Annotated in this window: 45 protein-coding genes, 1 tRNA gene and 1 pseudogene (1 of these 47 running past the window's edge); 15 read left to right on the top strand and 32 right to left on the bottom strand. The window is 73.0% G+C overall.

What is annotated here, in order from left to right; all coding sequences use genetic code 11:
- From AB0M76_RS00235 to AB0M76_RS00175, 13 genes and pseudogenes are all read right to left on the bottom strand, one after another.
- Positions 1-284 carry the start of an immunity 49 family protein gene (locus tag AB0M76_RS00235; RefSeq protein WP_365950768.1) on the bottom strand. The gene continues 583 nt to the left of window position 1, outside the view, so only the first 284 of its 867 coding nucleotides appear in the window; its start codon is at positions 282-284; its stop codon lies off the left edge, out of view.
- A 261-nt stretch (positions 285-545) separates the two neighbouring features.
- Positions 546-689 (bottom strand): hypothetical protein, encoded by a 144-nt coding sequence (locus AB0M76_RS00230; RefSeq protein WP_365950767.1) that lies wholly within the window; start codon positions 687-689, stop codon positions 546-548.
- Between the two features lie 191 nt (positions 690-880).
- Positions 881-1,336: a hypothetical protein gene (locus AB0M76_RS00225; RefSeq protein ID WP_365950766.1), complete on the bottom strand. Its 456-nt coding sequence runs from the start codon at positions 1,334-1,336 to the stop codon at positions 881-883.
- Between the two features lie 23 nt (positions 1,337-1,359).
- Positions 1,360-3,888, bottom strand: a complete 2,529-nt coding sequence (locus AB0M76_RS00220; RefSeq protein ID WP_365950765.1) for a hypothetical protein — start codon at positions 3,886-3,888, stop codon at positions 1,360-1,362.
- The gene (locus tag AB0M76_RS00215; RefSeq protein WP_365950764.1) at positions 3,885-4,334 is read right to left on the bottom strand and encodes a DUF6507 family protein; all 450 of its coding nucleotides are present in this window, start codon (positions 4,332-4,334) and stop codon (positions 3,885-3,887) included. The genes AB0M76_RS00220 and AB0M76_RS00215 overlap by 4 nt, the downstream gene beginning before the upstream one ends.
- 71 nt (positions 4,335-4,405) lie before the next feature.
- Positions 4,406-4,717 (bottom strand): pore-forming ESAT-6 family protein, encoded by a 312-nt coding sequence (locus AB0M76_RS00210; protein ID WP_365951360.1) that lies wholly within the window; start codon positions 4,715-4,717, stop codon positions 4,406-4,408.
- Positions 4,718-4,771: 54 nt separating this feature from the next.
- Entirely contained in the window at positions 4,772-5,104 is a 333-nt protein-coding gene (locus AB0M76_RS00205; RefSeq protein ID WP_365950763.1) for a hypothetical protein, read from the bottom strand.
- Positions 5,105-5,219: 115 nt separating this feature from the next.
- Positions 5,220-6,638, bottom strand: coding sequence for a DUF6177 family protein (locus tag AB0M76_RS00200; protein ID WP_365950762.1), 1,419 nt, complete (start codon positions 6,636-6,638; stop codon positions 5,220-5,222).
- A gap of 27 nt (positions 6,639-6,665) precedes the next feature.
- Complete coding sequence (gene eccCa, locus AB0M76_RS00195; RefSeq protein WP_365950760.1) at positions 6,666-10,640, bottom strand: type VII secretion protein EccCa; 3,975 nt, start codon at positions 10,638-10,640, stop codon at positions 6,666-6,668.
- A complete protein-coding gene (locus tag AB0M76_RS00190) occupies positions 10,640-11,857 on the bottom strand; it encodes a MinD/ParA family protein (RefSeq protein WP_365950759.1) in 1,218 nt (405 codons plus the stop codon). The genes eccCa and AB0M76_RS00190 overlap by 1 nt, the downstream gene beginning before the upstream one ends.
- A gap of 64 nt (positions 11,858-11,921) precedes the next feature.
- Complete coding sequence (eccD, locus tag AB0M76_RS00185) at positions 11,922-13,277, bottom strand: type VII secretion integral membrane protein EccD (RefSeq protein ID WP_365950758.1); 1,356 nt, start codon at positions 13,275-13,277, stop codon at positions 11,922-11,924.
- Positions 13,278-13,543: 266 nt separating this feature from the next.
- A pseudogene (locus AB0M76_RS00180) lies at positions 13,544-13,780 on the bottom strand (hypothetical protein); the annotation flags it as partial.
- A gap of 114 nt (positions 13,781-13,894) precedes the next feature.
- Entirely contained in the window at positions 13,895-14,062 is a 168-nt protein-coding gene (locus tag AB0M76_RS00175) for a hypothetical protein (protein ID WP_365950757.1), read from the bottom strand.
- 337 nt (positions 14,063-14,399) lie between these two features.
- On the opposite strand from AB0M76_RS00175, the gene AB0M76_RS00170 reads away from it, so the two are divergent.
- Positions 14,400-15,383 carry a helix-turn-helix transcriptional regulator gene (locus AB0M76_RS00170; protein ID WP_365950756.1) on the top strand — a complete coding sequence of 328 codons (984 nt, stop codon included), beginning with the start codon at positions 14,400-14,402 and terminating at the stop codon, positions 15,381-15,383.
- A 15-nt stretch (positions 15,384-15,398) separates the two neighbouring features.
- Here AB0M76_RS00170 and AB0M76_RS00165 read toward each other — a convergent pair whose 3' ends face one another.
- The 12 genes from AB0M76_RS00165 to AB0M76_RS00110 all read right to left on the bottom strand — a co-directional run bounded on the left by AB0M76_RS00165 (position 15,399) and on the right by AB0M76_RS00110 (position 29,104).
- Positions 15,399-15,890, bottom strand: a complete 492-nt coding sequence (locus AB0M76_RS00165; RefSeq protein ID WP_365950755.1) for a rhodanese-like domain-containing protein — start codon at positions 15,888-15,890, stop codon at positions 15,399-15,401.
- Positions 15,829-16,926 carry a hypothetical protein gene (locus tag AB0M76_RS00160; protein WP_365950754.1) on the bottom strand — a complete coding sequence of 366 codons (1,098 nt, stop codon included), beginning with the start codon at positions 16,924-16,926 and terminating at the stop codon, positions 15,829-15,831. The genes AB0M76_RS00165 and AB0M76_RS00160 overlap by 62 nt, the downstream gene beginning before the upstream one ends.
- Positions 16,923-18,566: a class I tRNA ligase family protein gene (locus AB0M76_RS00155; protein ID WP_365950753.1), complete on the bottom strand. Its 1,644-nt coding sequence runs from the start codon at positions 18,564-18,566 to the stop codon at positions 16,923-16,925. Before AB0M76_RS00155 ends, AB0M76_RS00160 begins: the two co-directional genes overlap by 4 nt.
- Positions 18,563-19,201 carry a serine O-acetyltransferase EpsC gene (gene epsC, locus AB0M76_RS00150; protein WP_365950752.1) on the bottom strand — a complete coding sequence of 213 codons (639 nt, stop codon included), beginning with the start codon at positions 19,199-19,201 and terminating at the stop codon, positions 18,563-18,565. Before epsC ends, AB0M76_RS00155 begins: the two co-directional genes overlap by 4 nt.
- Positions 19,188-20,396: an FAD-binding oxidoreductase gene (locus AB0M76_RS00145; RefSeq protein WP_266627894.1), complete on the bottom strand. Its 1,209-nt coding sequence runs from the start codon at positions 20,394-20,396 to the stop codon at positions 19,188-19,190. Before AB0M76_RS00145 ends, epsC begins: the two co-directional genes overlap by 14 nt.
- Entirely contained in the window at positions 20,393-20,851 is a 459-nt protein-coding gene (locus AB0M76_RS00140; RefSeq protein ID WP_365950751.1) for a cupin domain-containing protein, read from the bottom strand. The genes AB0M76_RS00145 and AB0M76_RS00140 overlap by 4 nt, the downstream gene beginning before the upstream one ends.
- Positions 20,852-20,866: 15 nt before the next feature.
- Entirely contained in the window at positions 20,867-22,183 is a 1,317-nt protein-coding gene (locus AB0M76_RS00135; protein WP_365950750.1) for a SidA/IucD/PvdA family monooxygenase, read from the bottom strand.
- Complete coding sequence (locus tag AB0M76_RS00130; RefSeq protein ID WP_365950749.1) at positions 22,180-23,592, bottom strand: diaminobutyrate--2-oxoglutarate transaminase family protein; 1,413 nt, start codon at positions 23,590-23,592, stop codon at positions 22,180-22,182. The genes AB0M76_RS00135 and AB0M76_RS00130 overlap by 4 nt, the downstream gene beginning before the upstream one ends.
- Positions 23,593-23,614: 22 nt before the next feature.
- Positions 23,615-24,949, bottom strand: a complete 1,335-nt coding sequence (locus AB0M76_RS00125; protein ID WP_365950748.1) for a SidA/IucD/PvdA family monooxygenase — start codon at positions 24,947-24,949, stop codon at positions 23,615-23,617.
- A complete protein-coding gene (locus tag AB0M76_RS00120) occupies positions 24,946-26,466 on the bottom strand; it encodes an ABC transporter substrate-binding protein (protein WP_365950746.1) in 1,521 nt (506 codons plus the stop codon). Before AB0M76_RS00120 ends, AB0M76_RS00125 begins: the two co-directional genes overlap by 4 nt.
- Before the next feature lie 89 nt (positions 26,467-26,555).
- Positions 26,556-27,833 (bottom strand): ATP-grasp domain-containing protein, encoded by a 1,278-nt coding sequence (locus tag AB0M76_RS00115; RefSeq protein ID WP_365950745.1) that lies wholly within the window; start codon positions 27,831-27,833, stop codon positions 26,556-26,558.
- Positions 27,830-29,104: an ATP-grasp domain-containing protein gene (locus tag AB0M76_RS00110; RefSeq protein ID WP_365950744.1), complete on the bottom strand. Its 1,275-nt coding sequence runs from the start codon at positions 29,102-29,104 to the stop codon at positions 27,830-27,832. Before AB0M76_RS00110 ends, AB0M76_RS00115 begins: the two co-directional genes overlap by 4 nt.
- Before the next feature lie 236 nt (positions 29,105-29,340).
- On the opposite strand from AB0M76_RS00110, the gene AB0M76_RS00105 reads away from it, so the two are divergent.
- From AB0M76_RS00105 to AB0M76_RS00065, 9 genes are all read left to right on the top strand, one after another.
- Positions 29,341-30,588 (top strand): MFS transporter, encoded by a 1,248-nt coding sequence (locus tag AB0M76_RS00105; RefSeq protein ID WP_365950743.1) that lies wholly within the window; start codon positions 29,341-29,343, stop codon positions 30,586-30,588.
- Between the two features lie 53 nt (positions 30,589-30,641).
- Positions 30,642-31,250, top strand: a complete 609-nt coding sequence (locus tag AB0M76_RS00100) for a DinB family protein (protein ID WP_365950742.1) — start codon at positions 30,642-30,644, stop codon at positions 31,248-31,250.
- A gap of 48 nt (positions 31,251-31,298) precedes the next feature.
- Positions 31,299-32,075 (top strand): 2OG-Fe dioxygenase family protein, encoded by a 777-nt coding sequence (locus AB0M76_RS00095; protein ID WP_365950741.1) that lies wholly within the window; start codon positions 31,299-31,301, stop codon positions 32,073-32,075.
- Positions 32,075-32,572 (top strand): GNAT family N-acetyltransferase, encoded by a 498-nt coding sequence (locus AB0M76_RS00090; RefSeq protein WP_365950740.1) that lies wholly within the window; start codon positions 32,075-32,077, stop codon positions 32,570-32,572. The genes AB0M76_RS00095 and AB0M76_RS00090 overlap by 1 nt, the downstream gene beginning before the upstream one ends.
- Entirely contained in the window at positions 32,560-33,495 is a 936-nt protein-coding gene (locus AB0M76_RS00085) for an AzlC family ABC transporter permease (protein ID WP_365950739.1), read from the top strand. The genes AB0M76_RS00090 and AB0M76_RS00085 overlap by 13 nt, the downstream gene beginning before the upstream one ends.
- Positions 33,492-33,818 carry an AzlD domain-containing protein gene (locus tag AB0M76_RS00080; protein ID WP_365950738.1) on the top strand — a complete coding sequence of 109 codons (327 nt, stop codon included), beginning with the start codon at positions 33,492-33,494 and terminating at the stop codon, positions 33,816-33,818. The genes AB0M76_RS00085 and AB0M76_RS00080 overlap by 4 nt, the downstream gene beginning before the upstream one ends.
- A gap of 120 nt (positions 33,819-33,938) precedes the next feature.
- Positions 33,939-34,012: transfer RNA gene (locus tag AB0M76_RS00075), tRNA-Met, on the top strand.
- A gap of 181 nt (positions 34,013-34,193) precedes the next feature.
- Positions 34,194-35,348, top strand: a complete 1,155-nt coding sequence (locus AB0M76_RS00070) for a PP2C family protein-serine/threonine phosphatase (protein ID WP_365951359.1) — start codon at positions 34,194-34,196, stop codon at positions 35,346-35,348.
- Positions 35,349-35,641: 293 nt separating this feature from the next.
- Positions 35,642-36,655: a M23 family metallopeptidase gene (locus tag AB0M76_RS00065; protein WP_365950737.1), complete on the top strand. Its 1,014-nt coding sequence runs from the start codon at positions 35,642-35,644 to the stop codon at positions 36,653-36,655.
- Here AB0M76_RS00065 and AB0M76_RS00060 read toward each other — a convergent pair.
- The 4 genes from AB0M76_RS00060 to AB0M76_RS00045 form a co-directional block, all read right to left on the bottom strand.
- The gene (locus tag AB0M76_RS00060; protein ID WP_365950736.1) at positions 36,564-37,862 is read right to left on the bottom strand and encodes a PrsW family intramembrane metalloprotease; all 1,299 of its coding nucleotides are present in this window, start codon (positions 37,860-37,862) and stop codon (positions 36,564-36,566) included. The two genes, AB0M76_RS00065 and AB0M76_RS00060, sit on opposite strands and share 92 nt — an antisense overlap.
- 51 nt (positions 37,863-37,913) lie before the next feature.
- Positions 37,914-38,675 carry a tRNA (guanosine(46)-N7)-methyltransferase TrmB gene (gene trmB, locus AB0M76_RS00055; RefSeq protein ID WP_365951358.1) on the bottom strand — a complete coding sequence of 254 codons (762 nt, stop codon included), beginning with the start codon at positions 38,673-38,675 and terminating at the stop codon, positions 37,914-37,916.
- 174 nt (positions 38,676-38,849) lie between these two features.
- On the bottom strand, positions 38,850-40,070 hold the full coding sequence (lhgO, locus tag AB0M76_RS00050) for an L-2-hydroxyglutarate oxidase (RefSeq protein WP_365950735.1): 1,221 nt from the start codon (positions 40,068-40,070) through the stop codon (positions 38,850-38,852).
- Between the two features lie 196 nt (positions 40,071-40,266).
- On the bottom strand, positions 40,267-41,859 hold the full coding sequence (locus tag AB0M76_RS00045) for a sporulation protein (RefSeq protein WP_365950734.1): 1,593 nt from the start codon (positions 41,857-41,859) through the stop codon (positions 40,267-40,269).
- 650 nt (positions 41,860-42,509) lie between these two features.
- Here AB0M76_RS00045 and AB0M76_RS00040 point away from each other — a divergent pair.
- Together AB0M76_RS00040 and AB0M76_RS00035 are read left to right on the top strand one after the other, a co-directional pair.
- Positions 42,510-44,699 (top strand): asparagine synthase-related protein, encoded by a 2,190-nt coding sequence (locus AB0M76_RS00040; protein ID WP_365950733.1) that lies wholly within the window; start codon positions 42,510-42,512, stop codon positions 44,697-44,699.
- Positions 44,700-45,243: 544 nt separating this feature from the next.
- Complete coding sequence (locus AB0M76_RS00035; protein ID WP_365950732.1) at positions 45,244-48,513, top strand: BTAD domain-containing putative transcriptional regulator; 3,270 nt, start codon at positions 45,244-45,246, stop codon at positions 48,511-48,513.
- On the opposite strand, the gene AB0M76_RS00030 is transcribed toward AB0M76_RS00035, so the two are convergent.
- Both AB0M76_RS00030 and AB0M76_RS00025 read right to left on the bottom strand, forming a co-directional pair.
- The gene (locus tag AB0M76_RS00030) at positions 48,500-50,527 is read right to left on the bottom strand and encodes a sigma-70 family RNA polymerase sigma factor (RefSeq protein ID WP_365950730.1); all 2,028 of its coding nucleotides are present in this window, start codon (positions 50,525-50,527) and stop codon (positions 48,500-48,502) included. The two genes, AB0M76_RS00035 and AB0M76_RS00030, sit on opposite strands and share 14 nt — an antisense overlap.
- A 248-nt stretch (positions 50,528-50,775) precedes the next feature.
- Positions 50,776-51,552 carry a helix-turn-helix domain-containing protein gene (locus tag AB0M76_RS00025; protein WP_365950729.1) on the bottom strand — a complete coding sequence of 259 codons (777 nt, stop codon included), beginning with the start codon at positions 51,550-51,552 and terminating at the stop codon, positions 50,776-50,778.
- A 342-nt stretch (positions 51,553-51,894) separates the two neighbouring features.
- On the opposite strand from AB0M76_RS00025, the gene AB0M76_RS00020 reads away from it, so the two are divergent.
- Both AB0M76_RS00020 and AB0M76_RS00015 read left to right on the top strand, forming a co-directional pair.
- Positions 51,895-53,313, top strand: a complete 1,419-nt coding sequence (locus AB0M76_RS00020; protein WP_365950728.1) for an NAD(P)/FAD-dependent oxidoreductase — start codon at positions 51,895-51,897, stop codon at positions 53,311-53,313.
- A gap of 157 nt (positions 53,314-53,470) precedes the next feature.
- Positions 53,471-55,228, top strand: a complete 1,758-nt coding sequence (locus AB0M76_RS00015; protein WP_365951357.1) for an ATP-binding SpoIIE family protein phosphatase — start codon at positions 53,471-53,473, stop codon at positions 55,226-55,228.
- Between the two features lie 79 nt (positions 55,229-55,307).
- On the opposite strand, the gene AB0M76_RS00010 is transcribed toward AB0M76_RS00015, so the two are convergent.
- Positions 55,308-56,603: an MFS transporter gene (locus AB0M76_RS00010; protein ID WP_365950727.1), complete on the bottom strand. Its 1,296-nt coding sequence runs from the start codon at positions 56,601-56,603 to the stop codon at positions 55,308-55,310.
- A gap of 112 nt (positions 56,604-56,715) precedes the next feature.
- Between AB0M76_RS00010 and AB0M76_RS00005 the strand changes: the two genes are divergently transcribed.
- Entirely contained in the window at positions 56,716-57,252 is a 537-nt protein-coding gene (locus tag AB0M76_RS00005) for a MarR family transcriptional regulator (RefSeq protein WP_134073164.1), read from the top strand.
- Positions 57,253-57,671: the final 419 nt, after the last annotated feature.

The following is a 57,671-nucleotide window of genomic DNA, read 5'->3' as shown; positions in this document are numbered from 1 at the left end:
ATCCGGCAGGTGACAGTGCCTTCTGTGACCTGGCCTGCGGCGAACAGTGCGGAACCGGTTTGCATGGCGAGGATCCACGATTCCCACGTCGTGAACCGGTCCGCGACGGGGTCGGCGAGACAGTGCCACTTCGCGACGGCCAGCGTGAGCACCAGCGCGTCGTAGCGGTCGAACGCCGATTCCTCGAGGCCTGCCAGTGCATCCCCGGCAGTCGCGACGATCGGAGCCATGGCTTCAGTCGCATTGTCGGTACGGAACGCGTGACGGGGGACAACGGTGGTCATATGTGCCTTACGTAGGAAACCCGCCGGACGAGTTGCGAGTAACGAAGACGGACGGGTCGGCCGGGGAGGGGAGGTGTCGGCGGGGCGATCGTGCCGCCAGGCGAAGTTCGGCAGATAGCCGCACTCGACTCGATCGGAATGCCGTTGGCATGCGTCAGGCATGCCATCGCCAACGGAGCGTGGATGCGATGCGGCTGAGCGGGACTTGCGCGAATTCGGTCAGCTGCTGGTCGCGGCAGACCATGCCGAGCCAGAACGTGGTCAGCCAGTACCCAGGTCGGCGTAGCTTGTCGGGCCTTCGGCGGGCAGCGTGCGCGTCTCGCGGTTGATCCTGCTTTCTACGGTTCCCTTGGCCGCGCTCACGGTGGCGAACACGGCCGACCCCAGCTGGAGCGTGTTGACCACGGCTTCCCAGGTCTCCAGCTTCGCCGCCCGCGGGTCCTCGGTGCAGCGCGCGCCGAGGTGCAGGAGCGCATCGTTGAAGACCGTGGGGAGGGAATGAGGGTATTCCTCCAGCCCGTCGATGTCCTGAGCGAGATTGCCCCCGAGATACTCAGCCCATACCTCTTCCGTGGCGCCGGGCGTGAAGTGACGGGTTATTCTTCGTCGTCGACCTGCGAAGCCAAACGCAGCGTGAGTTCCGCACTGGCCAGCATTCGGGTGATCTCGATCGGGAGGCTCGAGAATTCCTTCCTGACGACGTCGGCGGGGTCGATCCGGCGAGTGACGCCATCCCGTCCCGTCGCCTCGATCACGAAGCGGTATCCGCGGGGCGTGCCGGCGTCATGCGCAACCTTCCACTGCGCTCCGTGCTTCTGAATCAGGTAATCGGCGATGTAGGACAGCAGATCACTGTGCAGCGTGATCCAGTCCGACTGCTCGAAATCACCCAGCGGGGCCCGCGAGACATAGTCCTGGAGGGCAGGAACGAGACTCAGCGGGTCGCGGCTGTAAACCTCGGGCGCCACCCCGATCATGTCCGCCACGTCAATGATGTTCCGGCGCCCTTCTTCGATCCATCCCTGGAGATCCGGTTCGCTTGCCTTTGTCACTCCTTGAACCTTCCGTTGGTCTTCTACTTCTTGGGCGCGGGCCCGTACTCGACGAAAATAATGCGAGCTTGGGTGAGGTAGTTCCTCAAGGCTTCTGACGGCGGTGCGTGCAAGAAGACCCAACGCGGATCGAATTTCGGATCCGCGCGGCGCAGCGTCAGATCCTTGTTGATCTGTTGCTTGATGCCTTCGCTGAGCGGGACTTCCCCGCGCACGGCGCGGGTCGAACCATCCTTGAGCGTAATCGTTCGCCACTCGAGATAGTGCTTGACTTCCACGCCCAGAGTCCGGCCGTCCGACATGTGAACAGGGACGTCGACGTGGCGCCCACCCGGCGTGTCCACGGGGTGGTAGGGGTGGTCATGCATAGGCACGGGATAGTGCTGCTCTGGTGCCCCGCCCATCATCTCTCGAAGATAGTCTTCGGCGCCTTTGTACCGTGCCCGCCCGTGGCGCATGGCTCGCATCTCACGCAGAGTGCGTTCCGCCGTGCCCGGCATAAGCTCACCTCGCGGCTGTTCGCTGCCGTGGTGCGAGTTGCCTTGCTGATGGGGGTCGCCGGCCGACGGGCTGCTCTGTTCGCCAAGGGGATCATGAGCCTCGTGGGGGCCACTCGGGTCGTGATCGGCCCCCTCTCGTTCGGCTGCCGGGCGGGTGGCGTCGTCGCCACCGTGGGCGGTGTCATCAAGACCGCCCGCGCCCGGAGGCTCCGGGTGGCCGCCGCCGGGGAGCGGAGTGTCCGGGTGGCCGCCGCCCGTGCCGGGGCCGTCGCCGTGGGGGCCGGTGGACGGGGTGTCCGGGTGGCCTGCCGTGGAGGGGGTGTCCGGGTGGGTGCCGCCGGGGGGCGGGCCGTCGGGGTGGCCGCCTCGGGGGGCGTTGAGGTCGTTGGTGGGGCCGTGGCCCGCGGTGCCGCCCGGGGTGTGGTCCGGCGCGTGGCCGCCCGGGGTGGTGTCCGGGTGGGGGCCCGGGGTGTGGTCGGCGGCGTGGGCCGGGTTGGATGTGTCGCTGCCCAGGCGGATGCCGTCGCCGCCGCGGGCGACGGCGCCGGCCAGCTCGCGTTCCGGGATCTTGGCCGTCGCCGGGGAGTCCACCTTCGGGGCGTCGACGCGCGGGACGTCCGCGCCCGCGGCAGGCTTGCCCTTCGGGACGTCTGCCGCGTGCTGGGTGATCTCGCCCTTGTGGTTGTAGATGTTGTACTTCGGGTCCATGTACTGGGGCGGGCCGTCGACCGGGAGCTTGACCGTGCCCGGTGGGAGGGTGGTGGTGCCCTCGGGGAGCTTGATGTTGCCGTCCGGGAGCTTGATCGCGCCGTCGGGGACGGCGGAGCCGGCCGGGAGGTGGATCGAGCCGTCCGGGAGGTGGACCGTGCCTTCCGGCAGGGCTGTCGCGCCGTCCACGTTGATCTTCGGGGTTTCGAACTTGCCCGTGCCCCTCAGGCCGGCCATCACGTCGCCGATCTTCGACACGCCGGCGCCCGCGCCCTTGAAGACGTAGGTCATCGGGTCGACGGCCCTGCCCACCTTGCCGGCGAACGACAGGGCCTTGGCGACCGCGCCCGCCTTGCCCGCGCCGGACACCGCACCGCCGGTGCCGCCCGTGCAGACCGTGGTGACCACGTTGAAGGTGACCGCACCGGCCGCGCGGGAAGGGTTCGAGCCCCACTGGTCCCAGGCCAGCAGCGCCTTGCCGGTCTCCTTCATCGCCGTGCGGGATTCACGCAGCCAAGACGGCATCTTGTCGTCCGGGACGGCGAAGAAGAGGGGACCCACACCCGGGATCGAGGTGATCGCCGTAGCGGTGCTGAGTTTGGCCAGTCCCGTCCAAGAGGCCTTGAACGTGTCCCAGCCGTCAAGGCCGACCAGGCCGCCGAGCCCCGCGAGGGTGCCGCCTATGCCGTCGACGACGAAGCCCTTGCCGAAGTCCCAGGCGTGTTCCCACACCTGCCAGGCGGGAACGGACTCCTCCACCGCGTCGCCCCACGGCAGGGACTTGGACTGCTTGAGGGCCTCGGCGTCGTAGCCGTACATGCCCTCGCCGTGGGACCCGTCGTCCTTCTTCAGGCCCGGCTTGCCGACGAGAGCGGCGATCTTGCCGTAACAGGCACTCTCGACGTCCTGGAAGTGGGCCCATACCTCGGCGATCGCATTGCGGCGTTCGAGGTTCTGGTCGGTCAGATCGCCGTCCTCGAACCACTTCTCGTCGTGCGACACCCTCGAGCGAAACGATTCTGCTTCAATCTTCAGCGTGTTCAGCCGGTTCACCAACGGCTCGGCGTCACGCGCGTAGGTACCCAGCGCCCCCGCGATCGTGCACATGTCCGAGCTGAGCTTCAGCCCCAGGTCCTGGACGGGCTTGGTCGTCGCGAAGAGCTGGTCCGCCTCAGGTGCCTGGTAGAAGGCCTGGAGACCGCCGAAGCTGGTGTGGACGTCGCTCGCCTTGGTCGAGACCGTGGCCCCGCCCGACGAGATCGCCTTCACCTGCTTGTCCAGCTCCCCCAGGTCGCCCGTGAAGACGGGCACCTCCGCCGGGTCGACCGGCGACTTCCCGCTCACTTCGGGCCTCCCGGCTGTTCGCGCAGAGCCTGCAGGTTGACGGCCCTGGCGGCGTCCTGGGCCGCCTTGGCGTGCTCCAGGTCTCCTTCGAGGTACTCGTTCGTCGCCGTGGCCGCGCCCAGCATGCAGGCCTCGATCCGATTCGCCATCGACGTCAGTTCCGTCTGGCGCTCGTGTATGTACAGCCCCAGAGCGGCTGCCACGGGGCCCATGGCCTTGGGCGACGCCATGAAGGCCTGGCCGGGGGCCGGGGCCGCGCCGGGGGCCAAGGGGCCCTGCGGAGTCATTCCCGATGCCGAGCCGGGCACGGCTGTCCCCGCGGCCTGGGCCGCCTGCGACATGGCGGAGATCAGGGCGTTCAACGCCGTCTCCAGCTCGCCGGCGTTACCGCCGACCGTCGTCAACTGTCCTTGTACGCCCTGCGGCTTGATGTCCCACCCGGTCATCAGCGTCCCCCGTGTGCCCCGATGTCCTACGTCGGCGGCTGTTCAGCTCAGCCGCCCGTTCCGCCGTCTGTTCAGCCGATGTTGTTGACCGCGGTCTTGGCGCGCGCCAGCGTCTGCCGCGCCGTGCCGTCGTTCTTCGCCATCGTCGACTGCAGCAGACGGATAATGTTCTTCACCTCTTCAGAGGCGTTCTTCCAGCGCAGTTCCTTGCCGTGGTACTCGTCCGCGACACCGTCCGCCTCGAAGTTCGTCATGGCCGCGGCCACGTGCGCGTCACGCGCGGCGATGACCTGCTCCAGCTGGTCGATCACGACCTTGATGTTGCCCTGCGCCTCGGTCGACGCACCCAAGTCGTACGAACGGCGGTCCTGGCCACCGGCCATCATCATCACGCTCCCCGTGAGTTCGAAAATCCTGAACTGGCCCTGCAGTACGCGTCAGCGGCCCCGGAAGCGCGCGGCATCGAAGTTTGCGGATGCCATCTGTGTCTTCGCGTTCTCGCCGTGCTCCTGGTCGCCCGAGGCGAAGGCCCGCTCCATCCCCGACTGGCCGCCGAGGATGGCGGACAGCGAGGCGTTCAGCTCCTTGGTGATGCCGTCCGCCCGGTCCTTGAACGAGTCGAAGGCGACCTTGCCCTGACCGTTGAACTTGCCTTCGAGCGGCTGCGCTGCGTTGATCAGCTGCTGGATCAGCGTCCCCAGGTCCGTACTCGAATTACGCGACTTGGACATCAGGCTCGTCAGAACCTGCGCCCCCATGTCGAACTTCATCCCGCTCCCCCGCACACTCGAACGACCAAAAGTATGCCTGTTTCTATCAAGTTGCGTCGCTGGTGCAACGCGCAACCGGCAAGCTGTGACGAAGACATGACATCGGCTGGTCCCCTTACGCGCCCTTCAAGTGGCGCATCAGCCGCTCGAAGTCGGCCCATCCCGACAGGTCCGACGGGTCCCCGGGCAGCGGGTAGTAGTACGCGGGACGGGCCTTCGGCCCCAGTGCGACGGGCGGCTCGGACAGCGGCGTCCTCCGCGCGCGGTCGTCCGGCATCGCCCGTACCTCCTCCGCGCCGAGCACGAACGCCAGCGGCACTCCCGGCCCCTCGAAACGCGGAGGGACCGTCAGACCGCGGCTCGCCTTGCGGAGTTGTACGAGCATCGACTGAAGGCGGTGGCGGGTGACGAGCGCCTCGGCGGTCCTCTGGATGCGGTCCAGCGGCGGGTCCTCGTCCGCGCCGTAGCCGAAGGCCAGCGTCACGGTCTCCTCGACCCCTGCCTTCGTACGGCTGATCCGCACCGTGGCCAGACCGGGGAGCTCCGGGCTGCCGACCACCACGAACCACGTCGGCTCGGGGGCCCGCGCGAAGGCCACATCGGTCAGGCGGCCCGGCGACCAGGGCAGGTTGGCCGGTTCGGCCGTTCCCCATCCCGCCGGCGGCTCGCCGGTCAGTTCGCGCCACACCGTCTCCAGAGCGCCGCCGAGGACCAGCCGGTCGTCCGCCGGGTGGACCGTACGGAAGGTGACGGCCAGCTGCCGCTCGCCCGTGTTCACGACCTGCCGGTACGAGGCCGCCACCGGGGTGCGCGGGTCTTCTTCGGTGGCGTCCGCGGGCACCACCGTGGCGAACATGCCCTCCTGCCACCGCAGCACCGCGCCGGACAGGCCGTCGTAATAGCCGTCCTGCTCGTCCTGGACGATCCACCGCGAGGGCCAGCCCGGCATGGCGCCGAGCACCGCCGGGGAGAGCCTCGTACCGGGCGGGGTGACGATCTGCAGCCCGCGTTCGGCCGCGGCGGCGGCCCGGAAGGCGTCGGAGAGCCAGGCCGTCATGGCGACGACCGGGCGGTCCATGATGACGACGGCGACCTTGTCGGTCAGCACGTCGACGGCGGGCTGCGCTGCGGCGGGGGTGGGCGCGACGCTGACCCCGTCCGTCTCCACCACACCCAGCGAGCGCGTGGCCTCCGGCGGCCAGGCGGTCCCGCCGGACAGCGACGCGAGACGGGCCGCGAAGGTCCCCGCGAGCCGTTCGGCCTCGGGGACACCGGTGGTGGCACGGGCCTCGGTCCACCAGAAGGGGACCGGCGGCGCGGTGGCCCCCAGCAGCCGCTCGGCCTCGCCGGCGACCTGGATCAGCAGCGGCGCCTCGACCGAGACCAGCGGGCGGCCCTGCTCGTCGCAGAGCTGTACGACCGCCCCCTCGCCCGTCGCGTTCACCAGCTTGTCGGGCCCCCCGGAGAGCAGGCCCACGATCACGGCCCAGGCCTCGGGCATCCGCTGGGTGAGGGCTATGACGTCCTTGGTCATGTGGTCGTACGGTCCTTCACGGTGTCGTCATTCGGGAGTGTGCACGGTCTGGATCAGGCGGTTCGACTGCCCCCGGCGGATCAGCACGCCACGCCCGGCCGGCTGCTGGGAGGCGTACACACCGGGGAACAGCTGGCCCTCGCCGCGGTCCCCCGCCATCACCACCGCCGAGGCCCCCGACTCGCGCAGGCCCTGCACCAAGGGCTCGTACATGCCGCGCGAGGCACCGGCGACGCGGCGGGTCAGGACGAAGTGCAGGCCGATGTCGACCGCCGACGGGATGTACGGAACGAACGCGGCGAGCGGCGACTGCCCGGCCGTGGTGAGCACGTCGTAGTCGTCGACGAGGACCACGATCCGCGGGCCGCCTCCCCAGCTTCCGGGCTCCAGGTCCTCCAGCGAGGCGCTGTCGTCGGGCAGCCGGCGTTCCAGCTCGGTGGCGATGCCCGCGGCCAGCCCGGCGCACATCTTGGTGTTGTAGGCGTAGCCGCCGTTGAACTCCTCCGGCACCACACCGCGCAGGCTGCGCCTGGGATCCATGATCGCGAAGACCAGCTCGTCCTCGCGGTACCTCTCGATGAGGCCGCCGGCGATCGTCTTCAGCAGGTTCGTCTTGCCGCACTCGCTGTCGCCCATGACCAGGAGGTGCTGGTCATGGGCGAACAGGTCGAGCATGACGGGCGCCAGAGCCGTCTGGTCCAGGCCGATCGGCACCCGCCGGGGCTCGGCGACCGGCCCGGGCAGCAGGTGCGGCTCCAGGACGTGCGGCAGCACCCGGACCGGCTGGGCGCTCTCCCCGCTCCAGGTGGCGCGCACCGTTCGGGCGGTGCGCTCCAGGACGGCGCCGAGCTCGGAGGTGTCGGCCAGCCCGTCCGTACGGGGCAGGGCGACCTGTGCGAAGAGCTTGCCGTCGGTCAGGACGCGGCCCGGCTCGTCGGGCGAGAGGGTCTCGGCGAGCTTGCGCTCGATGCTGGACTCGCCGGGGTCGTTGAGGCGCAGCTCGACCCGGGTGCCGAAGTTCGACTGGGTGGCGATGCGGACGTCGTTCCAGCGGAGCATGGCCGCGACGACGTGGATGCCGTATCCGCTGCCGCGCTTGAGGATGTCGACGACGGCGTCGTCGAGTTCCTCGAAGTCGTCGCGCAGCGCGCCGAAGCCGTCGATCACGAGGACGATCTCGGCGGACGCCAGCTGGGGCAGCCTGCCCGCCGCGTGCAGGGTGCGCAGCTGCTCGACGGAGTCGATGCCGTGGTCGCGGAACAGCTCCTCGCGGGCGGCGAGCATGTTCCGTACTTCTTCCACGGTGCGGGCCGCGCGCTCGCGGTCCGCACGGCCGGCGATGCCGCCGACGTGCGGAAGCCCGGCCAGGGCCTGCAGGCCGCCGCCGACCAGGTCGAGACCGTAGACGCCGACTTCTTGAGGGGTGTGGGTCAGGGCGAGCGAGAGGACCAGGGTGCGGAGCAGGGTCGTCTTGCCCGACTGCGGTCCGCCGATGACGGCGGCGTGGCCGCCTGCCACGGTGAGGTCGAGGTACCACTCGCCCTGCCACTGCTTCGTGGGGTCGTCGAGCAGGCCCAGCGGCACCGTCAGCCGGCCGCGCCGCTTGGCCAGCTGCATTCCGCGCGGTCCGACGTCGAGCGGGCCGGCGACGGCGTCGAGCGGGATCGCATCGGGCAGCGGCGGCAGCCAGATCCGGCGGACCGGCGGCGCGGCGTGCTCCAGCTGCCCGACGATGACGCCCAGCTCGGTCGGCCCGGTCTCGCGGCGCCGTGCGGCCGTCTCCTGAGGGGTCTGGCCGTCCGGCTTGGACAGGGTGTTGAAGGCCTCGTACTCCAGGGCGAGCGGTCCGCTGTCCTCGTCGTCGGCGCGCTGGACCGGGCCGCGGTAGGCGCCGGAGACGTAGCTCGCCTTGAATCGTTCGTAGTGGCTCGTGTCGACCTTGAGGAAGCCGAAGCCGGGAAGCGGCGGCAGGTGGAAGGCGTCCGAGGTGTCCAGGACGGTACGGGACTCGTCGGCGGAGAAGGTGCGCAGACCCAGCCGGTAGGAGAGGTACGTGTCCAGGCCCTTGAGCTTGCCGCCCTCGATGCGCTGGCTGGACAGCAGCAGGTGCACGCCGATGGAGCGGCCGATCCGCCCGATCGACAGGAACAGGTCGATGAAGTCGGGCTTGGCGGTGAGGAGCTCGCCGAACTCGTCGATGACGACGAACAGATGCGGCAGCGGCTCCAGGTCGGGCCGCCGGTCGGCGCGCAGCGCCGCGTAGTCACCGATGTCGGCGACGTTGCCCGCGTCCTTGAGGACCTGCTGGCGCCGCTTGACCTCGCCCGCGAGGGAGGCGTGGACGCGTTCGACGAGACCGGCCTGGTTCTCCAGGTTGGTGATGACACCGGCGACGTGCGGCAGGTCCGCGAACGGCGCGAAGGTCGCACCGCCCTTGTAGTCGACGAGGACGAGGGCCAGGTCCTCCGGCGGATGCGTCGCCACCAGGGCGAGTACGAGGGTGCGCAGGAGCTCCGACTTGCCGGAGCCGGTGGCGCCGACGCACAGGCCGTGCGGGCCCATCCCGAGCTCGGAGGACTCCTTCAGGTCGAGCAGGACCGGCTCGCGGGAGTCGCTGATGCCGATCGGGACGCGCAGGTACGCACGTTCGCCGCGCGGAGCCCACAGGCGCTGAAGGTCGAGCCGGGCCACGTCGTCGATGCGGAGCAGGTCCGCGAAGTCGACCGGCCCGGACAGCGGGGCGTCGATGAGGGACTCGGCGGACAGCCGCAGCGGGGCGAGCATCCGGGCCAGGCCTTCGGCGAACGGGATGCCGGCCTCGTCGACGGTGCCGTGGGCGCTGATCGGCTCGGTCTCGCGCAGGTCCTCGATGAGGACCTGCGCGCCGTCGACGGTGATCCGTACACCGACGTGGCCGGGCTCCTGGATCCGCTGCTCGAGGAGGTGCAGGACGGTGACGCCCATCTCGCGCAGGCCGACCGCATCGTCGGGGCGCGGCAGTTCGACGGCGTCCTCGCCGTGCCCGTCGGCGACGACGAGCAGGCGTGACGTCATGGCCAGGGCGTCCTTGCCGGACAGGCCGCGGCGCACCTCAGCCGCGTAGGAGGCGCGGCGGCGCAGTTCGGGGCCGAGCCTGCGGGCGAGCTGCTCCGGGGACGGGGCGATGCGCCGGGCGGCGACGGGCCCGTCGAGCTGCTCGGTGTCGAGCAGGTGCGGCATCCACTTCGCCCACTCCCAGTCGGCGAGCCGCTCGCCCGGCACGGCGAGAGCGATGGCCACGTCGTCGGGCGCGTGCATGGCCGCGGTCTGCACGAGCAGGGCGCGGGCGACCCGCAGGCAGTCCTCGCGCGGTCCGACGACGCTGATGTTGCCGATGCGGTCGAGCGGCACGGTGAGCGGGAGTTCGGTGCCGGTACGGAAGCGGGCGGTCAGAGCCGACGCCTCGTTGAGCATGAAGCGGTCCGGCGGGGTCAGCACGGAGGAGCCCTGCTGGCCGATCTTGAGATCCCGTACGGGCATTTCGCCGGTGCCGACGCGCACCCGCAGGAAGTCGGCGTCGATGCGGCGCCGCTCCCACAGCCGGGCCGGGTCGCGGACGATGTCGTAGAGCGCGTACGGAGGGGGGTTGAGCACGTCCGCGTGCTGGGCCCGCTCGCGCTCCTCGGCGGCGAGCTCCTCGCGCAGGTCCTCCAGATAGGCGAGGTAGGCCTCCCGCTGGACACGACGGGTGCGCTGGGCCTTGCCGCGCTGCGAGAGGACGAGCCCGAGGGAGCCGATGACGGTGACGACGAGGATCAGCGCGCCCAGTGCGGCGAACTGGCTGTTGCGGACGACGGTCATCATCACGACGGACGACATCACGCCGGCCACCGGCAGCAGGGACATCGCGATGTTGCCCGTCTTGCCCTCGGGGAGGTTGGGCGGGGCCTCGATGAGGCGGGCCTCGGGGGCGGCGGGGGGCCTGATGGTTCTGGCCGGTCGGTGGATCAGTCGGGTACTCATCAGTGGCGCTTCTGGGAGAGCTGGAAGACGTCCGCGGCGATCCGGGTGGCGGCCATCCTCGTCGCGTGGGCGAGCAGGCCGGTCCGGATGGTGCCGCCGTCCGCCAGATGACGGTCGTACGGCAGGACGTGGACGCTCGTCCCGGTGGACCGGAGCGTGCGCACCGCCTCGTCGAGGTCGATTCCCGAGTGCGGAGCCTGCTCGGTGAGGACGACGACCGTGCCGCCGATCACGTGCGCGGGCAGGGTCTGCATCCACTGGAGGACCGCGAAGGTGCTGGCGACACCGTCGAGGGTGGCGGGAGTGGTCAGCACGCGGGCCTGGGCGGCGGAGAGCGCTACCCGGGCGACCTCGGCGGGCAGCGTCTCGCAGTCGACGACCGTCACACCGAAGTAGCGGCGCAGCGCGACCATGGCCCGCTCGTACGCGCGGGTGTCGAGCATGGCGCCGATCTGGCCCTGGCTGCCGGGCAGCAGCCAGGCGTTGTCGCGGAGCTGGACGAGGTAGCCGGTGACGTCGAGCAGCGACATCTGTGGCGCGACGATGTCCGCGACGTCACCGGTGGTCCAGCGCAGGCCTTCGGCGCCGAGCCGGACGGGCAGCGAGCCGAGGGCCGGGTCGGCCTCGACGAAGAGGACGGGGTCCTGGCGGTAGTGCGCGTACGTGGTGCCGAGCAGGGCCGCGACGGTCGACTTGCCGGCGCCGCCCCGGATGGAGGTGACGGCGATCTGGCGGCCGGTCGTCACGGGCTGCTGGAGCATTTCCGCGGTGCGGGTGGCCTCGGCGACCTCGCGGGACGCGGATGAGGAAACGATTCGCCACAGTGCGCGGCCGGCGCGGGCGGCGAACGGCTCGCCACTGCGGGGCTTACGACCCACAGCGGCCAGGCTCCGGTCGACCGCCGGCCGGGAGTCGGGGGTCGTCCGGACGGCGGCCTGCGGATGCCGCGCGGGCTGCCCGCCGCCGGAGTGCTGCGGCGGGACCTGGCCCTCGTACGGATACCCGGGGGCGGATCCTGCCGCCTGCCCGGCGGGTACGGCTGCGCCCTGTGGCTGCCCGCCGGGGCCCGCGGCGTGCACCGGGACCTCGCCGCCGGGCGGCGGGAAGGCCTGGGCCGGAGCCTGGCCGGCGGGTACGGCTGCGTCCCCCGCGGGCGGCTCGGCGCCGCCCCTGAGGTCGCGCAGGACATCGCCCTGCCAGTTGTCTCCGTTCGGCATGTCCCTCTGCCCCTGCCCCTCTGCTTACGACCTGCTGCCCCGCCCGGAGCGCCTGCGCGTTGACTCAGAACTTGTCGAGCAACTGCCCGTAGACGCCGAACACCCCGATGGCCAGCGGGAACAACCCCACCATGCCGACGGATTCGACGAGGTCGGCCATGCGCCGCAGCCGTACCTGGACATGCTCGGGGGGCTGCACCGCGAGCGCGGCCAACGGCAGCAGCGCGGCCACGCACAGCACGGCCAGCGCCCCGGCGCCGCCGTCGTGCCCGATCCACAGCACGACGAGGCGTACGAGGAGCACGGCCGCGGCGGCGAGCAGCGCGACCACCTCGGCGACCAGCGGGAAGGCCCGGGCCCTCGACAGGAGGACGACGGCGACGAGCGACGGCAGGGCCACGGTCCACACGGCCGGGTTCGCGGCCGTCGTCAGCAGCCAGCCCGCGGCCGCTGCGGACAGCGCGGTGGCGATCGTCGCCAGCGCGAGCCCGCGGTGCGTGGCGGCGAGCGCGTTGCCCACGTCATGCCGGCTGACCGAGGCTCCGCCGGAGCGGCGGTCGTCGAGCGCGGTGAGCCCGGATGCCATCAGGGCGAGCCGCGGCAGCAGGCCGAGAAGCACCACCGAGACGAGGGCCATGAGGGCGCCGAGCCGGGCCGGCTCGGCCTGGAGCGCGGCGGCGACTTCCCAGCCGGCGGTGATCACGGCGACGGCCCCGGCCCCGACGAGACCGCCACGGTCGAGCGGGGAGAAGTAGCCGAGCAGGACGAGTGTCACGACCAGCGCGCCGGCAACGGCCGCGAGCCGCACGATCCCCGACCAGTGGTAAGCGTCGGCGGCGGTCCACGCGGTGAGGATGCCGAGGCCGCCGGAGGCGAGCAGCAGCGCGCTGGCCAGGCCGCGGTTGCCCTGCCCGACCCGGGCCACGAGCGCACCGGCCGCCAGCAGTACGAGCGTCACCACCAGCAGGGCGCCGGCCAGGATGCCGAGTGCGAACTCGCTCCGGGCGAGCAGCGCGGCGGTCACCGCGAAAGCTACGGTCGCGACGCCCGCGCTGCCCCTGCGGGCGGCCGGACGCCAGCGCCAGGCCTGCAGGTCGAGGTCGTCGGCCACCAGGTCGGTGACGTCGTGGACGACGGGGGCGGGCGGCGCGGAGTGGGTCCTGACGAGCCGCAGCACGGCGCCGTCGGCTATCCCGGCCGAGGCCAGCGTGCTGTCCTGGGGAAGCGCGGAGCCGTCCGAGGTCATCAGCTGACGGGTCAGGGGCCGCGAGGCGGCGCGATCGTCGAGCAGTTGGAGGATGTCCGGGAGCAGCTGCCCGATCGGCGTGTCGGAGGGCAGGACCATGTCGGCCCGGCGCCGTTCGCCGACCAGGGTCACCCGGCTCAGTTGCGCCCGGGAAGTCTTTGCTGTGCTCACCACTTGCAGGAACCTATCATCGCGCGTTCCGGACTCCTCGGTTCAAGTCCGGGTCCCTACGGCGTGGTCGACGCGCTCGGTGTCGTCGGCTTGGTCGGCTTGGGCGACTTCGAGGCCTGCGGGGCCTTCGACTTCGGCCCCTTCGAGGGGTCGGCCGACGTGGACGGGCCGGACGGTGTGGAGGGACCGGGTGACTTGGCCGGGCCGGACGACTTGGCCGGGCCCGGCGACTTGGACGGCCCCGTGACCGGCTGGAAGAGTCCCTGCTGCTGCTGTTGTTGCTTCTGCTGCTCGGCCTTCTGCTTCGCCAGCGTGGCCTGGATGAAGGACCACCCGACGCAACCCGCGCACAGTACGGCCGCGATGGCGATGCCCGCGAAGACCTTCCCGAGCCGCTCGTCCGCCGTCCGCCGCACCCTCTGTGCGCCGAACAGCAGGGCGTCACGCAGTCTGTGGCGTCGTACCGCCACAGACTCCAGCAGCTGACTGTCGTAGTCCCGTGCCATTCGCCGCCCGTCGCCTCCCCCGAGTTTTGCCTGTGCAACATAGAACATCTGCCGACTCGGAGCACAACCGGAAGGCCCGGGGCAAGCCGCGCGCCGGGCGGGGCGGTTCGGGTTCTACGACCAGCCCGGCTCGAGGGGGGCGGCCTGGGGGAGGGGCGGGGCCGGGGTGCTTGCCGCGGTTGCGGGGGCGAGTCCGCGGGCCTGGCCGGCGGTGCTCGTGCCGATCACGGCGATCAGGGCGGCGGCGGTGACGGTGATGAGGGTGACGAGCTTGCGACGCATGGTGGGGAAGCCTCTTATCGAGCCGGTGGGGTGAGGAGTGGTTGGCCGGATCTCTCGTTCCGGCGTGCCGCCATCGTGCCGAGCCGGGCAGGGCCGTGTCGCGCGTTTCCGCTGGCACAAAGCGCTCTGACATATCCGTGCCAGCCGGCCGGTTTTCCGGTCCGGGCGGCTTGCGGACACCCGCCCGCCGTGTCCGCGTGATGGACGGTGTTTGTGTGGCCGCTGGCTGGTGGGGACAATCCGGGGTGCAAGATCGGCCCTCGGAGGGCCGCGTACCGCCAGCGTTGTCGGTCCACAGCTGTGATGCCGCTCCGAACCGCGAGCTGGGGGGCTCCCTTTGTTGGTTTCTCTTGGGCTGACAGAGCGTTCAGATGCGCTCTACCGCCTCATCCTCCGACGGCCGGATCTCGCCGTCGCCGATGTCTCCGCGGAACTCTCGCGGTCCGAGGACGACGTACGCGCGGACCTGGAGGAGCTGACCCGCCTCTCCCTCCTCGCGCCGTCCTGGCGGACCGACGGGCGGCTGCGGGCGGTGAACCCGAAGGCCGCGCTCGATTCGCTGCTCGCGCACCAGCAGGCGGAGATCGCCCAGCGCCACCGCGCCCTCGCCGAGAGCCAGGCCGCGGCCAGCGCGCTGCTGTCGCAGTACGCCGAACTGCACCCGGCCCAGCCCGCGCACGAGGCCGAGCGGTTCCTCGGCGTCGAAGCGGTCCGGGCCAAGCTGAGCGAGATGTCGGCCCGGACCCGCCGCGAGTCGATCAGCTTCCATCCCGGCGGGCCGGTGCCCGCCGAGCAGTTCAAGGCCAGCGAGCCGCTGACCGAGGACCTCATCGCCCGCGGCGTGAAGATCCGGACCATCTACCAGGACGCCATCCGCAACGACGCCGGCAGCCTCGAGCACGCGCGCTGGCTGACCGAGCGGGGCGGCGAAGTGCGGACCGTGCCCTCGCTGCCGATGCGGATGGTCATCACCGACCGGGAGTTCGCGCTGATGCCGATCGACCCGGCGGACAGCGCGCTGGGCGCGGTGCTGCTGCGGGAACCGGGCGCGGTAGCCGCCTTCTGCGCGCTGTTCGACTCGGTGTGGGAGACGGCCACCCCGTTCGGCGAGCCGCCCCGGCGCAGCCTCGACGACCCCGGCTCGCAGCCGCGCGAGCTGCTGCGCCTGCTGGCCCAGGGCTACACCGACGAGGCCGCCGCGCGCCGGCTGGGCATCTCCCTGCGCAGCGAGCGGCGGCTCATCTCGGAGCTGATGGAGAAGCTGGACGCGCAGAGCCGCTTCCAGCTCGGGCAGCGGGCCGTCGAAGAGGGCCTGCTGTAGGCGGGCCCTCCCCGCTCAGCAGCCGCAGGCCGCGCCCGCCGCGACGGGGGCGGTCAGCGGGTCCGGCGGCGACTGGCGGATGCCGGCGGAGTCCTCGACCGGGAAGCCCTCCCGCGACCAGTACTCGAAGCCGCCCAGCATCTCCTTGACCCGGTACCCGGCGCCGGCGAAGGCGTACGCAGCCCGGGTCGCGCCGTTGCAGCCGGGGCCCCAGCAGTACGTGACCACGACACTGCCCGGCGGCACCAGTCCGGCGGCCCGGGCCGGGATCTCGTCCGTGGGCAGGTGCACGGCGCCGGGGATGTGCCCCTGTGCCCAGGCCTCGGCGCTGCGGCTGTCGACGAGGACGAAGCCCCCGGCGGCGGACTCCACGTCCGCGTGCACGTCGGCGACGTCGGCCTCGAAGGTGAACCGGCGGTGGAAGTGGGCCGCGGCGGTCGCCGGATCAGCCGGCGGGACGCGCAGCACCTTCGAGGACGCGGTCTCGGTCTGCGTGGTCGTGGTCATGATCGGTGGGCTCCTGAGGACGAGGACGAGGACGAGGACGGCGTACGGCCGCCACGGCGATGAGGGTGTAGAGGGCCGCGGTGGCTGCACCGGGGCCGATGAGCAGGACGGGCAGGTCCCAGCGGGCGGCACCGCCGAGGACGAGGACACCGAGGGCGATCAGAGCAGCGGCCACCACGCCGCCGCGCCGGGTCCGGCCGGTGAGCTCGGTCCAACGGGCGGCGGTGGCCTGGAGGTTGGTACGGCAGTACGTCCAGCAGAGCGCGGCGGAGCCGAGCCCGAGGGCGGCCACCGCGGCCGGGGGCGGCGCCGAAGCGGCCGGCGGCGGACCCAGGAGTACGGAGTACAGCGAGGCCGCCAGCGCGATGCCGAGCAGGGTCCCGCCCAGCGCCCGCCGCCGCGCCGCGGCGGGGACCGCCCCTTCGAGGCCGACCCAGCCGAACAGCAGGGGCACGGCCACCAGGAGCGCGGCCCAGCCTGACCGGTCCCCGGTCCCCGGTCCCGGCAGCGGGCCGCCGAGCACCCGCCAGGCGACGGCCAGCGCCAGCACCGCGGCGAGCCGCAGCCGCCGCCCCGCCGGGGACAGCCCCCGCGGGGCGTACCACGCGTACGCGGCCGCGCTGCACAACACCCCGACGGCGGCCGCGTACGCCCGCCAGCCGGAGTCGCCGAGCGCGAACCCGGCGGCCCCCAGGGCCACTCCCGCCTGCCCGGTGGCGAAACCGCCGAAGTAGAGCGCGGTGGCCGCCCGGGCCGGTCCCGGGCCGAGCCGGTCCCGTACGAAGGCCACGGGTCCGGAGTCCGCCGTACCGCCGGCGGCGGCGACCAGCAGGCACCAGCCGGCCAGCACCCCCGCCACCGCGACCCCGGTCCAGGGGCCGGGCTGCGGGGCGAGGGCCGCCGGGAGCAGCAGGGCTCCGGCCCCGAGGACCGCGCCCAGCGCCTGCGCCGCACCGGCGGACCAGCCGTCGCCGGCCCCCGGAGTCGCAGCCAGGGACGCAGCCTGAGCCGCAGCCGGCGCCCGACCCGGGGTCACGACAACTCGTGGAAGAACAGCGGGGTGGCGGTCGGCAGCGCCGTGCCCTCCGCCAGGAGCCGTCCCTCCACGCCGGCCCAGACGGGCATCCGCGTGCCGAGGTCCACCGGCAGGCCCAGGTGCCCGGCGAGGAAGGCGGACCAGCCCGGCATGAGCGGCGCCGCGGTGACCGCGACCGCCGCCAGCAGCTCCACGTGCGCGGCGAGCCGGCCGGCGTACTCCTCGCGGGGTCCGGCGATCCGGAGCAGGGCGAGCTCCCGCAGGTCGGCGTCGGCCCGCTCGATCACGGTGGCCAGGGTGTCGGCGGCGCGCTGCGGGGAGAAGGCCTCGGCGCCGAGGGCGTCGGCGATCCGCTGTGGCAGCGCGGCGCGTTCGGCGGCCAGCGGGCCGTCCGCGGGCCCGGCGGCCGGCACGACGGAGTCGAAGTCCTGGCCGAGCAGGTCCAGTACGGTGTCGGTCCACCGCTCCAGGCCGCCGGCGAGGACGGTGCTGAGGGTGTCGGCGAACTCCTTCATGGAGAAGTTGTTCTGCGCCCGCTCCGGGCCGGTCAGGCACAGGTGGAAGCGCAGGGCGTCCGCGTTGACCCGGCGCAGGAACTCGCCGCCCCAGATGGCGTGGCCGCGGCTGGTGGAGAACTTGTCGCCCTCCAGCCGGTAGAACTCGTTGATGACCACCTGTGCGGGCAGGGTCAGTTCACCCTGGGCGAGCAGCAGCGCCGGCCACAGCACGGCGTGCGAGAACGAGCAGTCGAAGCCGATGAAGTTGACGATCCGGGTCTCGGGGTCGGTCCACAGCCGCTCCCACTCGGAGCGGTCGCCGTTCGCCTCGGCGACCCGCGCGGTGCCCGCCGCGTAGCCCCAGATGCCGCTGAACCAGGTGTCGAGGATGTGGCCCTCCCAGCCGGGCAGCGGGACCGGGATGCCGTAGTCCGCCTCGCGGCTGATCGCGGTGTCGGGCAGGGCCCGCTCGAACAGGCCGTCCAGGTACGAGATCAGCCGGGGCCGCCACTCGGCCTTGGCCTGCGCGTCGGCGTAGTACGCCTCGAGGCGCTCGCGGTAGCGCTCGAGCGGGAAGACGATGCGGCGCATGGTCTTCGTCTCGGGAGCGTTCCAGCAGGCGGTGCAGCGGGGGGCGGCGAGCCCGGCCGGGTCCTGCGGCAGCCCGCAGGCCTCGCAGTACACGCCGTCGGAGGGCTCGGCGCAGAACTGGCACTCGCCGCGCACCTCGGCCTCGTACAGGTACCGGTCGCAGGGGGCGCAGTGGAAGACGGGCAGCTCCTGCACCTCGAGGGCGCCGGACTCCCACAGTTCGAGGAAGAAGCGCTGGACGAACTCGGTGTGGGTGGCGTCGGTGAGCGGGCGGGTGAACCAGTCGTGGTGCATGGCGCCCAGCGAGAGCGTCTCCTCCATGCGGTCGCCGAACAGCTTCGCCGTCGGGTACGCGGTGGAGCCGATCTCGGCGGCCCGGCGTGGTACGTAGCAGGAGTGCTCGTCGGAGTAGCCCACGTAGCGCACGTCGTGGCCGCGCTGGCGCAGGTGGCGGGTCAGCACGTCGGCGCCGAGGAAGGGGCCGGAGAGGTGGCCGAGGTGGAGGTCGCCGTTCGGGTTCGGCGGGGCGCTGGTGATGACGTAGGAGGTCATGAGGCGTGGGTTCCTTCGGGGACGATCAGGGCGGAGGAGTCGAGGGGGGCCGCGGTGTCGAGCGGCGGCAGCGCTGCGGAGGCGGCCGCGACGACCCGGCTGCGCGGCGGCAGGTCGTCGAGGACGACCGAGTGCGCGCCGATGCGGGAATCGGCGCCGATGGTCACCGGGCCGAGGACACTGGCTCCGGTGCCGATGACGACGCGGTCGCCGACGATGGGGTGGCGGCGGGATCCGGAGGGGCGGCGCAGGTCCTTCCACCAGCCCACCGAGCCGAGCGTGACCTGGTGGTAGAGCATCACGTCGTCGCCGATCCGGACGGTCTCGCCGATGACGACGGCCGTGCCGTGGTCGACGAAGAAGCGGCGGCCGATCCGCGCCCCGGGGTGGATCTCGATGCCGGAGACGGCGCGGGCCAGCAGGGACAGGGCGCGGGCGGACACGCGGTGGCCGCGGCCCCAGAGCCAGTGCGCGACCCGGTAGGTCCACAGGGCGTGGATGTGCGGGTAGAGCAGCACCTCGGCGCGGGACGTGGCGGCGGGGTCCTTGGCGAGGACGGTCTGCACGTCCTCGCGCAGCACTTCCCGTATCGGGCGCCGCAGCTCCTCCTCCAGGCCGGTCTCACATGTGGTCATACGGGGCCTCCGGACGGATCGGGCGGCCCGCGAGGAAGCGCTGCGGCCGGTACGGCTCCAGCAGCTCCTGCACGGCCTTGCCGGGGACGGCCCCGCCCTCGACGATCTCCTTGGCGGCGAGCTCGGCCACGGCGGGCGCCAGCTTGAAGCCGCCGCCGCTGAAGCCGAGGGCCAGGTAGAGCCCGTCGGGGCCGGCCGCGCCCACGACCGGGCGCTTGTCGGGGGTGTAGCCGTCGAGCCCGGAGCGGGTGCCCGCGAGCGGGGCGGTGGCGGCGGCCGGGACCCGGTTCGCGATGGCGGCGATCGCGGCCTCCAGCTCGGCCTCGGTCAGCGGCTCCACGTCGCGGCCCAGTTCGGTGTCGGGCTTGCTGGGCACCCCGAAGTAGAAGCGGTCGAGGCCGTCGGGCCGGAAGTAGCTGCCGGTGGTGTCGTCGATGCAGGTCGGTACGGAGGACGCCGACCCGCGCCGGCCGGCACCCGGCAGCTCGGCCTGGGCCAGCCCGATCCGGCGCGCGGTGACGGGGATGTGGATGCCGAGGTGCTCGGCGGGGGCGGAGCCCCAGGCGCCGCCGGCGAGGACGACGAGCGGGGCGTCGATGCGGCCGATGGAGGTGAGGACGCCGGTGACGGTGCCCGCGGTCTCCAGCACCTTCCTGGCCCGGATGCCCTCGGAGGGGGAGACCCCGAGCCGGTAGGCGGCGGTGAGCAGCGCCGCGGAGGCGGCCATCGGGTCGGCGTAGCCGCCCTCGGGCTCGTACGCGGCGAGCGCCACGTCGTCGGTCCGCAGGCCGGGGTAGATCTCCTTCAGCTCGGCGGCGTCGATGACCTCGACACGGCGGTATCCGGCGGCCTCGCCCGCGGCGGCGGCGTTGTAGCGCAGGTCGTCGGCGTGGTTCTCGCCGACGATCATGACGAATCCGGTGCGGCGGTAGCCGCAGTCGCCGCCGATGACGTCCGACCACTGCTCGAAGACGGGCAGGCTGCGGGCGGCGAGCCGGGTGTCGGCGACGGCCGTGTGGTGCAGCCGCAGCAGTCCGCCGGAGCGGGAGGTGGCGCCCTGGGCGTTGACCCGGCCCTGGTCGCACAGGACGATCCGGCCGATGCCGGCGAGGGCGAGCTGGTGCGCGATGGCCGCACCGATCACCCCGCCGCCGACGACGATGGCGTCGGCGTGCGCGTGGACGATGGGACTCATGCGTCCACGCTCCGGTCCTTCGCCGCAGCGCCCGGGTCGGCAGCGCCCGGGTCGGCAGCGCCCGGGTCCGTGATGCCGAACTCTGCGGCCCACTTGGCGCGGTCCCGGGCCACGGCGTCCGAGCCGCCCCACCAGATGGTGACGAAGCGCAGCCGGACGTCGCCGTCGTTGGTCAGGTCGTGGTCCTGGAACGGGGTGATGAACACGGTCTCGCCGGCGCGGACCCGCCGGGTCTCCGCGCCGATCCGCATCACCCCGCTGCCCTCGACGATGAAGAACATCTCGTTCTCGTCGTGGTCGTGCGGGGTGGAGGTGGCTCCGGGCGCAACGTCCACCCAGGCGCCGCCCCAGCTGGGCTCCTCGACGGCCTCGGGCCAGGGGAAGATCCGCCGGCCGCTGACGTTGTACGGCTCCTCGAAGACCATGTCGTCCTCGTGGGCGGTGAAGATGTGCATCGCGTACGGGTCCAATCAGGCGGCGACGGGCTGGCGCAGGCGGGCGCGCAGGTCGCGGTGGATGGTGTCGGCCTTGGCGGCCATCTGGCTGAAGGAGGTGGCGCTGCCGATGCCGTGCCGCCACTCGGTGAGCCCGTCGAGGTAGATCCCGACCTCGCAGTCGTCGGTGGTACGGGCGCGGTAGGCGCGGGTGACCTCGGGCCGGCCCTGCGCATCGAGGCGCAGGTGGGGGACGAACGCGGCGAGCTGGCGGGGGAGGGCGGCCTCGCGGTAGCCGGTGCAGACGATCACCGCGTCGGCCTCGATCAGGCCGCTCTCGCCGGTGAACACCTCCGCGGTGCGCAGCTGCACCCGCCCGTCCGGGGTCTCGTCGACGGCGGTGACCTCGGTGCGCCTGTGCATGTGCAGGCGCTGCCGGCCGGTGAACCGGTCCTGGTAGACCGCCTGGTAGAGGGCGGTGGAGACGTCAGGGTCCACGGCCGCGTAGTTGGTGGCCCGGGCCTGGTCCAGGGCGCGTTCGCGCTGCTCGCCTTCGAGCCCGTAGAAGTAGTCGGTCTCGTCGGGGAAGTACACCTCGTTGCTGAAGTGGCCGAGCTCGTACATCCGGAAGCCCGCGTGGCGGACCACCGAGTGGATCTCGGCGTCCGGGTGCTGTGCGGCCAGGTGCAGGACGATCTCGCCCGCGGTCTGCCCGGCCCCGATGACGGCGATGCTGCGCAGCGGCCGGTCGCCGAGGGCGGCCAGGGCCGGCAGCAGCTTCGAGGCGTGGAAGACGCGCTCGCCCAGGTGCGGGCGGAACAGCTCGGGTACGTATGCCTCGTGGCCGGTGGCCAGCGCGATGTTGCGGCCCTCCACGGTGTGCAGGGAGCCGTCGCGGGTGTCGCGGGACAGGACGCGGGCGGTGCGGACGCGGCCGTCGGCGCCGGTGACGGGCTCGACGCTCAGCACCTCGCGGTGGTAGTCGACGTCGCCGCGGACCTGGCCGGCGGCCCACTGCACGTAGTCCGACCACTCCAGGCGGCTGACGTAGCCGCCCATCAGCGTGAACGGGTAGAAGCGGCCGCTCTGCTGGAGGTAGTGGGAGAAGGTGAAGCGGGAGCGGGCGTCACGCGGGGTCGCGAAGTCGCGCAGGAAGTGGTGCTGGATGTCGGTGCCGGGCAGCACCAGGTTGGGCTGCCACGCGGAGTCGGCGGCCTTCTCCAGGTAGCGCGCGGCCAGCGGGGCCGCGTCGGTGGCGTCGTCGTGGTCCTCGACGGCGGCGGCGAGGGCGATCCCGGAGGGGCCGAAACCTGCCACCACCAGGTCCTGGACGGAGGTGCCGTGCGTCGTCATCGGGCACCGCCCGTCGGCAGGCCGAGCGCGGCCAGGGCGGCGGTCAGGGACTCGCGGATGATCCGGCCGGCCTGGTCGATCTCCCGGGCCGAACAGTTCAGCGGCGGCAGCATGCGCACGACGCAGTCGTCGCGGCCGCCGAGCTCGATGATCAGGCCGCGGCTGACGGCCTCCCACTGGACGCGCTTGGCGAGCAGGTCGGCGGGCAGCCCGGTCTGCGGGTCGGTCAGCTCGACGCCGGTCATCAGGCCGAGGCCGCGTACGTCGGCCACGTACGGGGTGAGCTCGCGCAGGCCCTGGAGGTGGACCATCAGCTGGTCGGCGCGGGCCCGGACGTTCTCCAGGACGCGCTCGCGCTTGACGACCTTCATGGTGGCGACGCCGGCGGCGAACGCGGGCTGGTTGCCGCGGAACGTGCCGGAGTGGGCGCCGGGCTTCCAGACGTCCAGCTTCTCGTCGTAGAGGATCACGGAGGCCGGCAGGCCCATGCCGGACAGGGCCTTGGAGGCGCACACGACATCGGGCTCGATGCCGTACTGCTCGAAGGCGAACCAGGTGCCGGTGCGGCCGCAGCCGCTCTGCACCTCGTCGACGATGAGCGGGATGCCCAGGCGCCGGGTGACCTCGCGGATCCGCTGGACGAACTCGACCTCGGCCGGGATGACCCCGCCCTCGCCCTGCACCAGCTCCATGATCACGGCGGCGGGCAGGGTGATCCCGCCGTTGACGTCGGTCAGCGCCTTCTCCAGGAACGCGGCGCAGTTGACCTGGCAGTTGTCCCGCTTGAGGCCGAGCGGGCAGTTGTGGCAGTTGGAGTACGGGAAGAAGTGCACGCCCGGCATCCGGCCGCGGACCGGCTCCTTCTGCTCGACGAGGCCGGTGACGCTCAGCGCGGCCAGGGTCGCCCCGTGGAACCCGCCCTGGAAGGTGATGATCTCCTCGCGGCCGGTGGCGGTCTTGCACAGCTTGAGGGCGGCGTCGACGGCGTTGGCGCCGGTCGGCCCGCAGAAGTGGATCCGGGTGCGCTCGCGCATCGGCTCCGGCAGCATCCCGATGGTCAGGTCCGTGAACTCGTCCTTGACCGGGGTGGGGAAGTCCAGCCCGTGCACGAACTCGTCGAGCTGGCGGTGGGCGGCCGCGAGCGGCTCGGGGTGGTTGTGGCCCAGGGAGAGCACCCCGGCGCCGCTGAGGAAGTCGAGGAAGACGTTGCCGTCGAGGTCCTCCACGTACGAGCCCTTGCCGCGGCGGATCGCCATCGGCAGCTTGCGCGGGTAGGAGCGGGAGTTGGACTCGCGGCCGGCCTGGCGGTCCAGCAGCTCGGCGCTGCGCGGCCCGGGCAGCGGGCCGGTGATCACGGGGGCGCTGTAGACGCGCGGGGCCGAGACCGGGGTGTCGATCGTGGCGGTCATGGGAAACGTGGACCCTTTCCGTTCAGGCGGCGGCGAGTACGGCGCTGCGGTCGGTGGCGGCGGCGGTCAGGCGGGCGGTCAGGGCGTCGGTGAGGGTCGCGGCGCGCAGCGACAGGAGGCTGAAGGAGCCCGCGTCGCCGATGCCGTGGCTGGACTCGCACAGGCCGTTCAGGAAGAGCGGCGGGGTCCCTTCGGCGACCGGTTCGAGCGCGTAGTCGGCGGACACCTGCAGGCGCCCGTCCGGCTCGGTGGCGAACAGCTTCGCGAGCGGGGCCATCAGCGGCGGGCACAGCTCCTCGTGCGGGCCGGGACCCATGTTGCGGAAGCCGGTCGCGAGGACCGCGAAGTCCACGGTCTCGCTGATCCGCTCGCCGGTGGTGCGCTCGACGAAGTCCAGGGCGATCCGGTCCCCGGTCTCCGGGGCCACGCCCACGGCCTCGTGGTTGCCGCGGACGAACACCTTCTGGTCGCCGTCGAGCTCCTGCTCGTAGATGGTCATGTAGAGCTCGCGCAGCACGTCGCCGTCGGCGGAGGAGTAGTTCGTGCCGTGCATGTAAGCGTCGAGGGCCTTCTTGCCCTCCCGGGACGCCCGGAAGTAGTAGTCGGTGAACTCGGGGAAGTAGCCCTCCTCGCTGAACGGGCTGGTGTCCTTCAGCCGCAGCGAGTGCGAGCGCGTGTACGTGGTGACCTTGGTGCGCGGGAAGCGGCGGTGCAGGTCGAGGGCGAGCTCGACGGCGCTCTGGCTGCCGCCGATGACGGCCACCGACTCCGGGACGCGGCCCTCGCCGGTCAGCTCCGCCAGCTTCGGCAGGTACTGGGTCAGGTGGAAGATCCGCGGGGTGCGCAGCGCGTCGTAGGGGGCCGGGACGTACGGGGTGCGGCCCGGGCCCATCACCAGCGTGCGGCCGAGGTAGCGGCTGCCCGACATGGTGGTGACCTCGTAGACGCGCTCGCCGAACTCCTCGACGACCTCGACGCGGGCGGCCCGCTGGTTGCAGTCGACCAGGTGCGAGAAGAAGCCGGCGGCCCAGCGGATGTAGCCCGCGTACTCCTTGCGGAGCGGGAACTCCGAGGGGAGGTTGAGGTGGCGCAGCAGCCGGCCCTGCTCGTGCAGGTAGTTCAGGAAGGTGTAGCGGCTGCGCGGGTTGCGCAGGGTCACCAGGTCGCGGCTCGGGTGGTTCTGGATGTCGGAGCCGTCCAGCAGCATCCCCGGCTGCCACTCGGGGCTCGGGCGGGCCTCCAGGAACCGGGCCGTCAGGGGCGACTCGCGCTCCTCCAGGGCGATGGCAAGGGCCAGGTTCGCCGGGCCGAAGCCGATGCCGAGGATGTCGTAGACGGGAGTCGTGCTCGCACTCATCGGGTGGTCTTCCTTGCCTTGACAGTGGTGAGGGTGGGGTTTCCGTCGAAGTCGATGCGCAGGCCGGTGATCCGGCCGGCGGCGTGGACCCGCTGGTCGGTCCGGTACCAGAGCGGGATCAGCGCCAGGTCCGCCATCGCGGTACGGTCCGCGCGCCGCCAGGCGTCGGCGCGCTCGGCCGGGTCCGTCGAGGCCCGGGCGCGCGCCACGAGGGCGTCGAACTCCGGGTTCACGTACCGGCCTTCGTTGTCGCCGTGGGCCGTGCCCTCGGCGTCGGGCGCCGTGCACGAGGAGTGCAGCAGCGGGAAGAGCATGTTGTCGGGGGTCGGGTAGTCGCAGGCCCAGCCGGCCCGGCAGAACCCGGCCGCCGCGATCGAGGTGCGGTGGTCGACCAGCCCGCGGGCGTCGGTGCGCAGCAGCTCGACCCGCCAGCCCAGGACCTCCTCCAGGCCGCGGGCCAGGGCCTTGACCCAGTCGTCGTGCCCGGCGCCGGTGTTGTACGCGAACTCGACGCGGCTGCCGGGTCCCAGGCCCGCCCGCAGGGCCGCCGCACGGGCCCGCTCCGGGGCGTACACCGCCCAGCCGGAGTCGGGGTCGGCGCTCAGCTCCGCCTGCGGGGTGTGGGCCTTGCCGAACCAGGGGGACAGCAGGGAGTGGGCCGCGCTGCGGCGCCCCTGGAAGTACGTGTCGATCAGCCCCTGGCGGTCGATGGCCGCGGACAGGGCCCGGCGGGCGTCCAGCGAGTCCATCGGCGCCTGGTGGCAGAACGGGATCAGGTAGAAGAGGCCCGCGCCCTCCTGCTCGAGGAAGCCGTCCAGGGCGGCGGCCTCGGCGGTGCGCGCCGGGGGAATCCGGGCGTAGTCGTAGACGCCGGCCACGAAGCGCTCGTACTCGTCGTCGAGGCCGGTCACCGCGTCGAGGATGTCGATGTGCACCTCGCGCACCTCGGGCGCGGGCCCCGCCCACAGGTCGTTGCGCTCCAGCCGGATCGCCACCCCGTGCTCCCAGGGGCCGGCCATCTTGAACGGGCCGTTGCCGACCGGGAGGTCGTTGTACGCCGGGTTCAGCGCCGGCCCGGCGCACTCCGGGACCGGGCTGAAGATCGGCTGGAGGGTCTTCAGGTCGAACTGCACGTCGGGCTCGGACAGCTCGACCACCAGCGTGGTGTCGTCGACCGCGGTGAAGGAGCGCACGCCCGCCAGGTGGTACGCGGTCTCCGTATGGGCCTCGGGGTCCAGCGCCCGCGCCCAGCCGCGCACGAAGCTGTGCGCAGTGACCGGCTCGCCGTTGCTGAACACCGTGCCGGCGCGCAGCGTGAAGGTCCAGGTCGTGGCAGTCGGGTCGCTCTCCCAGGACCGGGCGGTGGCCGGGATCAGGGCGCCGTCCTCGTCGAGGGCGAGGAGTCCGGTGAACAGGGCCTTGCAGACGAGGATGCCCTCCCCTTCCTGGGCCTTGTACGGGTCGATGGCGGTGGGCTCCGTGATTCCCATCCGGAACACGGGGTCGTTGGCGTGCACGTGGGGCTCTTTCCGCGGTCGGTGGAGTGTGGAGTGAAGGGGCGGCGGGCGATGTTTCACGTGAAACAGCGCGCCGCGCGCGCGGCGGGTCAGGCCGGTACGACGACCACGTCGAGCCGCTCGTCGAGGTCCGCGGCGATCTGCTCCACCCGGTCGATGTCGGCGGGGCTCCGGTAGGGCGCGGCCACCGCGAGCGAGCCGGCGATCTCGTACCAGCCCTCGGGGGCGCGCCGCAGCCGGTCGCCGGGCTTCGAGGCGGGGATGTACGAGCGGAAGTGCGGGGAGTGCGTCGCGTCGCCGGGGTTGTTGCGGACCAGGGTCCCGGTCCGGTACGCGAACTTGATGCAGGTGGCGGCGCGGGGGGCCGCGGCCCGGAGCACCTCGCCGTCCAGGAGCGCGCCGAGCGCGTCCGCGTCCTGCCCGGCGAGCACGGCCTTGGCGTAGAGGCGGACCGCGTCGATGCCGTGGACCTCGCGCAGGTTGCGGTAGTTCTGGCCGCCGCTCATCCGGGTGGCGAACTCCACGACCCGGTAGCGGCCCTCGGAGTCCTGCCGGAACTCGGCGTTGAACAGGCAGTGCCGTACGCCCAGGCCCGCCACGATGCCCTCGGCGACCGCGACCAGCTCCGGCTCCTCCTCCGGGGTGCGGAACGGGAGGGTGTAGAAGTCCTCCTCGAAGTACGGGCCGGGCATCTGCATCTTGTTGGTGACGCCCACCAGGTGGAACGCCCCGTCCAGGACCACCCCGTCGAGGGTGACCTCCTTGCCCGGGAGGAACTCCTCCAGCAGCGCGATCTCGGGGCCGTCGCTGGGGAAGTAGCCGCCCCACTCCTCGGCGAGGCGGGCGACGTCCGTGAGCGCCCGCTCCAGCTCGCCGCGGTCGCGGACCAGGCTGACGCCGATGCTGGCCGCCAGCGCGCTCGGCTTGACGATGAACGGGTACGTGAAGGCCTCCGCGGCGGCGAGACCCGCCTCGACGCCGGCGACGCCCGCGAACTGCGGGCCCGGCAGCCCGTGCCGCTCCAGGAAGGACCGCTGGAGCTGCTTGTCGCGGGAGATCAGGTCGGCCTCGGGACGCGGCCAGGTGTGCCCGAGCAGCTGGTTGACCTTGGAGGTGACCGCGATGTCGCTGTCGTAGAAGGTGATCGCCGAGGCGATGCCGAGCCGGCGGGCCGCGGCGGCGCAGAACTCGGCGAGCTCCGTGCCCTCCAGCTCCTCCGGGATCGGCACGACGTTCGCGAACCGGCCGTCGTCCGCGGCCTGCGCGACCCGGGTCGCCAGGTGGATCTCCAGACCCATCCGCTCCAGGGTCTCGATGTGCTCGCGGTGCCACGCGTACGTGTTCCGCATGATCAGCAGGATCTTCATGACGCGGTCTTTCCGTTGGAGTCGTGCGGGGTGGGGGTGGTGACGACGGTGACCTTCTCGGTGAGCCGCTCTGCGGTGGCGACGGCGGCCTCGGTGTCCGCCCCGGTGACCAGCACCTGGCCGACCCGGTCCCAGTTGCCGCGCAGCTCCCCGACGGTGTCGCCGGGCCGCACGCCGGTCTCCACGTCGATGACGTCGGGCAGGGCCCTGGCCTCGTCCGCGCCCTGGATCTCCACGACCGTGCCCGGTTCGGCGGACAGGAAGCGGGTGGCCGCCGCGTGGCGGGGGACGGGGCGCTCGGTGAGGGCCGGGATCAAGCCGAACTGCCAGGCCACGATCCACTCTTCGAGGTCGATGCCGTAGGCGGAGTTCAGCAGGTCGAAGATCCGGTCGCCGCCCATGCGGTTGTGGCTCTCGATGATCTGCGGGCCCGCCGGGGACAGTCGCAGCTCGGTGTGGGCGGCTCCGTCGGTGAGGCCCATCGCGTCCAGGAAGCGGGCGACGGCCTCCTCGATGCGCCGCTCGTCCGCCGGGCCGAGGCGGGCCGGCAGGGCGTGCCCGAGCTCGATGAACCCGCCGCCCGTGAGCTTCTCGGTCACCGCCAGGATGATGTGCCGGCCGGCGAACGAGAAGCTCTCGACGCTGTATTCGGGGCCGGGGATGTACTGCTCGGCGATGAAGCGACCGATGGTGAAGAACGCACCCCACTGGAGGTCGGTGCGGGCCCGCAGGGCCTCCACCCCGGCCCAGGCCTCGGCGGCCTGCTCCGGCCCGTCGATCCGTACGACGCCCAGGCTGGCGGTGGCGTCGACGGGCTTGAGCACGAACGGGTAGCCGTGCTCGGCGCCGAAGGCGGTCAGCGCCCCGGCGCTGTCGACCTCGGCGGCGGCCACCGACAGGGCCCGCACCTCGGGGGAGGGGGACGCGGCCAGGTGCCGGCGCATCGCGTGCTTGTCACGCAGCAGTTCGGCGACCTCCTCGGAGGTGTTGCCGAGCCCCAGGTGGTCGCTGATCCGGCCGGCCGGAACCAGGCCCGGCTCGGTGATCGAGGCGACCCGGGTGAAGCCGTACGCCTGCTGCGCTGCCTCGACCAGCGGACGGGTGACGTCCCAGTCGGTGTAGTCCGCGATGAGGACGGCCTCGGCGAGCACGGCGGCCTCGGGCACGAACTGGTCCTTGTGCTGGATCAGCACGAAGCGGATTCCGAGAGCCGCCGCCTTGCGCAGCGTCTGTATCCGTCCGCCGACGACGAGAAGCTTGTGTTCGGTCATGGCCAGAACTCTGCAGCAGAATTCCGGGCCGGGAAATGGATTCCGGCTGGCACAAGCATGCCCGGCACGAATGACGCAGGGGCGGGTCGGCGGCGATCTTGGAATGGGTGCCCGGGCAGGAATGTGCCAGCCTCATTTGTGCCAGCCCTCAGCTCTGGGCAGGGCCTTGACCGGCGGGTTTCATGATGGACGCCACCTCATCCGTGATTCGTCCCCCGATCGAGAAGGAGCCCCCCATGGCCGGCGAGGACCCCTTGCGCCGACGATTGCAGGACCTGCCCAGAAGCGCCTGGGTGATCTTCTCCGGAATGTTCCTCATCAAATTCGGCAATTTCCTGAACGTATTCCTGGTGCTGTTCCTGGTCGCCCAGGGATTCTCCGCATTCCAGGCCGGTGTGGCCCTCGGCGTGGTCGGGGTCGGCGCGTTCATCGGAAACGCCGTGGGCGGCACGGTCGCCGACCGCTTCGGCCGGCGCACCGCCATCGCGGTGTCGATGTTCGGCAGCAGCGCCGCCACCGCCCTCGTCCCGCTGGCCGACGGGCTGTTCGCGACCACCGCGCTGGTCGGGCTCGTCGGCGTCTTCGCGCAGCTGTACCGGCCCGCGGCCGGTGCGCTGCTGGTCGACGTGGTCCCCGAGAAGCAGCGGGTGACGGCCTTCGCCGTGCTGCGGCTCGCCATCAACGTGGGCATGGCGGTCGGCCCGCTCGTCGGCGGCCTGCTCAGCGGGGCCTCGTACACGTACGTCTTCCTCGGCGACGCGCTGTTCTCCTGCGCCTTCGGCGTGCTCGCGCTGTGCACGCTGCCCGGCGGGCGCCCGCCCGTGGAAGCACCCGCACCGCAGAGCGCGGGCCGGGGCAAGGGGGGCTACCGCGAGGTGCTCTCCGACCGCCCGTACCTGCTCTTCCTCGGCTCGATGGTCGCCGCGACCTTCGTGTACGGGCAGTCCACCGCGACCCTCCCGCTGCACGTCACCGACGCCGGCTTCGACAACAAGGTCTACGGCCTGCTGCTCGGCCTCAACGCCCTGCTCTGCGTGGTCATCGAACTCCCGCTCACCAAGCACACCGAGCGCCGCAACCCGCGCCGCGTGATCGCCGCCGGACTGGCCCTGCTGGGCATCGGCATGGCCCTCACGGGCGCGATGCACGCCGTCTGGCTGCTCGCGCTGACGGTGGTGGTGTGGACGGTCGCCGAGACGGTCTACACGCCGATCGCCAACGCCTACCCCGCCGAGTTCTCACCGGCCCACCTGCGCGGCCGCTACCAGGGGGCCGAGGGCATCGCCCACACCCTCGGCGGCGCCCTCGGCCCGGCCGTCGGCGGCCTCCTCTACAGCATCTCGCCGCCGCTCCACTGGACTGCCTGCGCCGCCGTGGCCGCCCTCGGCGCCCTCCTGATCCTGGGCGCCAACCCTGGCAACCGCGGGGAGGTGACGGACACGCACGACACCGAGAAGACATCCGAACCGGCCCACGCGGCCTGACCTCTTCCCGCCGCACCGGCGGCAATTCCAGCCCACCCGAAAGGCACCTCGGCATGACCATCAGCACCACGACCGACGTCCACCGGATCGACATCCCCTCCGCCACCGAGGACCCCGCCGCGTACGTCACCGCGCTCCTCGACGTGGCCGGCGAACGCGACGCGTTCGACGTGCTCGCCAAGACCCCCGTCTGGGCGGCGCAGCTCTTCGCCGACCTGCCGACCGACCTCGCCGAGACCGTCCCCGAGCCGGGCGAGTGGCCCGCCGCCTTCATCGTCGGCCACCTCTTCGACGTCGACATCGTCTACGGCTTCCGCTGGCGCCTCGTGGCCACCGAGGACAACCCCGTCTACCCCGGCTACGACGAGCAGCTGTGGGCCCCGCTGCCCCGGCTCCCGTTCCGCCGGATGCTCGACGCCTGGACCGGCCTGCGCGCCTCCAACGTCGCCCTCCTCGCCGCCCTCGCGCCCGAGGACCGGCAGCGCACCGGCCGCCACGGCGAGCAGGGCGGCGAAACGATGGAGGTCATGATCCGGAAGGTCATCGGCCACGACATCGCCCACATCAACCAGATCTACCGGGCCATCCGCCTCGTCCGCCAGGCCGCCGGCCTCGACGTCGCCGAGCTCGACGCCACGTACGAATCCCTGGGCTTGCGCTGAGGCCTGCCCGACCGCCATGTCCCGACCCTCCGGAGAGAGAACACAGCCGTGACCACCGTTGCCCACAAGCCCGCCCCCGACACCATCACCTCCGTCGGCCCCGACCTCCGCGACGCCCTGCGCGAGCAGCGCTACGCCCTCGTGTCGGCCGCCGACCTGACCCTGTCCCCCGAGCTCACCGCTGCCTTCGACGCCCTCCAGGCCTCCTGGGGCCGGCTCACCCCCGACACCCACTTCGGCGGCGGGGACCGCGCCGTCCGCACCCGCCGCTACAGCGACTTCATCTACGTGCCCGCCACCGGCGAGCTCGCCCCGCTCGACCACGTCGCGTACTACCAGAGCGAGGCGATGAACGCCTTCGTGGGCGGCATCGAGCGCCACTTCGGCGACGTCGAGGAGGCCACGTACCGCAACCCGCTCTTCCAGGCCCTGGTCCGCTACGACTTCGACAACCTGCCGATCGAGGACGAGTACCGCGACCGCGCCTGGGTCTGCCAGATCCACCAGATCCGCATCGAGATCAACCCGGGCCAGTACAACGAGCTGGTCCCGGAGGGCATCCACTCGGACGGCTACCCGTGGGCGGGCCTGCACCTCATCTCCCGCGTCGACGTCGAGGGCGGCCACAGCACCGTCTTCACCTGGGACGAGGAGCCGCTCGCCAAGGGCACCTTCCGCACCCCGCTCGACTCCCTGATCTTCGAGGACCGCGCGATGAAGCACCACGTCACGGGCCTGAGCGCGGCCGAGGACAAGGGCGGCTACCGCGACGTCCTCGCCATCTCCTTCTCCCTGCCCGGCTCTCCGTACGAGACGCTGGTCTGATGAGCGCCGCAGCTCTGGCGCTCGAGGAGCCGCACGTACTGGTCGGGCCGTACGAGCCCCTGGCGCCCGTCGCCGCTCCCGCGGAGTCCGACGCCATGACGGCGGCCGACGTCCCGCAGGTGATCGAGCTGCTGCGGGCCGCGCCGCAGGCCGCGTACTGCGAATGGGAGGACGAGGGGCTGCTCTCCGGGCACCTCGCCCACTCCTCCGACCTGTGCCGGGTGATCCGCACCCCCTCGGGCCGGGTCGTCGCGGCGCTGCTCGCCGGCTCGTTCGGCGTACGGGGAAGCATCAGCCACGCGGTGGTCGACCCCGGCCATCGCAGGCTGGGGCTGGCCCGGGTGATGGCGGTCGACACGCTGGCGGCCTTCCGGCGCCGGGGGGTCAACCGGATCTTCCTCGCCGTCCTCGACGGGAACGAGGCCGCGACCGCCCTCTGGACAGGCGTGGGCTTCCGCCCGGCGCTGGGAGAGAGGACCTTCGAGTGCGATCTGTAACGCCCGACGCCCCGGCCCCGGCGCACCACGCCGCGGCCGGGGCCCCCGGGGCGGGGGCCGCCCGACCAACCGCCCCCACCCCGGCCGGACCGGCCGTCCCGGCCCAGGCCACCCGGCCGGCCCGTGCCGCCTGGGCGGCGGGCTTCGGGCAGGCCGTGCCCGTGATGCTCGGCTACGTGCCGGTGGCCTTCGCCTTCGGCGTGCTCGGCCACACCGCCGGGCTGCCGTGGTGGGCGATGGTCGCCATGTCGGCCTTCGTGTACGGCGGTTCCTCCCAGTTCGCGGCCCTCCAACTGCTGGCCGTGGGCGCCGCCCCGTACGCCATCGTCCTGACCACCTTCGTGGTCAACCTGCGCCATCTGCTGCTGTCCGCCGCGATCGCCCCCCGGCTCGCCGGATGGCGGCGCCGGGAACAGGCGCTCTTCGCGTACGAGCTCACCGACGAGGCCTTCGCGGTGCACTCCGCGCAGTACGCGGAACGCACGCAGCGCCCCAAGGCCGAGGTCTTCACCTTCAACACCGCCGTCCACGCCTCCTGGGTGGCGGGCACGCTCGCGGGAGTGCTGGCCGGGGACCTGGTCACCGACGTCGAGGCGCTGGGCCTCGACTACGCCCTGCCCGCCATGTTCATGGCCCTGCTGGCGGCCGGGATCATCGCCGACCGGCGCGGGCTCGCCGTCGCCGTCGTCGCGGGCGGAGGGGCGGTGGGCCTGACCCTGCTCGGCCTGCAGTACTGGGCCGTCCTGGTGGCGGCGGCCGTCGCGGCCACCTTCGGCCTGGCCATCGCACCCCGCGAGAGCGGCACCGACGACGCGGCCGACGAAGCGGACGACCGCAGCGCAGAAGACCGCGGCGCAGAAGACCGCGGCGCAGAAGACCGCGACACAGAAGACCGCAGCACGGAAGGAGCGCCGGGCCGATGAGCGACCTCACGCTCGCCCTGACCATCACCGGCATGGCGGCCGTCACCTTCGGCCCCCGCCTGGTGCCGACCCTCTTCCTCGCGGCGGCCGCCCTGCCCCGGCCCGTCGTGGTCTGGCTGCGGCAGGTGCCGCCCGCGGTGATCGCCGCGCTGCTCGCCCCGTCCCTGTTCGCCCCGGCCGGCACGCTCGACCTCGGCCCCGGCAACTACGCCCTCTGGCTGGCGGTGCCGACCCTGCTGCTCGCCTGGCGCACCCGGAACTTCTACCTGACGATCGCCTTCGGCATCGGATCCCTGGCCCTGCTCCGCCTGATCACCGGCTGACGGAAGCCGTCTTCCACCGTTCCGCACGGCTCTGACCTGCATGTATGTTGGTTCTGGGGGTGGCCGGGAGGTTAATTGGCGTGAGTCCTCCCCGCGATGACGTAGAGTTGTGTTTACCGACGCGGGGTGGAGCAGCTCGGTAGCTCGCTGGGCTCATAACCCAGAGGTCGCAGGTTCAAATCCTGTCCCCGCTACTCAGTACGAAGGCCCGGTTCCCCTTGGGGAACCGGGCCTTCGTCGTGTTCCCGGCCCGCCCTCACCCGATCGGCCCGGGCCGGGTCGCCGTACAGCCCCTGCTGCGGCCAGCCTTGAGGGGCGAGGCGGCAGCGGCCCGCACCCGTATGAGGGACCGGGCAGGAGAGCAGCGTGGTGGGCCTGGGGCAGCAGGGCGGCGAGTACGCGGGTGGCACCGGCAACGGTGCGGCCCGCCGAGTGGTCCGCGTGCTCCCGGCCGCGCTGATCGCGGTCGGACTGGCCTTCGACGTCCTGACCCCGCCCAGCTACACGGGGTCCCCCTTCTTCTCCGCGGCCCCGCTGATCGCCGCCCCGCTGTCCTCAATCCTGATCACGGTCCTCACCGGCATGCTGGCCTCGCTCGCGGTGCTCCTGCTGCACATCCTCAACAGCACCATCTGGAAGGTCGAGGCACTGACCGAGCTGGTGACCGTGGTGACCGTCTCCGGGCTCGCCGTCCTGATCAACCGGGTCGTACGGCGCAGCGGCGAGCAGCTCGCCTCGGCGCGCGGGATCGCGGAGGCCGCCCAGCGCGCCGTACTGCCGAAGCCCGCCGAACGCATCGCGGGCCTGCACGTCTGCGCCCGGTACGAGGCCGCGCAGGCGGACGCCTTCATCGGCGGGGACCTGTACGCCGTCCAGGACACCCCGTACGGAGTGCGGCTGGCGGTGGGCGACGTACGGGGCAAGGGGCTGGGCGCGGTGGAGGCCGTGGCGGTGGTCCTCGGGGCCTTCCGGGAGGCGGCGGAGACGGAGCCCACGCTCGAGGGACTGGCGCAGCGGCTGGAACGGGCGCTGGCCCGGGAGGGCACCCGGCGCGACAGCCTGGACGCGGTGGAGGGGTTCACGACCTGCGTGCTCGGCGAGATCCCGGCGGGAGCCCAGGTGCTGCGCCTGGTCAACCGGGGCCACCCCGAGCCGTTGCTGCTGTACGCGGACGGACGCCTGGTGGTCCTCGCCCCGGCGGAGCCCGCGCTGCCGCTCGGGATGGGGGAGCTGGCCGAGGCGTGGCCGGACCGGGTCGAGGAGTGGGCCTTCCCGACCGGGGCCACCCTCCTGCTGTACACGGACGGGCTGACCGAGGCCCGGGACGCGGCGGGGGTCTTCTACGATCCGGCGGCCCGGCTGAACGGGCGGGTCTTCCCCGGGCCCGGCGAACTGCTCGGCGCGCTCAGCAGCGATGTGCGCCGGCACACGGGCGGCGGCACGACGGACGACATGGCGCTCCTCGCGGTGGGCCGGCCGGAGGCGGGTCAGCCGGATCGGCGGCGCACCGTACCCGTGGTCACTCCGTGACTGTGTGTAAGTGAAAAAGTGCGCTCTGCAAGGTTTATGACGGCGCGTCAAGACGCAGATGTGGCCGAAGAGATATGGATCTTGGTTTATTTTTGCCCGAGTTAATCCGCTTAAGTGGCATTAGTGGTGGCCAAAGCGGCGCGCAGGGTGGCTGATTGCCGTTAACGATCAATCGCAACTGCTTGGAATCACTCCCCTCCGTCTATTACCGTTCGATAACGCAGCGCGGTCGTCCCAGCCGTCGCAAGAGGCGGCGCCGTGCGCGTGCGTGTCCCCATGAGGAGTGTGGCCCGGTGGCCTCCAACTCGCCTGCCCCCGAAGGCATCGAGCTCCAGGAAGCGCCCAACGCGGGCGCCTGGGGTGAATGGAACCCCACCGAGGACTCCGCCCGCCCGCCCCGCGGCAAGCACCGGGTCGTCAAGCAGCGCGGGGGACTTGCCCGCAGCTCCACCGTGCTCGGCGTCGGCGTCATTGCGGCGGTCGGCGCGAGCGGCATCGCCACCGCGCAGGACCGGCCCCAAGTCGCCATCTCCATACCCTCGTTGCCCGACTTCGGGCTGGGCGGCGCCGGGGGCGACGGGCAGCACGCGGACGCCGAAGGCCCCGCGGTGGACGCCGGAGCCGCCACGAAGCCGACCGGCATCATCGCGCAGCAGGCCGCCGGGCACGGCGACGCCGGCGCGACCCTGGTGGGCCGCATCCTCCAGCAGGCCGAGTCCCAGGAGAGCGCCGCCGACTCCCAGAACCGGGCGCAGGCCGAACGCGCCGCGCAGGAGGCCGCCGCCGCGGAGGCCAAGGCCCAGCGGGAGGCCGCCCAGAAGGAGGCCGACGACGCCCGCGTGGCCGCCGAGAAGGAGGCCAAGGAGGCCGCCGAGGCCAAGGCGGAGCAGGAGCGGATCGCCAAGCTCGCCGGCAGCTACTCCCTCCCCACCTCTGCCTACACCCTCACCTCGCACTACGGCGACGCCGGTTCCATGTGGTCCTCCGGCCACCACACCGGCCTCGACTTCGCCGCCCCGACCGGCACCCCCGTCAAGGCCGTCGCCGGCGCGAAGATCACCTCGGCCGGCTGGTCCGGGGCGTACGGCTACCGGATCGTGCTCGAGCTCGAGGACGGTACGGAGATCTGGTACTGCCACCTGTCCTCGATGTCGGTGACCTCCGGCTCGGTCGGCGCCGGCGAGACCATCGGCCGCGTCGGCGCCACCGGCAACGTCACCGGACCCCATCTCCACCTGGAAGTACGCAAGGGCGGCTCGACGATGGACCCGCTGGCGTGGCTGGAGTCCAAGGGCCTGAGCGTCTAGCGGGCGGTACGAGGACCCGCTCGGCCGGTACCGGCACGGGGACCGGCCGCGGCGGAAGGAGCTCCTCCAGGACCGCCGCCCGGGCCAGGGCGGGCCCCGCCGTCGCCTTGCGCAGCCACAGCCGGCGCAGCAACTCCCGCTCCCGGCAGGCGAAATCCGGCTCCCGCGCAGGTCCGCCCTGCCGGGCCCGGTGCCGCAGCAGGGCCAGCGCGGCCGCGTCCGCCTCGTACAGGGCGACCGCCCGGCCCGCCGCCCGGCCCCCGGTGCTCCGGGCCAGCGCACGGGCCAGCGACCGGGCCGGCATCGACACCAGGGCCGGCACCTCCGCCGGCCGCAGCCAGCCCGCGGCCGCGTACACCGCCAGCTCCCCGGCGACGGCCCGCAGCCGGCGCCGCCTTATCCGCACGGCCAGCCACAGCAGCAGCCCGAACACCGGGACCATCACGCAGCCGTAGACCACGTAGAACCCGTACTCCCCGAACCGCGAGGAGCTGTTCCACAGCGCGTGCAGGCCCATCGCGGTCAGCAGCCCGAGCAGCGGCAGCCCGATCCGGCGCAGCCGGCCGGCAGCGAGCGCGGCCGCGCCGAAGCCGAGCCCGGTGAGCACCGTGAACAGCGGGTGCGCGAACGGCGAGACCACGATCCGCACGAAGAAGGTCGCGGCCGTCACCGAGTCCAGCGGGGCGGCGCCGCTCTCCAGGTCCTCGCCGAAGGCATTGCCGAGGTAGAGGACGTTCTCGGTGCAGGCGAAGCCGGTGGCGGTGAACCCGGCCACCACGAACCCGTCCGCGGGGCCGGTGAACTGGCGCCTTCGGAACACGAACACCAGCAGCAGGGCCGCCGCCTTGGCGCTCTCCTCGACCACCGGGGCGACCGCCACCGAGCCGAGCCGGTCGGCGGCGGAGGCATCGGCGGTCGCCGCCGTTATCCACTCCGTCGCGAAGTCGTTGGCCAGTATCGCGATCAGGGCCGCGGTGCAGGCGCCCCAGCCGAAGCAGAACAGCAGCTGCGCCCAGGGGCAGGGCGCAGCCCGGCCGAGCCACCGGAAGGCCGCCATGAGCAGCGGCACCGGCAGCACGGCCAGCCCGAGGCCGACGAAGAACCCCGCGGTACCGGTCTGCTCCCGCACGAGTTCGAGGATCGCCAGCCCCGAAAGCGACAGCACGGCGAGCACGCACGTACGGACACCAGGGAGCGCTCGGAACACACGATGACTCTAGCGAGCCACTCTGACACGAGGAGTGACGATGGCGGTTCTCTACTCGTTCGGGGGCGCCTGGTGGCGGCGGGCGAAGAGCAGATCGTGCACGACGTGACCCTTGTCGAGGCCCTGTCCCTCGAAACGGGTGAGCGGCCGGAAGCCGGGCCGCGGCGCGTAGCCGCCGTCCGCCTGCGTGTTCTCGAACTCCGGGTGAGCAGTGAGCACTTCGAGCATCTGCTCGGCGTACGGCTCCCAGTCGGTCGCGCAGTGCAGTACGGCGCCGGGGGCGAGGCGGGTGGCGGCCAGGTCGAGGAACTCGGGCTGGATCAGCCGCCGCTTGTGGTGGCGGGCCTTGGGCCACGGGTCCGGGAAGTACACGCGGAGCCCGGCGAGGGAGTCGGCAGGCAGCATCTCGCGGAGCAGGATGATGGCGTCACCGTTGGCGACGCGGACGTTGTCGAGCCCGTTACGCTCGGCGAGCGCGAGCAGGTTCCCCTGGCCGGGGGTGTGCACATCGGCGGCGAGGATCCCGGTCGCGGGGTCGGCGGCGGCCATCTGTGCGGTGGCCTCACCCATCCCGAAGCCGATCTCCAGCACAACGGGAAGCCCGTCGAACATCTTCTCGAGGTCGATGACGGAATGCCCGTCGATGTCGAGCCCCCAGACTCCCCAGAGCCGCTTCAGGGCTTCGCCCTGCCCGGTGGTCACCCGGCTGCGCCGCGGCTGGAAGCTCCGGATCCGCCGCTCGTGGTGCGAGCCGGCCGGATCGGGGGCCGGCCCGTCGGGGAAACGGGGCTCGGTCCGCCACTTGGGGGGCACGTAGGAGTTCGCCTCCGGCGTGGCTTCCGGGGCGCTGGGCTGGGGGGTGAGGGACTCAGACACAATCCCCAGATTCTACGACCCCGCCCCCACCGCCTGCGGCCCTCGCCCACCGCCCCCACTCCCGGAGCCGGTCGCCCCCGGAGCCCGGCCGCCCCCGGACCCCGACCGGGGTCAGGACACCCGGAGGGTGGTCAGGGCGCGGCGGGCGATCTCGCGGCCGATCGGGAGCGAAGCCGTCGCGGCCGGCGACGGGGCGTTCAGGACGTGCACCGTCCTCGGCGCGTCCCGGATCAGGAAGTCGTCCACCAGCGTCCCGTCCCGCAGGACGGCCTGCGCCCGCACCCCGGCCCCGGCCGGAGCCAGGTCCGCCGACGAAACCCCTGGCAGGAGCCGTCGTACCGCTTCCGTGAAGGCCTGCTTCGACAGCGACCGGTGGATCTCGCCCACCCCGTACCGCCAGTGCCGCCGGGCCATCCGCCAGGATCCCGGCCAGGCCAGCTCGTCCGCGAGGTCCCGCGGCCGGACCACGCCCCACCCGTACCCCTCGCGGGCCAGCGCCGGCACCGCGTTCGGCCCGACATGGACCCCGCCCCCGATCCCCCGCGTCAGGTGCACGCCGAGGAAGGGGAACGCCGGATCCGGGACCGGGTAGACCAGCCCCCGGACCAGCGAGGGCCGCGCCAGGTCGTAGTACTCCCCGCGGAACGGCACGATCCGCATCCCCGGGTCGTCCCCGGCCAGCCGTGCGACCCGGTCGCACTGCAGGCCCGCGCAGTTCACCAGGACACGGGAGCGGACCACCAGCCCGGACGTGGTGCGGACCGCCACCCCCGACGCCCGCCGCGAGATCAGATCCACCGCCCCGCCGTACACGATCTCCGCCCCGGAGGACTCCGCCAGCTGCTGCGCCACCTGCCCGTAGTCCACGATCCCGGTGGTGCCGACGTGGATCGCGGCCAGGCCGCGCACCTCCGGCTCGTACTCCGAGATCTGCGCCGGGCCCAGCTCGCGCACCGGGATGCCGTTCTCCCGACCCCGCTGCACCAGCGCGTGCAGCCGCGGCAGCTCCTCCCGCCCGGTGGCGACGATCAGCTTCCCGGTGACCTCGTGGGCGATCCCGTGCTCGGCGCAGAACTTCACCATCTCGGCGGCCCCGCGCACCGCGAAGCGCGCCTTGAGCGATCCCGGCCGGTAGTAGATCCCGCTGTGGATCACCCCGCTGTTGCGGCCCGTCTGGTGGCGGGCCGGGCCGGACTCCTTCTCCAGCACCACCACGCGCGTCCCCGGGGCCAGCTGCGCCAGGGCATGCGCCGTCGACAGGCCGACGATGCCACCGCCGATCACCAGCACATCGCAGTCGACCCTGCCCACGCTGCCCACGCCGCCGCCCAAGCTGCCACCTCCCACCCCTGCATACTGCACCCCGCCACTGACAACGTGTTAAGGGGGTCTCCGGCGGATCATGCCCCGGCCCGGACCGCCCGGCACCACGCCTCGCCGGGTCGACGTCGGCCACCGATGTCCCCTGGCCGCCGCCGGGAGGCACCCCACCGCAGTGGCCGTCCGACCCCGATCCGCCCGACACGCCCTACGCGGGGGCCACCAAAAGCGGCCGGGCCCGCTCCCGCAGCTCCGCCACGCGCGGCTCGTCCCCGTACGGTTCGAGCCGGTGCAGCAGGTCCCGTACGTACTCGGTCGTCCGCGCCGACGAGATCCGGCCCGCGACCTCCACCGCCCGGGTGCCGGCCGCGCACGCCGCGTCCAGATTGCCCGACTCCAGCTCGGCGACCGCGCTCACCACCAGCCGCAGCCCGTGCGAGCGCACGTACTCCTCCGTCGGCCGCGACAGCGCCTGCTCCGTGAAGCGCCGCACCTGCCGCGGCAGTTTCAGGTCCCGGTAGCATTCCGCCGCATCCGCCGCGAAACGGTCGTACGAGTAGAAACCCAGCCACGTCGGATCCGGGTCGCCCTCCCGCGCCCGCTCCAGCCAGCCCTCGGCCGCCCGCAGCGCCGCCCCGGCAGCCGCCGAATCGCCCGCCTTCGCATGCGCCCGCGCCTCGACGAGCCGGAAGAAGCTCATGGTGCGGGCGGTGGCCAGCCCCCGGTTGCGCTCGACGGCCGCCTGCGCGAGGTCCACGCCCTCGTCCGGGAAGTCCCGGTACGTGGCCTGCAACGACATCGAGGCCAGCACGTACCCGCCCAGCGGTACGTCCGCGGCCGCGCGGGCCAGGCGCAGCGCCTGGATGTAGTAGCGCTGGGCCGCCTCCTGCTGGCCGGTGTCGAAGGCCATCCACCCGGCCAGCCGGGTCAGTTCGGCGGTCGCGCCGAACAGTGCGCGGCCCACGTCGTCGCTGTACGAGCCGAGCAGCAGCGGCGCCGCATCGACGCGCAGGCACTCGGGCACCATCGACGAACGCCAGTCCCCGCCGCCGTACTTGGAGTCCCAGCGGCGCGCGTCCTCGGCCGCCTCGCGCAGCTTGGTCACATCGCTGTGGCCCACGCGCTGCGGCGCCGGGTCCGACGGCCCCACGACGGCGGCGGGCACCGGCGCGGGCGGGGCGTGCGGCGTTTCACCCGAAGACTGCGCGGGCAGACCCGTTGACGAAGACGAAGACATCGGCGAGGCCGTCGGCCCCTGCGCCGGGGCCGCGGGCGCCGTGTTCGCCACCGGCTCGCGCGACGCCACGGTCTCGCGGGGCGGGGCGGGCTCGCGCGCCACCGAACCGTCCGCCGGAGATATCAGCCAGCGCGAGGCGGGCGTCGCGTACGCGGACACGGCGAAGGAGCCGGCCAGCGACTGCCAGATCCCGCCACCGCCCCGGCGCCCGGCGAGGTCCAGCCGGTAGAGATCGGTGGCCGAACGCACCGCCTCGCCCACGTCCCGCGGGAACGCCAGCCCGACCTCGGGCGCGGGGTCCGCGTCCGCCAGCCCGATCTCGTGCAGCGGCACCGGACGCCCCAGCTTCGCGCCGATCGCGGCGGCGATCAGATGCGGGGCCGCGCCCTGCGGCACCATCCCCTTGGACACCCACCGGGCCACCGACGTCTTGTCGTAGCGAAGCGTCAGGCCGCGCTGTGCGCCGAGGTCGTTGACCCGCCGGGCCAGCCCGGCGTTGCTGATGCCGGCGAGGGTGAGGACGGCGCCGAGCTTCTCGTTGGGCTCGCGGAGCTCCCTGGACATGCGCCACCCCTCGTCACACGCGGAACGCACACAACGCATACGCCGCCGAGGCATAGTTGCCCGGCATTTCGTAAACCCAGCGTAGTTCCCTGCCTCCCAAGCGTTAAGGCCCCGACTTCCGTATGGCGGGATTGTTGTCCGCCTGCACAGGCGGGCCGGGGCCCGCGCCGCGGGCGCACGTGCTCTCCCGTGCTCCGTGCGTGTGGCCGTGCGCCCGCCCGTGCGCTCTGGCCGGTCACCGGGCCCGGCGATTCGATGTGCCGTGCGTGGGTCGGCCCGCTGCGTGGATCCGGCGGGCCGGGGGATGCCGCTACCTCAATCCCCGCGGGTGGCGGAACGGTCCGGGGGGCGAATCCCGTCTCCCGGACCGCGCCCGCGCGCCGCTGCGGTCGGGCGCCCCAGCGCGCGCAACGGCACTCAGTACGGCCGAAGAATGGCCGAAACCGACCTATGGGGCGGTGGGAACGGAACGCCAAATACCGCGTGACCGAGGCGTGTTCGTTTGCACGTGCGCCCTCCTCGGTCACTCCCGCACGCCTGTCTCGTGGCAGCATGGACCCCGAGCCACCCGGGGTCCCGTCGGCCGCGCCCTCTGCGCTGACCAAGCCGTTCATGCCCCGGTCAATTGCCCACAGGCTGGGGAGGCGGCGGTGCGCTGGTTGGTCGGGTGGAGCAGTATCGCCGCGAGCTTCGGCACGGCCGGCCGGGTCTCCGGCCAGGGCGGACACGGCTCCGACGGCCCCTTGAACGGCGGCCCGGACGGACCCCTGACCGGCGGCATCGCGGACGCCGACCATCCGGCCGCCCAGGACGCCGAACGCACCGTCGTGCCCGTCGGCGCCCAACTGCTCTGGGGAGACCCCGACCCCCTTTGGGCCGTCGGCGACTGGCGCCCCGACGAGATCCGCACCCTCGCCGCCGACCCCGCAGACCCGTTCACCCGGCTCGCCGTCCTCGGCTGCTGCGGCGCCACCGACGCCGAGCTGCGGCGCGCGCTCCTCGCCGCCCGCGGCGGAGCCCTGCGCCACCTCACCCAGTGGTCCGGCAGCTACACCGCCGTCGTCCAGACCGGCCGCCGGATCACCGTCGTCGGCGACCTCGCGGGCGCGCGGCCCGTGTTCTACACGCCCTGGGCCGGCGGTACCGCGTACGCCACCGCCGCGCTGCCGCTCGCCGACCTCATCGAGGCACAGCTCGACATCGGCCATCTCGCGGCCCTGCTGGCCTGCCCCGACAGCCCGGAGGCACTGGGCGACGGCACACCGTACGTCGGCGTACGGCGCATCCCGCCGGGGCACGCGCTGATCCTGCGCGAGGGCTCGCGCGAGATCACCGGGTACGAGCCGGTGGCCTCCCTCGCGGTGGCCGCGCCCGCGGCCGATCCCGAGCGCGCGGTGGAGGGCGTACGGGAAGCATTGGTGGATGCGGTGCGCGCCCGGCTCACGGCACCGCGGCATGCCCCCGACACGCTGCCCCACGACCCCGGCCCGGTGCCCGGAATGGGCCCCGCCGACCGGCGCGCGGCCCGGGGCGCACCCGCACCGGTCCCCGGCGTCGGCGCCGACCTCTCCGGAGGCAGCGCCTCCGCAACCCTCGCCCTGCTCGCCGCCGGCCTCCCCGGCGCACCCGGCACGATCGTCAACCGCTCCGGCGAGCGCCTCCTCGCCGTCACCTTCAACGACCTCGCCACCCCCCAGGGCCGCGAGGCCGAACTCGAACGCGCCCGGGCCATCGCCGCCAACCCCCGGCTGCACCACGTGGTCGTGGCCGCCGCCGAGGAAGCCCTCCCGTACGCGGAACTCGACGGCCCCCTCACCGACGAACCCGGCCCCTCCCTCGTCACCGCCGCCCGCGAGCGGCGCCGGCTGGCGGCCGGCTCGGCGGACCACTTCGTCGGGCACGGCGCCCGCCAGGTCCTCGACGCGCACCCCGCCCGGCTGGCCGACCTCCTGATGGACCGCCGCCGACGCCACCTGCTGCGCCCGGTCGCCGCCCTGGCCCGCTCGGCGCCGGGCGACTCCGCCCTGTCCCTCCTGGTCCCGTTCTCCGTCTACTCCGCAGCCCGCCGGCTCGCCCGTACGCCGTACCGCGCGGGCATGGAGGCCGCGGCGGCCCGGCTGCGCGAAGGGGCCGTCGAGGGGGGCACCTCGAACCCGGTGGACGCCTCGCTGGCCGCCCTGACCTGGTCCCGCCCGGGCCCGGCGGCGGGCTGGCTGACGGGGGAGGCCCTGGTGGAAGTATCGATCCGCCTGGCCACCGCCGCAGGCCGCCCGCCCCTCTCCCTGCGCCCCGGCGAGGCCCGGGCCCGAGCGGCGCTGACCCGCCACGCGGCGGACCACCGAGTCTTCGAACAGGCCGTGGAGGTCCGCAGCCAGCGCCTGCACGCCCCGTTCCTGGACAACCAGGTCGTACGGGCCGCCCGCGCGCTCCCGGAATCCCTGCGCGTCCAGCCCGGTGCGCGGGCCGCGATCCTGCGCAGCGTCCTGTCGTCGGCGGGCGTACGCGAACTCCCGCCGGGCTGGGGCGCCACGGCGCACACCCCGAACGAAACGGCGACCCGCGTGGGCCTACGCGCAGCCCTGTCCTCCCTCCTGTCCTTGTTCAGTTCCCCTTTACTGGCGGACGCGGGCCTGATCGAGGCCCGGGTGGTCCAACAGGCCCTGCTGGACGCGGCGGAGGGACGTCCCGTCCCCCTGGACGGCCTCGCGGAGCTCGTCTCGATGGAGCTCTGGCTGGGCCGCCTCCTGGCCCGCCGGGGCACGTGCTGGACAGGCACGTCCACCCCCCGCCGCCGAGCAGTCCCCAAGGGCGTCCCCACCCCCCGCCCAGCCCTCTCCTGACCCGATCCAGCCCCGCCGCGCAACTCCGGCCCCAGCCGGCCCGAATCCGGCCCCGCCGGCGTGTGCGGCGCAGGGCCCGGGGGTAGTGCCCCGGCAACGGGGCCGCAGCGGCTCACCGGCAGCCCGCCGACTGGGCATGTCCAGCCCTGCGACCTGATCCGGCCCCGGCGGTGTTTGAGGCGCGGGGCCCGGGTCAGCGCCCCGGCAAAGGCGCCGCAGCGGCTCACCGGCAGCCCGCCGACTGGGCATGTCCAGCCCTGCGACCTGATCCGGCCCCGCCGGTGTTTGAGGCGCGGGGCCCGGGTCAGCGCCCCGGCAAAGGCGCCGCAGCGGCTCACCGGCATCCCGCCGACTGGGCATGTCCAGCCCTGCGACCTGATCCGGCCCCGCCGGTGTTTGAGGCGCAGCGGCTCGGGGGCAGCGCCCCCGCAACGGCGCCGCACCGGCTCACCGGCAGCCCGCCGACCCGGCGCCGACGGCACCCCGGGCGCAGCCGTCCGAAAGCCCCCGTACACCCCGGCCACGGGCAAGGCAGAATTGCCCGGTGCGGTATCTCATCCTCGGCGTCACCGAAGCCCGTGACGAGACCGGCGCCCCCCTCCCCATCGGCGGCGCCCGCTTGCGCGCACTCCTCACCGCCCTCGCGCTCCGCGCCGCGGTCGGCACGCGGAGCGCCTCCCCCTCCGCCGTCCCCGGCGCCACCGCCTCCGTCGCCGACCTCGTCGACGAGGTCTGGGGCGACGCCCCGCCCCAGGACGCCCCCGCCGCCCTGCAGGCCCTCGTCGGCCGGCTCCGCCGGGCCCTCGGCGGCCGGCACACCGTCCACGCCGGCCCCGCCGGCGGCTACGGCCTCGCCGTCGCCGACCGCGACGACATCGACCTGCACCGGTTCACCCGGCTCGCCCGCCAAGGCGCCCAGGAGCTGGCCGCCGACCCCGCCACCGCCGCCGGAACCCTCCGTACCGCCCTCGCCCTCTGGCGCGGCCCCGCCCTCGCCGACCTCCCCGAGCCCGCCCGTACCGCCCACGCCGCCGCCCCCGAAGCGCACCGCACCGCCGCCCTCCGCGCCCGGATAGACGCCGAGCTCCGCAGCGGCGCCGCCGACCCGGCGTCCCTCCTCCCGGAGATCGAGGCGCTGATCCAGGAGCACCCGTACGACGAGCCCCTGCGCGCCCACCAGCTCCGCGCGCTGCGCGCGGCCGGCCGCCCCGCCGACGCCCTCGCCGCATACGAGCGCACCCGCCGCACCCTCGCCGACGCCCTCGGCGCCGACCCCGGGCCCGAACTCGCCGCCCTGCACGCGGAGCTGCTCCGGCCCGCGCCCCCGGCACCCCCCGCGCCCCCGGCACCCCCCGCGCCCCCGGCGGCAACCGCACCCCCGGCGGAGCCGACCGGCAACCTCCGCCCCCGCCTCACCTCCTTCGTCGGCCGCGAGCCCGAACTGGCCGCCCTGCACACCGACCTGGCCCGCCTCCGCCTCGTCACCCTCACCGGACCCGGCGGTTCCGGAAAGACCCGGCTCGCCGAGCACGCCGCCTCCGCCCGCCCCGAACCCGGCTGGCTCGTCGAACTCGCCCGCCTCGACCACCCCGCCGCCGTCCCCGGCGCCGTCCTCAGCGCCCTCGGCCTGCGCGAGAACACCCTCGTGGCCCGCGAGAAGACCGCCGCCGCCGACCCCGCCGCCCAGCTCGTCGAGCACTGCGCGAACCGCCGCCTGCTGCTCGTCCTCGACAACTGCGAGCACGTCATCGGCGCCGCCGCCGAACTCGCCGAGCGCCTCCTCACCCACTGCCCCGGCGTCCGGATCCTGGCCACCAGCCGCGAACCCCTCGGTGTGCCCGGCGAAACGGTCCGCCCCGTCGACCCGCTGCCGCCCGACCCCGCGCACCGCCTCTTCGCCGACCGCGCCGCCGCCGTCCGCCCCGGCTTCACCCCCGCCGAGGACCCGGCCGCCGTCGCCGAGATCTGCGCCCGCCTCGACGGGCTGCCGCTCGCCATCGAGCTGGCCGCGGCCCGGCTGCGGCTGCTCACCCCGCGCCAGATCGCCGACCGCCTCGACGACCGGTTCCGGCTCCTGACCAGCGGCGCCCGTACCGTCCTGCCCCGCCAGCAGACCCTGCGCGCCGTCGTCGACTGGTCCTGGGACCTGCTGGACGAGCCCGAGCGCGCCGTCCTGCGCCGGCTCTCCGTCTTCGCCGGCGGCTGCGACCTCCCCGCCGCCGAGGCCGTCTGCACGGACGGCACCCTGGACGTCGCCGACGTCCTCGGCTCCCTCGTCGACAAGTCCCTCGTCCTCGCCACCCCGGGCCCGGGCGACAGCGGCATGCGGTACCACATGCTCGAGACCATCCACGAGTACGCCGCCGAACGCGCGGCCGCACTCGCGCCCGACCGCAGCGCCGCCGCACACCGCCACGCCGCGCACTTCCTGGCCCTCGCCGAGGAGGCCGAACCCCTCCTCCGCGGCGCCGCCCAGCTCCCCTGGATCCGCCGGATCGAGACCGAGCTCGACAACCTCCGCGCCGCGCTCCTGCACACCACCGAAACCGGCGCCGCCGAGACGGGCCTGCGCCTCACCCTCGCCCTCGGCTGGTTCTGGTGGCTGCGCAACTACCGCACCGAGGGCGCGGAATGGGCCGCGCGGGTCCTGGAGTCCCAGCCCGCCGAGCCGCTCGAGGGCACCCCCGAGTACTGGCGCTTCATGCGCACGCAGATGCTGCGCGTCCTCCTCCTCGCCGAAGGCCACGCGCCCGAGGAGTTCCGCACCCCGCAGAACATCGCCCTCGCCGACCACCTCCAGCAGGTCTTCCGGGACGGCGGCCCCGAAACCGCCCGCTTCCCCGGCATGCTCTGGCCGATGACCACGTTCCTCTCCGGTGACACCCGCGACGTCCGCGACGGGCTCGCCGAGACGGTCGACAACTGCCGCCGCCACGGCGGCGACTGGGAACTGGGCATCTCCCTCATGCTCCGCACCCACATCGCCATCGACCTCACCGGCGGCCTCCCGTCCGTCGACGCCGACCTCGCCGAACTGCACGAGATCGCCCACCGCGTCGGCGACCGCTGGACCCGTGCCCAGGTGGCGAGCGCCGCCGGCGAGGTCGCGCTCTCCCGCGGCCGGTACGACTGGGCCCGCGCCGAGTACGAGGAGTGCCTGCGCCTCGCCCGCGAGGTCGGGGCCCACACCGAGGTGCCCTTCGCCATCGCCCGGATCGCCGAGTCCGCCTTCTGCTCCGGGGACTTCGACCGCGCCGAACAGCTGCTGGCGGAGGTCGCCCGCGAAGTCGAGCCCTACGGCGGGGTGTACGACGTCCGGGCCTACGGCGGCATGCTCGCGGCGTTGCTCGCCCTCGTCCGCGGGGACCTCGGGCGGGCCCGTGCCGAGTGCGAGCTGGCTCGCGCCGCGTCCGAAAAGATCTCGGCGCCCCCGCAGCTCAAGGCCGGGCTCGACAACATCGACGCCGTCCTCACCGCCCGCGCGCACGGCCCCGAGGCCGGCCTCGCGAAGCTCGGGCCGGCCCTGGCCGCCTCCGTCGCCGCGCACTGCGCCGAGCGCGTGCTCGCCTCGCTCGCGGACACCGCGGCCGTCATGCTGGCCGCCTCCGGGCGCAGCGCAGAGGCCGTACGGGTGCTCGCGGCGGCCACCGTCTGGCGGGCGGACCACCCGCGCTCGGTCCCGGAACAGGCCGCCGTCGGCGGACTCCCGGACGACACCCGTGGTGTGCTTGGCCCCGATCGCTACAAGCAGGAGGAGGAGGCGGGCGCCGAGCTCTCCCCGGCCGAGGTGGTAACCCTTCTCACCGGCAGCTGATCACGGCGTCGGCCCAGCTCGACAGGGTCGGCAGACTGCCCTGCCCGGCCTGCTCCACCACCAGCCGCAATGTCTTGCGCCCGGTCAGGGAGACGTCGACGGCGGCGGCCGGATCCCCGTACCCGAGCGCGTCCGACCGCCACAGCCGCTGCCCGTCGGCGTACACCGAGAACCGCACCGTGCCGTCGGTGAACAGGGACAGGTCGTCCACCCCGGCCCGCGCCGAAAACGCCGTGCACTGCCGGTTGAGAGTGATCTCCACCGAGGAACGGGAGTTCACGGTGATCCCCTGCGCGAACCGCCGGTCCGCGATCCGCAGCCCCCACCGCTGCCACACCCAGCTGCTGCGCCAGGTCTGCAGCTCGGGACCGCTGTGGTCGCCGAACGCGGCGTGTTCGAGCCGCGCCAGCCGGAACCCCTGCGGGGGCTTCGGCACGGACGGAGACGGGGACGGCTCGGCCGGACTCCGGCTCGGTACGGGGCTCGGCGTCGGCGAGGGCTTCGGGGAGGGCGCCCGGGACACCGGCGGGGCCGGGGCCTTCGGCTTCGGCGCGGAGGGAGTCGGCGGCGCGGGAGTCGTGGGCGGCGCGGACGGTACGGAGCCCTGCGCGGCCGGCGGCTCCGCATCGGCCGGTGCCGAGGTGCGCGGAGCCGGGACCAGCGGCACCACGGGCGCCGCCACACTCGGCGCGGGCTGCGCCCGGACCCCCGGCTCGGGATCGTCCCCGGCCAGCGCGAACACCACCCCGGCGGCCGCGGCGACCGCGATCCCGGCGGCGATGGCGGCCTTGGCCGGCAGCCCGAGCCCCTCGGCCAGCACCGCGCCCCCGACCCCGGACCCGGCACCCCCGGCGCCGCCCCCGGCCCCGGCAGCCCCGGCCCCGGCACCCGCGGTCCCACCGGCGGCCCCGACCCCGGCGGCCCCGGCACCCGCCCCGGCACCCGCCCCGGCGGTCGACCCGCCCGAGGCCGCGGCGGCAGCCCCCGCGCCCCCGGCGGCAACGGCCCCGCCGGCCACGACCCCGGCCGCCTTCGCCGCGTACCCGGCGGCGAACCACCCGATGACCGCGACGGGCAGCAGCGCGGGAATGCCCGCGTTGACGTCCTTGAGCTCCCCGGCCGCCAGCCGGCACTTCGAGCACTTCTCCAAGTGCCCCCGCAGCCCCCGCTCCGCCCGCATCCGCAGCCCGCCGCGGGCATACGCCCCCAGCCGGTCCGCGTACCGCGCACAGTCCCCGCCCGAACTGAGGGCCGAGCTCACATGCGCCTGCAGATAGGCCTGCTTGAGCCCTTCCCGGGCCCGGCCGGCCAGCACGGCCGTCGCGTTGGCGCTCAGCCCGAACAGCGGCGCGATCGCACTCGGCGAGGCGTCCTCGACGGTGGTGTGCCACAGCACGGCCTGCCACCGCTCGGGCAGGCTCCGGAAGGCCTGCATGGCCAGCGACTGCTCGGCCCCGCGCATCGCCCGGACGTCCGCGCCCAGTTCGAGGGTGTCGTCTCCTGACAGGCCGGACATGCCGCCGCCGACCTCGGTCCCCGCGGCAGCCTGCTCCGCGAACACCGCGAAGTCCTCGACGAGATGCTCCCGCCGGGACGTCTTCGCCCAGGCCGCCGCGACCCGCCGCACCGTCGTCAGCAGATACGCGCGCACCGACTGGTCCGGCCCGGCCCCGCCCCGTACCGCCTGCAGCGTCCGGGCGAACACCTCCGCGGTCAGGTCTTCGGCCGTGTGCCCGTCACGGCAGCACGTCCGCGCGTAGCGCCGTACCGAATCGGCGTGCCGGAGGAACAGCTCCTCGTACGCACCGTCGTCGCCCCCGCGCATCCGGGCGATCAACTCGCCGTCCGACGGCGGCAGCTCGCCGCCGGAGCGCCTCGACGCCGCATGGCGCCCGCGCGGTTCGCGCTGGGCCGGGACCTGGCCTTCGGCCGGGCCGGTCGCCTCGGCCTCGCCGCCGGCACCACCGAACGCGCCGACACCACCGAGCGGCTCTTCCCGACCGTCAACGCTCATCGCGGAAGCCCCCGCCCGACACACTCACCCGGTACACCGTTCAAGCGTGTCACACGGGGGGCGCGCGCCGAACCCCTCTCCACGCCATCCACTCGTCCGGGCAGCATCCGGTCAATCCCCGTACCCGGCCCTCACTCTTTCGAGTGAGCGGCCGTTCGGGGAACCGTTCGACGAACCGGTCGGCGGGTGGAGCGGGCAGCCGCATGCACCCCTGCAAGGGCCTCCGCGAGGACTGCCTCCCGTACGGCTCAGACCGTCCGGGACCGCAGCCCTTCGAGCAGGATGTCGAGCAGCCGGGACGAAGCCGCCGCCTGCTGCGCCGCATCGGGCAGGGCCGGAGCGGCCGTCGCTATCACCAGCAGCACATCGGCCACCGTGACATCGCCGCGCAGCTCGCCCGCCTCCCGGGCGCGGTCCACCAGCCGGCCGACCACCTCGAGCAGCGCACCCGCGCCCGCGTCCTCCGAGGGCTCGTCCTCGACGCGAGCCCGCGAGCCCACGACGCGCAGCTCGGGAGCCCCGCCGCCGGTCATGCCGGCCTGCCGCTGGTGCGGAACCCGCGCCTTCTCCGCGTCCTCGACGCCGTCCTCGCCCGCCGGCCCGACCCGCAGCACCTGCGGCGGCAGCAGCCGCCCGGCACCCGAGGCCACGGAGGTGCGCAGGAAGCGCGACAGCGCCTGCCACGGCTCCTCCTCCTGGCCCAGCGCGGTCCTTGCCTGCTCGGTCAGCCGGGCGGTCTCTTCCTCGGCTATCCGGCGGACCAGGACGTCCTTGCTCGGGAAGCGCCGGTACACGGTGCCGACGCCGACGCGGGCGCGCCGCGCCACGTCCTCCATCGGAGCCCCGTAGCCCAGCTCGCCGAACACCTCGCGCGCCGCGCGCAGCACGTGCTCGAGGTTGCGCTGGGCGTCGACGCGCAGCGGCGTGGAGCGACCCACGCCGTGCGTGGTGCCGCCTGTCATCAGGCGACCGTCGCTCTCACTCGAGAGTGCGGTCGCAGAACCATGGAAATCGGAAATGTTCATATGTATCCCCCGGTAATCATTTGTCTCCCCCCGGAGACACTCCCCGCCTTCGCGCCGAGGCGGGCCACGGTCATGTGGGCCCCGGTCCTACTCCTCGACGAGATACGAACATAGTTGAGCCAGAGTCAATTCAGAAGAGGCAGCCCCGGACGGACCACCGCCCGATCGGAGCATTCACCCCCACTTTTCCGATCCAAGCCACCGGAATCACCCCGTCCGCACTGCCTGACCTGCGGAACTCCATCCCCGCTGCGGCCGTCCGACAGCCCCGTACCGGCATGCCCTCCGGTCACACAATGTGTCAGGCCTGTGGACAAACTCCCGGCCACGTTGCGTCATGGGATGGTGAAGGCTGCTAACTCCCGGGGCACGGCCCCCGGTACCCCGCCCCGCACGCGCATCCTCGTCGTCGGCGGGGGCTACGTCGGCATGTACACGGCTCTCCGGCTCCAGCGAAAGCTCAGAGCCGGCGAAGCCGAGGTCACGGTGGTCAGTCCCGAGCCCTACATGACGTACCAGCCCTTCCTCCCGGAGGCGGCCGCCGGCTCCATCTCCCCACGCCACGTCGTCGTCCCGCTCCGCCGCGTCCTCGGCAAGTGCCGCATCGTCATCGGCGAGGTCCAGCGCATCGACCACGCCAAGCGGACCGCGACCGTCAGCACCCTCGCCACCGCCGACGAGGGCACCGGCGCCCAGGAGCTCGAGTACGACGAAATCGTCGTCGCCCCCGGATCCGTCTCCCGCGCCCTGCCCATCCCGGGACTCGCCGACTACGCCATCGGCTTCAAGACCGTGGAAGAGGCCATCGGTCTGCGCAACCACGTCATCGAACAGATGGACATCGCCTCCTCCACCCGCGACCCCGCCCTCCGCGACGCCGCCCTCACCTTCGTCTTCGTCGGCGGCGGCTACGCGGGCGTCGAAGCCCTCGGCGAACTCGAGGACATGGCCCGCTACGCGGCCCGCTACTACCACAACGTCAAACCCGAGGACATGAAGTGGGTGCTGGTCGAGGCCAGCGATCACATCCTCCCCGAGGTCGGCCCCGAACTGGGCGTCTACACGATCCGCGAACTGCGCCGCCGGAACATCGACGTCCGCCTGGAGACCCTGCTCGAATCCTGCGAGAACCGCGTCGCCGTCCTCAGCGACGGCGCCCGCTTCCCCACCCGCACCGTCGTGTGGACCGCCGGCGTCAAACCGCACCCGGTCCTCGCGGCCTCCGACCTCCCGCGCAACGAGCGCGGCCGCCTCACCTGCACTGCCTTCCTCACCGTCGACGGCGTCGAGCACGCCTGGGCCGCCGGCGACGCCGCCGCCGTCCCCGACATCACCGCCGACAAGACCGGCGTCGAATGCGCCCCCAACGCGCAGCACGCCGTCCGCCAGGCCAAGGTCCTCGCCGACAACCTGCTGGCCTCCCTGCGCGGCGAACTCCTGACCGAATACGCCCACAAGTACGTGGGCTCCGTGGCCTCCCTCGGCCTCCACAAGGGCGTCGCCCACATCTACGGCCGCAAGCTCAAGGCCTACCCCGCCTGGCTGATGCACCGCACCTACCACCTCAGCCGGATCCCCACCTTCAACCGCAAAATGCGCGTCCTTGCCGAATGGACCCTCTCGGGCCTCTTCAAGCGTGAGATCGTCTCCCTCGGCTCCCTCGAACACCCCAGGGCAGAATTCGAACTCGCCGCCGGACACGGCCACAGACACGCCCCGCCCCCGCCCGCCCCCAACCCCCCGAAAGACAGCCAGGGCTGACGTTGTCAGTGCGGTCGGCCACACTGGACGTGTGACCATAGGTGGGCTCACACCTGCACACAGTGACATTCACCGTGACATCCACCGAGCGACACCGGCCAGCGACCGACCCCGAGAAGCACAGCGACCACTTGCGACACCACGAGGCTTGAACGCAGTGAACTTCACGCGCTGGAGCGCCCGTTTTCCCGGAACGCAGCGCCGCGCCGCCGCCCGGTCCGAACATGCCGCCGCCCAGGCCAAGCGGGGTGAGGGCGCCGTCCCGGCAGCCCGCGGCGCCGCCGCCCGCCCGGCAACGGCGCCGGACGGCTGCCCTGCCGACCCCGCGGACTCCACGGTCTGCGGCTCGGGCACCGGCTCGGGCTCAGGCACCGGCGTCCTCGCCGCTGTGCCCTCCCTCGACGAGCTCTCCGTACGGGAGGTCCTCGGCCGGCTCCCGGCCCTCGTCGCCCTCGTCCACGGCCCCGAGCACCGCGTCGCCTACCTCAACGACGCCTACACCGCGGGCTTCGGCCCCCGCCCCATCGGCGCACCCGCCCACGAGGCCCTCCCCGAACTCGGCGAACTCGGCCTCCTCCCGCTCCTCGACCAGGTCCAGCGCAGCGGCAAGCCCCGTACCGCCAAGAACCGCACCGCACCCGGCGGCGCCAGCTCGTACACGGTCACCTGCACCCCCGTCGAGTTCCCCAAGGCCGACACCGAAAGCGGGACCGACCCCCACCACACCGGGGTCCTCATCCACCTCGCCGACGTCACCGACCACGCCGAAGCCGTCGAACGGCTGCGCGCCAGCGAGCGCCGCCAGCGCGAAGCCGCCGTCACCCTCCAGCGCTCCCTCCTCCCGCAGGAACTCGAACAGCCCGACGACCTCCGCATCGCCGCCACCTACCAGCCCGGCGGCACCGAAGCCGCCGTCGGCGGCGACTGGTACGACGTCATCACCCTCGGCGCCGGCCGCACCGCCCTCGTCATCGGCGACGTCATGGGCCGCGGGGTCCGCGCCGCCGCCGTCATGGGCCAGCTGCGCACCGCCGTCCGCGCCTACGCCCGCCTCGACCTGCCCCCGCACGAGGTGCTCCAGCTGCTCGACGGGCTCGCCGCCGAGATCGACGCCAGCCAGATCGCCACCTGCGTGTACGCCGTCCACGACCCCAACGAGGGCCTCCTCGCGTACGCCTCCGCCGGCCACCTCCCGATCCTCGTCCGCGACGAGGACGGCACCGTACGCCGCGCAGCCGACCCCACCGGCCCGCCGCTCGGCACCGGCGGCTGGCTGCACACCTCGGGCACCATCGCGCTCGGCCCCGGCTCCACCGCCGTCCTCTACACCGACGGCCTGGTCGAACGGCGCGGCGAGGACATCGACGAGGGCGTCGCCGCCCTGGAACGCGCCCTCTCCGGCGCCCAGGGCACCCCCGCCGTCATCTGCGACCGCCTCATGCGCGCCCTCGGTGTCGACGCCGACCACGACGACGACGTCGCCGTCATGGTCCTCCAGCAGCCCGCCCGCACCGGCGCCGACGCCGAGCTCTTCCACAACGCCGCCCTGGAACTCCTCGGCGGCATCGAGGCCGCCCCGCGCGCCCGCGCCTTCGCATCCGGAGTCCTCGCCTCCTGGCGCTTCCCGGTCGAACTGTGCGACCTCGGCGTCCTCGCCGCGAGCGAGCTCGTCGCGAACTCCCTCCAGCACGGCACCCCGCCCATGCGGCTGCGGCTGCGCCGCACCGACCGCCGCCTGATCATCGAGGTCACCGACGGGGACGACCACCTCCCGCGCCGCCGGCGCGCCGAACCGGCCGACGAGACCGGCCGCGGCATCTCGATCATCGCGACGATCGCCTCCTCCTGGGGTTCGCGCCGCACCCCGGGCGGCGGCAAGGCCGTCTGGTGCGAGTTCGCCCTGCCGGTCAAGTAGCGGGTAGGGGAAAGGCCCGGTCCACGGGGACCGGGCCTTCCTCATATCTCCGAATATCTCCGACGCGGGCACGTATCCCCTACGCGGGCACGCGCTCCGGCTCGGCGACCTTCACGGCCACCGCCGGCACCGCCTCGCCCTTCAGCAGCGACGGCCTGTCCTGCACCGGGTTCAGCTGCTTGCCGAGCCGCAGCGCCAGCAACGCGATCCCGAGCGAGACCACGACGAACACCCCGATGTAGAGCATCGGCACCCCCGCACCGAGCGGCACGCCCAGCGGTCCCAGGGCGAGCGCCATCTGCTTGACCAGCGCGAAGGCGGAGTTGTACTGGCCCACGGAGCCCTCCGGCGCCAGGTCGGCCACCAGCGGGGCCAGGGTCGGCGACAGCATCGCCTCGCCGATGCCGAAGAGCGCGTACGTCGTGATGAACGCGGCGGCGGCCATCATCGCGCTGCCGTGCCCGAGGCCCGAGAACCCGGCGATGACCCACGCGACGGTCCAGATCAGGCCGACCAGCGCGATCACGCGGGACCGGCGGCGCTTCTCGACCAGCTTCAGCACGACGAACTGCGCCACGACGATCGCGCCGGTGTTGGCGGCCAGCGCGAAGCCGAGGGTGGACGGGGAGATCCCGGCGGCCTCGGTACCGAAGGCGGCGAGCCCGGACTCGAACTGCCCGTAGCAGGCGAAGAAGATCACGAAGCCCAGCACCAGCAGCTTGACCATGGCCTTGTGCTCGAGCAGCCGCTTCCACGCGCTGCCCGCCCGGGATTCGTCCCGCGGCACGGCGTCCTTGATGCTCGGCGCGTGCGGCATCCGCACGGTGAGGATGACACCGGCCAGGACCAGGAACATCACGGCCTCGATGCCGAACAGCAGGGTGAAGCTGGCGGGCCGGCTCTCGTCGACGATCTGGCCGCCGATGAGGCCGCCGATGCCCAGGCCCAGGTTCTGCATGAAGAACTGCAGGGCGAAGGCGCGCGTCCGGGTGCCCGGGGTCGAGCACCACACGATCATCGTGGCCAGCGCCGGCTGCATGACGGCCTGCCCGGCGCCGAGCGCCAGGGCGGACAGCAGGATCGGCACGATGCCGGTGGAGAGCCCGAGCGACAGGGCGCCGGCCGACGCGGCGACGGCCGCACCGATGACCACGGGGACGGGACCCCGGCGGTCGATGACCCGACCGGTGAGGGGCAGCGCGACCAGGGCACTCACGGCGAAGGCCACGAACGCACTCGTGGCCGCCATGGAGCCCAGACCTCGCACCTGCGCCACGTAGATGTAGAGGAACGGAACCGTGAAACCGATGCCGAACGCGGTCAACGCGTTGCCGGCCTGGATCCGCCGCATCGCAGCGCCCATCACCTTGGTCACTTCTCACCTGCCTTAAGAACTGAAGTCCGAAGACTTCATAGCTAAACTTCGATCCTTAACTCTACACATCGAAGGAGTTAGACGCCAACGGGCTCATGCGATACTTCGAACCATGGGTGACACCCCCGACGGCACTGCGCCCGTCCATGAGCCGAGCCTCGACGAGCAGATCGCCGTCTATCAGCGCGAGTTCCAGGACCTCGATCCCCAGGTCGAGAAGGTGGTCTCGGCACTGAGCCGGCTGAACCGCCGCATGAACGTCGCGTACGGACGCCAGACCGCCGCACTGGGCATCAGCAACGCGGAGTGGGAGGTCCTCAAGGCCCTCGTCATCTCCGGAGCCCCGTACCGGATGGGCCCGAGCGAGCTCGCGAAGCAGCTGGGCCTCACGCCGGCGGCGATGACCCACCGGATCGACCGCATGACGGCGGAGGGGCTGGTGACGCGCGAGCGGGACGAGTCCAACCGCGTCCGCGTGATCGTGGAGCTCACGGACGAGGGCCGCAGCAAGTGGCTCGACGCCATGCGGGCGGCCACGGTCTTCGAGGAGGACCTCCTCCAGGACCTCTCCACCGCGGAACGCGGCGTGCTGGGCGACATGCTCACCCGGTTGCTGGACCGCGTGGAGGACCTCCAGTCGCGCAGCTGACGGGCCCGCCAGCTGCGGGGTTGACACCGGCCCCGCGGGTCCGTAAGGTTCTTCGAGTTGTCCCTGAGCCGGAAGGTTTTGGCGACAACGAATCCCGCCGCCTCGTTGCGGCACCCAACTCAGCACGATCTCCCACCGGGAACGAATTCGGCATGCCCGAATTAATTTCCGAAGGCCGATTATGAATCGACCGGGAAATCCACTAGAGTTCAGGGAGTCGGAAGGGCCCAACAGCCCGGAAGGCAAACCCCGCTGACTGGGGGTCAGGCCCGAAAGAGTCTGATAGAGTCGGAAACGAAGAACGAAGCCCGGAGGAAAGCCCGAGAGGGTGAGTACAAAGGAAGCGTCCGTTCCTTGAGAACTCAACAGCGTGCCAAAAATCAACGCCAGAAGTTGATACCCCGTCCACTTCGGTGGAT

Source organism: Streptomyces sp. NPDC051364, from assembly GCF_040682115.1.
In the GTDB taxonomy this organism is placed as follows: Bacteria; Actinomycetota; Actinomycetes; order Streptomycetales; family Streptomycetaceae; genus Streptomyces.
This window is presented reverse-complemented; position numbering and strand designations above follow the sequence as displayed.

Excerpts from the sequence above, each read along its gene's own strand:
- AB0M76_RS00215 (WP_365950764.1), bottom strand. The coding sequence starts at position 4,334 with ATGACCGGGTGGGACATCAAGCCGCAGGGCGTACAAGGACAGTTGACG.
- AB0M76_RS00210 (WP_365951360.1), bottom strand. The coding sequence starts at position 4,717 with ATGGCCGGTGGCCAGGACCGCCGTTCGTACGACTTGGGTGCGTCGACC.
- AB0M76_RS00205 (WP_365950763.1), bottom strand. The coding sequence starts at position 5,104 with ATGAAGTTCGACATGGGGGCGCAGGTTCTGACGAGCCTGATGTCCAAG.
- AB0M76_RS00200 (WP_365950762.1), bottom strand. The coding sequence starts at position 6,638 with ATGACCAAGGACGTCATAGCCCTCACCCAGCGGATGCCCGAGGCCTGG.
- eccCa (WP_365950760.1), bottom strand. The coding sequence starts at position 10,640 with ATGAGTACCCGACTGATCCACCGACCGGCCAGAACCATCAGGCCCCCC.
- AB0M76_RS00190 (WP_365950759.1), bottom strand. The coding sequence starts at position 11,857 with ATGCCGAACGGAGACAACTGGCAGGGCGATGTCCTGCGCGACCTCAGG.
- AB0M76_RS00175 (WP_365950757.1), bottom strand. The coding sequence starts at position 14,062 with ATGCGTCGCAAGCTCGTCACCCTCATCACCGTCACCGCCGCCGCCCTG.
- AB0M76_RS00165 (WP_365950755.1), bottom strand. The coding sequence starts at position 15,890 with ATGACCACGACCACGCAGACCGAGACCGCGTCCTCGAAGGTGCTGCGC.
- AB0M76_RS00155 (WP_365950753.1), bottom strand. The coding sequence starts at position 18,566 with ATGACCTCCTACGTCATCACCAGCGCCCCGCCGAACCCGAACGGCGAC.
- epsC (WP_365950752.1), bottom strand. The coding sequence starts at position 19,201 with ATGACCACATGTGAGACCGGCCTGGAGGAGGAGCTGCGGCGCCCGATA.
- AB0M76_RS00145 (WP_266627894.1), bottom strand. The coding sequence starts at position 20,396 with ATGAGTCCCATCGTCCACGCGCACGCCGACGCCATCGTCGTCGGCGGC.
- AB0M76_RS00140 (WP_365950751.1), bottom strand. The coding sequence starts at position 20,851 with ATGCACATCTTCACCGCCCACGAGGACGACATGGTCTTCGAGGAGCCG.
- AB0M76_RS00135 (WP_365950750.1), bottom strand. The coding sequence starts at position 22,183 with ATGACGACGCACGGCACCTCCGTCCAGGACCTGGTGGTGGCAGGTTTC.
- AB0M76_RS00130 (WP_365950749.1), bottom strand. The coding sequence starts at position 23,592 with ATGACCGCCACGATCGACACCCCGGTCTCGGCCCCGCGCGTCTACAGC.
- AB0M76_RS00125 (WP_365950748.1), bottom strand. The coding sequence starts at position 24,949 with ATGAGTGCGAGCACGACTCCCGTCTACGACATCCTCGGCATCGGCTTC.
- AB0M76_RS00115 (WP_365950745.1), bottom strand. The coding sequence starts at position 27,833 with ATGAAGATCCTGCTGATCATGCGGAACACGTACGCGTGGCACCGCGAG.
- AB0M76_RS00110 (WP_365950744.1), bottom strand. The coding sequence starts at position 29,104 with ATGACCGAACACAAGCTTCTCGTCGTCGGCGGACGGATACAGACGCTG.
- AB0M76_RS00105 (WP_365950743.1), top strand. The coding sequence starts at position 29,341 with ATGGCCGGCGAGGACCCCTTGCGCCGACGATTGCAGGACCTGCCCAGA.
- AB0M76_RS00100 (WP_365950742.1), top strand. The coding sequence starts at position 30,642 with ATGACCATCAGCACCACGACCGACGTCCACCGGATCGACATCCCCTCC.
- AB0M76_RS00090 (WP_365950740.1), top strand. The coding sequence starts at position 32,075 with ATGAGCGCCGCAGCTCTGGCGCTCGAGGAGCCGCACGTACTGGTCGGG.
- AB0M76_RS00080 (WP_365950738.1), top strand. The coding sequence starts at position 33,492 with ATGAGCGACCTCACGCTCGCCCTGACCATCACCGGCATGGCGGCCGTC.
- AB0M76_RS00045 (WP_365950734.1), bottom strand. The coding sequence starts at position 41,859 with ATGTCCAGGGAGCTCCGCGAGCCCAACGAGAAGCTCGGCGCCGTCCTC.
- AB0M76_RS00030 (WP_365950730.1), bottom strand. The coding sequence starts at position 50,527 with ATGAGCGTTGACGGTCGGGAAGAGCCGCTCGGTGGTGTCGGCGCGTTC.
- AB0M76_RS00025 (WP_365950729.1), bottom strand. The coding sequence starts at position 51,552 with ATGAACATTTCCGATTTCCATGGTTCTGCGACCGCACTCTCGAGTGAG.
- AB0M76_RS00020 (WP_365950728.1), top strand. The coding sequence starts at position 51,895 with ATGGTGAAGGCTGCTAACTCCCGGGGCACGGCCCCCGGTACCCCGCCC.
- AB0M76_RS00005 (WP_134073164.1), top strand. The coding sequence starts at position 56,716 with ATGGGTGACACCCCCGACGGCACTGCGCCCGTCCATGAGCCGAGCCTC.